This window comes from Tessaracoccus flavus, assembly GCF_001997295.1.
Taxonomy (GTDB): Bacteria; Actinomycetota; Actinomycetes; order Propionibacteriales; family Propionibacteriaceae; genus Arachnia; species Arachnia flava.
In genome coordinates this window covers 168,253-225,923 of sequence record NZ_CP019605.1, presented here as the reverse complement: position 1 = coordinate 225,923, position 57,671 = coordinate 168,253, and the positions used below count along the sequence as shown (strand labels likewise).

Below are 57,671 nucleotides of genomic sequence, written 5' to 3'. Positions count from 1 at the left end.
CGGCGATCGTGACGTCGGGGATCCCGAAGACACCCGTGACGTCGCCGCTGAACGAGCCCGCGACGCCCTGCGCGGTGATGAGCAGCGAGCCGCCCCAGTGTTTGTCGGCGGTGACGTTGACCACGGTGCCGAGCTGCAGGGTGAGATCCTCGATCGTCATGGCGACATCGCCGTTAGCGAGCTTGCTCACCGCGACTCGTGCGGCACCCAGACTCTGACCCGCGACGACGAGGGTGGCGGCGGTGACCTCGACGGCGAGCGTGCCCGCCCCGGAGTTCACTGTCACGGAGATGTTGTCGGTCAGTTCGACGCCGGGCACCAGGACCTTGAGGGTGGCCTGCAGCGAGCCGGTGAGGTTGCCGGCGGCCAGGGCGAGCGTGCCGGAGACGTTGAGGGCCTGCACAAGCGGTGCGCCAGCGGGGCCGAGATCGAGCTGGCCGTTGCCGATCACGACGCTGAGGTCGCTGCCACTCTTCGTGACGGAGATGTCGGCGCGAAGACTCTGGCCGGCCACCTCGACGCGCACACCGGTTCCGACGAAACGGAAGTAGCTACCCGTGCTCGCGTCCAACTCGAGCGTCACGGTGGAGGCGCCCACCCGCATCGTCTCGTCGACGAGCGCGCCCGTGGTGTTGACCTCGGCGGTCAGCGCTCCGGTGAGGACCACGCCGGGGACGCCGGTCAGGGCGACGGTTCCGGAGATGCGTCCGGCGAGGCCCGTGCCGAGGACGAAGAGCGCGGAACCGTTCGTCACGGATAGGCGCGCGGGGCCTGCGTTGATGATGACGCTCGCGTTGGCGACGGCGATGCGCGAGATCTGAACGTCGTCGGTGGTGCCGGCGATCTTGTCCGGCCCGAAGGTGGTGGCCTGCTCGAACGCGACGTCGCCGCGGATCTCCTGGCCGAGGACGCGCAGCAGCAGGTTGGTGCCGGAGAACCGGAGGTACGGGCCGGCGGGCAGCGCCAGGCTGACGGTGCCGGGGCCGACGCGCAGGGTCTCGGCAACCTCGGCGCTGGTGGTGTTGAGCTGCACCTCGAGGTCTCCCTCGAAGGTGAACGGGGCACCTGTGTCGAGGTCGACGCTGACGGTGAGCGAGCCCGCGATGCCGTCGGGCGTGATGACGAACAAGCCGGTGCCTGCGGTGGCCGTCAGCGGGCCGAGCGTCAGCGAGGCGCGGCCCAGACCGAGCCGGACGATGCTCGTGCCGGCGACGCTAGTGGTGCGTTCGACGGTGACGTCGGCGATGAGCTGCTGCCCCAGCACGGTGATCGTGAGCTGCTCGCCGCCCAGCACGACGCTGCCGGGCTGCAGCGCATCGGTCCATCCAGGCACGGTGGCGGGCGCGGCGGTCGTGTTGAAGGAGATGGCGATGGCACCGGACATCGTGAGTCCTGGCAGCGCGACCTCCGCGTTGACCGCGATGGCTCCGACGAGGCCGGCCGCGCTGAGCGTCAGGGTGGCGACGTCGCCGGTCTGGCCCTCCGCGGGCTGGGTGAGGGTGAGGAGCGGGGTGGCTCCGCCGAGCGCCAGGCGACCGTTGCGCAGCGTCACGGTGGTGGCACCGGACCCGTGGACCACCACGACGTCGGCGGTCAGGCTCTGACCCGCGATGCTGACGACGACGTCGGTACCGGCGACGCGCACGTAGGTGCCAGCATCCAGCTCCAGCCGGGTGGTGGCTCCGCGAAGCACGAAGGTCTCGTCGACCAGCAGACCGGTCGTGTTGATCTCCAGGGCGAGGTTGCCGGAAAGGATCACCTGAGGAACGTCGAGGGTCACGGTGCCGGTGACTCGACCGGCGACGCCGAGGTCGCTCAGCAGCAGGTAGGCCGACGCGTCGTCGATGGCGAGCACTCCCCCGCCGAGGCTCAGCGCGGCGTTATCCACGGCGATCCGCAGCACGGTGCGGGTGGAGTTGGCGACCGTGACCTGCTCGATGGCCACATCGCCGGTCAGTTCCTGCGCGAGCACGGTCACCGTGAGATCGGCGCCCTCGAACCGCACGTACGGGCCGGCGGGCAGGTCGACGGTCAGGGTCTCGCCGTTGACCAGAATGGAGCCGGTGACGCGGGCGGCGGAGGTGTTGATGGCGATCCGGAGGTCGCCGTCGACGGCGACGTCGCCGAGCTGCACGGAGAGCACGCCGCCCAGGTGCCCGGCCATGCCGGTGGCGGTGAGCACGAACACGCCCGAGCCCTGGGTGATGCCAATGCCGAGGCCCGCGCCCTGGTCGCCGACGAACAACTCGGCGCCGCTCAGCGCCACGATGGTGGTGGTGACGCCGGCGCTCGTGCGGCGCTCGACGGCGACGTCGGCCTGGACGCTCTGCCCGGCGATGCTGAGGCTGAGGTTGGATAGCGCGATGCGGAGGAACGGGCCCTCGGGCAGCGTGCCGCTGGTCAGGGTGACGGGCGCGGTGCCGGTGTTGACGTCGATGCTGGCCGTGACACCGTCGATGCCAAGCGCCGCGATGGTGACGGTGGTGCTGAGGCTTCCCGCGACGCCGACGGAGCGCACGACAAGGTTGCCGGTGATCTCGCCGAGCTGCACGCCGCCGCCGAAGTCGACCGATCCGTCCTCGAGGGAGAGGCTGAGGTCGCCGTCGAGACGTGAGAAGCCGAATGTGCCGCGCACCGTCTGGCCGGCGAAGCTGAGGATCGCGTCGGCGACGGTGAAGTCGGTCACGGACGCGCCATCGTCGAACTTCACGAGCACGCCGGGTTCGGTGCTGCCAGGGATCTCGATGGTCTCGTTGATGGCGGCGCCGGTGGTGTTGATCCGCACCGTCGTGGTGCCGGTGATGGTCGCGCCCGGGACTCCGAGGAGGGTGACGGTGCCGGAGGCTACGAAGGCCTGGCCGGTGCCGGTCTGGATGAGCCCGATGGTGGCGTCGGTCAGCAGCACGCCGACTGCCAGCGGGTTGAGCGCTCCGGACTCGAGGTACGCGGGCCCGCGGCCGAGGAAGATCGTCAGGCCGTTGGCAGCGACGACGCGAGCGGGGGCCCCACCGACGACGGCGTCGGTGTAGGTCAGGTTGCCTTCGATCGTGACGAAGTTGCCGATCGTCACCGACGCGTCGGACAGCGACACGGAGAAGAGGAGCCCGCTCGCCGGGGGGACCGGCAGCTTCAGGGTCAGGTCCGTTCCGGCCAGGTTGACCACAACGTCGACGGCGCCGGGCATCGTGCTGACTTGCAGGAGCACCGAGCCCTCGAGGGCGACGGTGTCGCCGCCCACCGACGTTGCGCCGGACAGGTAGCCCGCCACGCCGGCGGCATCGAGGAGCAGGAGGCCTTCACCGTCGTAGAGGAGCGCCGCGCCGTCGAGGGAGGCCTCGACGCCGGTCATGGCGATGACCGTCTGGGGGCCGTCGACAGTGGTGGCCCGCAGGAACGTGAACGAGCCGGTGAGACGCCCGGCCCCGAGGGTGGCGTCGACGCCTGCGACGACGAGCCTGAAGTAAGGACCGGCGGGCAGGGTGAGCGACGAACCTCCATCGTCGACGGTCACGGCCTGGGCGGTGGTGTTGGCCTCGATCCGGAAGGACATGCCCGCCCCGAAGGTCAGATCCGGCACGTTCAGGACAACCGTGGCGTCCAGCACGCCGGCGACGCCGTCGGCGCTGACGCGCAGGCTGCCGTTGACGGCACTCAGCGTCGCGAACGTGCCGAAGGAAGCCGAGCCACCCGTGATCGTGACGGTGGTGGTGGCGCCCTGTCGCTCGACCCAGACGCCGCCGGTGATCTCGACGTCGGCCACGGTCACAGCGAGGGTGGCGGCGCCGATGCGGACGGTGTCGGCATCAATCCCACCGTGAGCCTGGGTGGGGTCGGTGTTGATCTGGAGGGTGAGCTGCGTCGCGTCGACGGTGACGCCCGGCACGTTGAGGGCCAGTGAGCCGGTCGCGGTGCCCCAGACGGCCGTCTCGTTGATGGTCAGCGTGACATCGACGTCGTCGAGGACAAGCGCGCCGAGGTCGATGCGGGCGTCGGAGACGGTGAGGGTGGTGGTCGCGCCGGCCTGCTCGAACTCGGCGCCGCCGGTCAGCGTCAGATCGCCCAGCGTGACGGAAATGCCGGTGCCGACGACCTTCACGCGGTCCGCGGCGCTGTCGACCTCGACCGAGAGCTGCCCGGAGATGGCCGCGCCCGGGAGCGAGACGACGAGGGTGCCCGACAGGCTGGCCGTGTAACCGAGGTCGCTGAGCACGAGGCTGCCGGTGCCGTTGGTCAGTGACACGAGCGTGGAGGCGCCGGAGCTGATCGTGAGCGACGCGTTGGCGACAGTGGCGCGCACGATGGTGTCGCCGCTCCCGCTGACGCTGCGCTCGAACGTGACGTCGGCCGAGATGCTCTGGCCGCCGATGGTCAACGCGGTGCCGGTCGCCGAGACGAACAGGTACGGCCCTGCGGGGACGTCGCCGACGGCTTCGGCGCCGGTGTTGAGCACGAGCTGAACGGTGCTGGCGAAGGTGAGCGCACCGAGGTCGCTGGTGAGGGTCGCCGAGATGCGGCCCGCCACACCGGAGGCGCCGAGCGTCAGGTCGCTGGCGACGCCGGTGACGCCGGCGAGGGTGAGCAGGTCGGTGGCGCCGTCGCTGATCGCGAGCTCCCAGTCGGTCAGGCTGAGCCTGGTGGTGGTGACCCCGTTGGTGGTGACGCGGGCGAGGTCGAACTCGGCCACGCTCAACGTCTGCCCCAGCAGGGCGAGCTCGACGTTGGTGCCGTGGATACGGACGTTGCTGGCGTTCGGATCCGTGCTGATCTGCAGGTCGAAGGTTCCCTCGAAGGTGAAGCCCGGCACGGTGATGACGAGGCTGCCTTCGGCGTCGGCGGTGAGCACGCCGTCGTCGACCGCCAGGTTGGCGGTTGCCGCAGTGAAGGTGGCCAGTGGCGTTGCGCCGTCGGCGAAGCTCAGGAGCACGTTGGTGGCGGTGATCGAGTACCCGGTGAGCGTCTCGGCGAAGGACAGGTCGGCGGTGAACGACTGCCCCAGGACGGCGACGGTGAGGCCGACGCCGGCGAAGGACACGAACGGGTCGGTTCCGGTGGCTACCTCCGCGGCGGTGAAGACGATCGCGACGTTGCCGGAGCCGTCGGGGAAGACCACGGTCTCGTCGACGGCGGCGGCGAAGCCGTTGATGCGCGCCCGGAGCTCGCCGGTGACGGTGACCCCTGGCACGCCGGTGAGGGCGACCGTGCCGCGGGCGTCGACGGCCACCTGGGTGGCGGTGTCGGTGACCGCGACGACCAGACCGACGACTGCGCCGGTGAGGCTGAGGCCGTCGCCGAGGTCGAGGCTGAGGTCACGGGCGGCGAGCGCCGCGGTGATCTCGGCTCCGTCGAAGGCCAGAGTGCCGGTGAGGGTGGCGTCGACGTAGCCGGAGGCGACGACGGTGGCGGCGAGTGAGCCGGAGAGGCCGGCGCCTGAGACGGCGAGAGAGCCGGTGCCGCCGGTGATGGCGAGGCTCTGACCGGTGGCGGAGATGGTCGCGGCGAGGTCGGCGACGCTCAGGACCAGCGCGCCGCCTGCGTAGGCGACGCTCGCCGTGCCGGTGAGGATGGTGGTTCCGACGGTGAGCGAGAGGTCGGCGGCCAGCGCGAGGCCGGCGATCCCGTCGTAGCTGAGCGCGGCGTTGGTGAGGAGGAAGTCCTCGACGCCGGTGTCGATGGTGGCGCCGTCGAGGGTGAGGGCCAGGTCGCCGGTGTCCTTGAACGAACGGATCGACAGGGATCCGGCGGAGAACAGGAACTCGTCGGCGGGGCCGATCCCGGCGGTGACGTCGGTGGCGGAGATCGTGAGGTCCGCGCCGGTCTGGCTGATCGTGGCGCTGGCCGCTTCCAGGTGGGCGACGACCACGCGGGCGTCGACCGGGCCGGTGCTGATCTGGACCGCGAGGTCCGTGGCCGCGAGCGACAGGGTGCCGCCGTCGAGGGTGGCGTCGTCCAGTTCGTACGACGCGGCCAGGGTGCCAGTGGCGGTCAGCTGCCAGGGGCCGACGGTGAGATCGATGGCCAGGCTGCCGGAAATCGTCACGCTGCCGGAGTAAAGACCCTCTTCGATGCCCGCGGTGGGCGGCACGAACGTGAGCCGCACTCCGGTCAGCGTGACGCCCCCTCCAAGATCGAGGTCGCCCAGCAGTTGGTCGATGGCCCCGGTGGTGACGTACTGCTCGACGATGTCGGCGATGTGGTCGACGACGGTGGCCAGCGGCGAGCCGGCGAGGTAGTCGGAGAAGTGTGGCAGCGCTGCTGCGAGGGTGCCGGTGGTCGCGTCGCGGGTGGTGGTGATTGCCTGGAGAGAGCCGTCGGGGGCGAGGTACCAGATGCGGGCGTCGGTGGCCGCGGGATCGACGGCGATGGTGAGCACCGGGTCGATGAGGAAGGTGGAGATCTCGTCGCCGGTCAGGGCGTCGACCGCGCGGAGGTCGAAGATCGGGGAGGTGGACCGAAGCCCGGCGACGTGCGCGTCGCGAGCGGTGATGGTGATCCAGGCATCTGCCCTCAGGGCCCCGGGGGCGAAGGTGAGGGTGGCCGAGCCGATGGTGACCGTTCCGCCGAAGGCGGAGGTGACCAGCGTGGCGCCGGGGGGTGGTGTCAGCGGAGCGGGCTGCTCGCCGGTGGCGAGGCGCTCGACGGTGGCGGTGTAGGTGAGCAGGTTGACTGCGGTGGAGCCGGTATCGGCTGGGGCGGTGGTGTCGGTGGTGGGCTGCGTGGCTGGTGGCCCGCGTCCCGCGTAGACCGTCAGTGTGCCGGCTGTGAAGACCGGGGCGTAGAGGGTGACGTCGGCTGCGTTGGGAGCGACGGCGAGGGCGAAGCCCGGGCCGCTGGTGGCGGTGGTGCCGCCGAGGACCTGGGCGCCGGCGCTGCCGACAGTGACGGCGGTGATGGAGACCTGACCGTCGGCGTCAAAGCGGGCGCCGTCGGGGACGACGACCGAGACGCGCGTGGGCAGGGCGACGACGGCGGTGCCAGCGAGCGGGCGGGCGCCCGGCGCTGCGGCCAGCGCGATGGTGGCCTGCGGGTCGGCCAGGAACGCCAGTCCGGCGGGCAGCGTCGGGGCGGTGCCGGCGACCGTGGTGGCGGTGGCCTGGGTGGTGGATGCGTCGGCTGCGTGCACGGTGATGCCGCCGAGGACGTCGACGAATCGGTCGGCTGTGGAGCCCACGCGGTGGTCGCCGAGGATGACGGCGAGGCCGGAGGCTGAGGCGCCGGAGGTGATCCGCTGGTCGGCCAAGACCGTGAGACTGCCGGCCAGTTGGACGGGCAGGCCCTCGCCGAGGACGGCGTCGGTGGCGGCCCGGGAGACCAACAACGCGGCGCCGCTCCCCTGGGCGCGGCTGCTGCGGAGGTCGGTGGTCGCGGCGGAGACGGTGAGGTCGCTGGCGCCGGTGACGGCGGCGTGGTCGAACTGGGCGCGGGTGGTGGTGTCGGCGATCAGGGCGGCGATGCTGCCGGTCCCGGCGGCGCGCACGACGGAATGGTCGGCGGACGACGCAGTGACCGAGAGGCTGCCGCCGTCGAGCGTGATGTCGACGCCGGAGACCCGCGCCTCGGTGAGGGACTCGAGGTACCCGGCCCCCACCCCCGCGGAGTTCGCCGCGATGGCCTGGAGCGCAGCGACCTGCTGGGCGGTGAAGCCGGCGGCGAGGAGGGCTGCTCCGTCGAGCGTGCCGGTGGTGCCGAGGCCCGACACGTCGAGCGTGCCGGCCGCCGTGGCGTCGACGTCGAGGCCTTGGGCGGCGATGGTGGAGCCGGTCAGGGCGGCGCGGGTGAGGCGGTCGACGCGGCCGGCGGCCACTGCTGCGGAGCCCTGGCTGAGCAGGCTGGACTGGGTGTGGGTGGTGGCCCGGAGGGTGACGGCGCCAGCTGACATGAGCTGCGAGTTGTCAACATCGACACTGGCGGTGGCCGACACGTGGCTGGCGGCGGTGCCGGTGGCCGAAGCGTCGGCGGTCATCGTGATGTCGCCGCCGGCCATGGACGTGCCGCGCACCTTGACCGACGCCGACGCGTTGCCGGTGCGCTCGTCGACGGCGACCAGGGTGATCGCGCCGGAGCCGTTGGCGCCGCGGGTATCGATGGTGGCGTCGCTGACGTCGATGTGTCGGGCGCGGATCGTGAGCTGGGCTCCGGTGTCGGTCAGGATGATCTGGCCCGTGATGGCCATCGAGCCGTCGCCGGCGTCGAACGCGGCAGCGAGCTGCGGCGCGATGAACGACAACGTGGCGCGGAGGCCCTTGAGCAGCAGACCCGCGACGCGAGAGCTGTCGGAGCTCAGCTTGAGCGAGTTGCCGGAGCTGATGACGTTGAGGGAGGCGGCCGAGCCCTTGACCACCAGGTCGAGGGGTGTCTGGACGTCGCCCGGGAAGCCGGTCAGGTCGACCGTGATGGCCGACATGGTGTCCGCGGCGATGACGACGGTCGAGATGCCGACGGCCGAGAGGGCCGCGTCGCCGGAGCCACTCGAGAACACGAGCTGCCTGGCGGCCGCGTCGTAGCTCAACGTTCCGCCGGCGAAGTCTGCGGACGGTGCGAGCGTGGCAGTGCCGCCCTCGACCTGCCACGCGGTGGCGGTCTCGGGGGCGGCGGTGGTCTGTACGGTTTCCTCGGCCGGTTCGGCGCTCTCGAGGTCCTCGGTGGTGACGTCCTCGGAGGCGGTGGCCTCGACGAGGGTGTCGGCGTCGGCGTCGGTCGCGGCGACCTGGTCGTCGTCCGCCTTGGGCTCGGCGGGGGTCTGCGGGTCGGCGTCCTCGATCGGCTGCGCGTCGGGGGTCGCGGCGTCGACGGTCAGGGCGGTGTCCCCCTCGGTCGGTGCGGGGTCCTCGGTGGCCTCGGGATCAGCGGCCGGCTCGGCAACAGGAGCGCCGTCCTCCGTCGCAGGCTGGGTCGCCGCGGCGTCGACGGCCGAGGTGGCCGCTGCGTCGTCGGTCGCGGGCTGCTCCGGCTCAGGGGCCACTGCAGGTGCGGGTTCGGGTTCGGGCGCGGCTTCCGGTGCCGGCTCGGGCTCGGGTGCCGGCTCGGGCTCGGGTGCCGGCTCGGGCTCGGGTGCCGGCTCGGGCTCGGGCGCTGGCTCGGGCTCGGGTGCTGGCTCGGGCTCCGGGGCTGGCTCGGGGTGTGGGAGGAACGATGCGCTGACGCCATGCGCCTCGCCGGGCGAGAGCGACTCGTCCATCAGGCCGGAGCCGTGTCCGATGCCCAGGGCGTGGCCCACCTCGTGGCGCACCACCGTGATGAGGCTCATCCGCGACCAGCCCCAGCCGGCCGCGTCGGCGTCGATGACGATCGACTTTCCCGAGGCCGAGCCGAGCCCTAGACCCGAGAGGTCCCCGACCGAGGCGGAGATGCCGGAGGTGTCGGCGCCCACGGCCGCCCATTCGGACTTGGCACGCGACAACGCCGCCGCGAGATCGCCCGAGCTCAGGGTCTCGGTGACGGGATCGTCGGGCAGCGAAGTGGCGGTCATGAGCTCCGGCTCCTCGGTCGCCGTCGGCGACGGCGAGGGCTCCGGAGACGGAGTGGGCGAGGGCGTCGGTGTGGGAGCAGGGGCCGGCGAGGGCGTCGGTGTGGGAGCAGGGGCCGGCGTCGGCGTCGGGGTGGGGGTGGTCACCTGGACGTTGTCGTCCCCGCTCACCGTGGCCGACGAGCCGTCGGCCATGGGGCAGGAGATCGAGGCCTTCTCGCCGTTGGTTCCGCCAACGGTCGTGCATTGGCTCGTTGACAAGGCCTTGGACAGAGCTTCGAGCGCCTCTTGGAGGCGCTTGTTGTACTCGGCCTCAGCGGCCGCAGCCTCCATCTGCTTCTTCTGCTGCTCGGTGAGCTGCGGGGTCACCTGGACCTGTTGCCCTGTTCCCTGCGTCACCTGCTGCTGCCGGATCGCCTGCGCCTTCTGCTGTGCCTTCTGCTGCTGCACCACCTGGCGTTCGTACGCCACGCGCTGCTCGCGCTCGACGCGCTGGCGCTCCACCCGCTGGGCCTCCTCGTGGAGGCGCCTGGCTTCGGCTTCCTGCGCGCTGAAGAACTCGTCGAGGATCTTGCGCGCTTCGCCCGCGGGCAGCACGTAGACGGTAGACGAATCAGCCTCCCGCAGCACGCGGATGACGCGTGGGGGGAGGCTGTCGGTGTCTTCGGAGGCTGCGCGCTCTGGTAACCGCTCGGGCTGCGCGGCGCGCGGCGCCGAGGCTTCGGGCGCGGCCTCCGCGGTGGGAGATCCGAGCACCGAGACGCTGGCCACGAGGGCCAAGGAGAGCGACGCCACCAGAGATGACCGCCCCACGGCAGCCGAGGTACGAGCGCGCTCGTCAGCCGCAAGGGCGGCTGGAGCAGCGGGCTGCGTGACCATCGGGTCTCCCGAGACTGGGGCGCCAGCGTTGGCGCAAACTGATGAGAACCTGACGGTAAGCCCGCACCCGGCAAAAGTAAATAGGTCCGGTCAAAAAAATCTCCGAAAGTTAGTGTGACCCACTTTTGCTTTCGTCCGAATTCTGCTATCGCGTTATGTAACAGCGTTCGCGCCTGACCAAAGCCCCCTGCCAGAGCGGAATCCATCACTCCCGCCCGCCAGCTCAGACGGAAGCCGGGCCGGACGCTTCGCGGGAAATGTCTGGTCCTAAAAGGCTAAGCCCGCGCCTTTCTTGTCACCTTTGTACCGTCAATTTGATTCCCCCGCGACCTTGGCGCTCGCCGGCCATCCGGCCATCCAGGTTCGAGGGAGCACCCTTGCCCGGGTTCTGTCGCACGGCCCTCTCGCGGGTTCTGCACAAACGTGCAGGTGGCGGCGTGATCAGCGGAGAGGCCACTGCGATTGAGTACCCAGGTACTGGGCACAGCAGCGGATCTGGACCGTCGTCCGATGCCGGGGTCCGCGCCGTCGCCCTAGCGTGAGAGGCGATCGAAAGGTGACCGCATGATCCGGGTACAGAACCTGACAAAACGCTATGGGAAGAGGCTGGCCGTCGACGGCGTCAGCTTCACCGTGGAGCCCGGCCGGGTGACCGGGTTCCTCGGGCCCAACGGGGCCGGAAAGTCCACGACGATGCGCATGATCGTCGGCCTGGCCCGCCCGACGACGGGCTCGGCCACTCTGAACGGGCGCGAATATCGACACCTCCCTGGGCCTTTGCGCGACGTTGGCGCCCTCCTCGACGCACGCTCCGCGCATCGCGGCCGCACAGCCTATAAGCATCTGCTCTCACTCGCCGCGACGCACGGGATCGGGAAGGCACGCGTGCACGAGGTCATCGGTCTCGCCGGGCTCGAGTCCGTGGCACACAGACGAGTCGGCGGGTTCTCGTTGGGGATGGGACAGCGCCTCGGCATCGCCGCGGCGCTGCTCGGGGATCCTCGGATCGTCATTCTCGATGAGCCCGTCAACGGGCTTGACCCGGAGGGGATCATCTGGATTCGGTCCCTCCTCCGCGGGCTCGCAGAAGATGGCCGGACCGTGCTCCTGTCGTCGCATCTCATGAGCGAGATGACGCAGACGGCAGACCACTTGATCGTCATCGGCCGCGGCCGAATCCTGGCCGACGGCCCCCTTCACGATGTGGTCAGTCAAGCCACCGGCGACGCCGTGCGGGTCCGCACCCCCGACGTCCAGGCCCTGATCCAGGCAGTCGATCGTCGCGCCACGACCATCACGCTCACGCCGGACGGAGCCTTGGAGATCTCCGGGCTGAGTCCCGCGCAGGTGGCCGAAGCCGCCGGATCAGCCGGGGTCGTGCTGCACGAACTGACCCCGCTGCGCGGTTCCCTGGAAGCCGCATACCTTTCTCTGACCGCAGAGGCAGTCGAGTACCGTGCGAACACCGCCGAAGCGAATGGAACGAACGCATGACCACCCACGCCGCACCCCAGCGGGTCGATGCCGCACCCCGGCCACCTGCCTTCGGCAACGTGCTGCGCTCCGAGTGGATCAAGCTTGCGAGCGTGCCATCGACCATGCTGGCCTTCGCCGGCATCCTGGTCATCGGGCTTGGCGGAAGTCTCTTCCTGGCTTTGACCCTGGAGTCCTCCGGCGTTCCCTCCGTGCCGTCGGTGGAGCGCACGATGGGTGACGTGACAATGCCGATGGTGATTCTCGGCCAGATCATCGCGGGGATTTCCGGTGTCACGGCCTCGGGCTCCGAGTATTCGTCCGGCTCGATTCACACGACGCTCATGGCCGTGCCCGCCCGTCTGAGGGTTCTCTGGGCGAAGGCGATCGTTCAATTCGCAGCGGTGACGAGTGTCGCGCTGATCACCGTGGTCGGCGCCTGGCTCTGCACCTACCCCGCCTACGCCGAGTACGGACTCGAGGCTCCGGCGACGGCACCCGGTGTGCTCGTGGCGCTGCTCGGTTCCGCGGTCTACCTCGGGATGTGCGCAGTATTCGGCGTGGGCGTTGGGATGCTGGTCAGATCGACCAGCGTCGGGGTGATCGTGGTCTTCGCGGCCACCCTGCTCGGCCCGATCCTCGCTTCGGCGCTGCCGTTCAACCTCTTCTCCCGGGTGGCTCGCGTTCTTCTTCTGGGCAATGCCGGCGATGCCATGGCCCGCGTCGGCACGCCCGACGGGCCATTCCTCGACGTGTGGGGAGGGCATGTCAGCACGGGGGCGGGCTGGTTGCTCGCGTCGGGATGGGTGATCCTCGCACTGGCGCTGGGCGCCTATGCCCTGAGGAGCCGCGACGCATGAATCCCGGGCCACGCCCAGCCGCGGCGAGTGACAGGATCCACACCCACCCTCAGCGGATCACCGCAGCCCTGCTGGTCGGGTACCTCCTCCTCGCCGGCGGCTTCGCGTACCTCTCTCTGGAGTCCAGCCTCCGGACCCCGCCGGCGGGAATCCTGGTCCTCGGGACTGCCGCAATCGCCACCATTGTGATCCGGCACCGGCTCCCCACGCTCGCCTTCGCGGCCGCGTTGGCGCTCCTGCCGCTCACGTTCGCGCTGGGCACTGGGGCCGAGGCCGTCCTGATCGTCCCAGCCCTGTTCCGTGCCGGAGCTGAGCTGATCCCCCGCCGAGCCTGGGGCGCCTTCAGCGTCTCCGCCGCAGTGGGCATCGTGGCCGCAGTGGTGCTGGCGTTCCGGCTCCGGCTCGGGCCTCCCATCCTCGGTTTGGCCCCTCGCGCCGCCTACGACGAATGGCCCACCGACTGGATCAGCGCCGCGACCGTCTACCTCGTCGTCGCGCTGATCACGACTCTGATCGGCATCAACGTCGGCCACCGCCGACGACACATCTCGTCGCTGGTCGAGCGGGCGGAGCAGATGGAGCGGGAACGCGACCAGCAGGCAAGCATTGCGCGCGCCCTTGAGAGGGAACGGATCGCGCGCGAGATGCACGACGTGATAGCCCACAGCCTGGCCGTCATGATCGCGCTGGCCGACGGCGCAGATGCCGCCACATCGTCATCGAGGCCTGACGAGGCGCACCGGGCCATCAAACGGGTGGCCGAGACCGGCCGGCGCACACTCGGCGAAGTACGACTACTGCTCGGGGCAGTGCGCCGCAACCAGGACCCCGGCCAGCCCTCGGTGCCCACGACCCTCGGGATCGATGACCTTCCCGCCCTCGCCGACGGCTTCCGGACCGCTGGCCTACCGGTCCGCCTCGAGGTCAGCGGACACCTCACTGCGCACTCGTCGTTGGCCGGCCTGACGACCTATCGCATCGTGCAGGAGTCGCTCACCAACGTGCTGCGCCATGCTCGTGACGTTCGCGATGTCCACGTACAGGTCCAGCTCCGGGAGCGCGAGGCGGTCATCGTCGTGGAGGATACGTCCGCTCCCGTCAGCGATGAGATCGTTGACGGTCGCGGTCTCGTCGGCATTCGGGAGAGGGCCGCGTTCTACGATGGCGACGTGACGGCGGGGCCGCGTGCCGCAGGGGGCTGGCGCGTCGAGGTGCGGCTGCCGATGGAGGAACCATGACTCACCAACGCCAAGGGGGCACCGCCATCCGCGTCCTGTTGGCCGACGATCAGGAGCTCATCCGCTACGGGTTGCGGCTGGTGCTCGAGGCCGAGCCGGACATCGTCGTGGTCGGTGAGGCGGGGGACGGGGATGAGGCCCTGCGTGCAGCCAACCGCCTCTCCCCCGACGTCGTGCTGATGGATGTGCGGATGCCGGGCATGGGTGGGATCGAAGCGACTGCGCTCATCACAGCCACGCACCCGGCCACCCGGGTTCTCGTGCTGACCACCTACGACCGCGACGACTTCGCGTTCGGCGCGCTGGAGGCCGGGGCGGCTGGATTCCTGCTGAAGAACACGCCGCCCGCCGAGCTGGTGGCCGCTGTGCGTACCGTCGTGGCCGGCGACGCCGTGGTCTCGCCGCGGGTGACCGCCCGGCTGATCGAGGTGGCCGTGCCCCACCTCAGCGACGGCGACCGCCGGGTCGGCGAGCAGGAGCTCTCGGTGTTGAGCGATCGGGAGCGTGAAGTCTTCGTGCTGGTGGGACGGGGGCTGACGAACTCGGAGATCGCCCGGGCGCTCTACCTCAGCGAGTCCACCGTCAAGGCTCATTTCGGCAGGATCCTCGCGAAGCTCGGGGTGCCCAACCGCGTCCAGGCGGTCATCCGGGCCTATGAACTGGGGGTCGTGGGCCCGGGCGCGTGAGCTGGGCCCACGTCTGTGGAAAAGGTCAGGCCCGGGGCTGTTGCCCCGGGCCTGACCCTGATTGATCACAGCGCCCTCAAGGGCGCCTCAGCTCACTCGACCGGTCGGGCGCGCGCCGGCGCCGGGTCCGTGTGTGCGGCGTCGCCGACAGCCGCGCGTTCGGTGCCGTCGAGCACCGGGTCGCTCGACGTGGAGGCGGTGGCCACCGCTGCGGCGGGCACGTGGTCCTCGTCGGCCGGCGCGCCACCGGCAAGGGACGGATCGCGCTTGTCGAGGAACCACTTGAGCACGAACAGTGCGGCCACCATCGCGTAGGCGATGAGGAAGCTGGTCGGGGTTTCACCGCCCAGCACCGGGGCCCCAGCGTGGATGATCCCGAAGAACGCCAGCACCCCACCGACGCCGGCGCTGATGGCGGCGGCCACGGTGCGGTTGCGGATCGCGAAGATCGCGATGCAGCCCCAGATCAGCGAGGTCAGCGGAGCACCGTTGCCGAGGGCGTACAGGCCGTTGTAGTTCGTGCCCGTCGCCTCGAGGGCGTCGAAGCCAACCTCACCGGCGTTGGTGCCCAGCGCACGCATGACGTTGCCCGCCAGGGTGAGGCCCCAGTTCGCGATCCACGGGAACATCGCGATGAAGAGTTGAGCAAATGAGATGGGTCAACGTCGCGACACGCCGCGGTAACAGCGTTACCTTTGCGCGACCCATCTCACTTGCTCAAGTTCCTGCCTGCTGACTGCAGCCCTGCTCACTCCCGCCGCCCTGGGACCGATCAGTCACTCTGAGAGGCGAGAAACCAGTTCGGCCCTGATCTGGAGGTGCCGGATGAGGAAGTTCTGCTCATCCAAACGCTTGCGGCGCATCCATCCGGTGACCTCGCTGTTGCATTTGCTCGCGTTGCAGCTGCGGCACGCGGGGACGACGTTCTCGAGCGTGTAGCGGCCGCCGCGGGATACGGGCAGCACGCAATCTTTTTGAACCGGTACGCCTGCGGCACCGCAGTAGGCGCACCCGCCCCACAGGCCCTGAAGGTCAGCCCACTGCTCACCGCTGAGATCCTGGATCCTGCCGCGGATGCGTCGCTGACGGCGCTTCGCGGCCCGCTGCTTCATCGTCCGTGCTGCCACCATGCCTGCAGGCTACTCCCGCGGAGCCGCCGAATGCCTAGCCAGACGCGCTGAGTTCGCGATCCTCGAAGAGGACCGCAAGGGCGATCTGCTTGCTCGTACGCACATGGCTCGTGGCCACCTCGCGGGCCCGCTCGACGTCGCCGGACGCGATGGCCTCGAGGATGTCGCGGTGCTCCCGGCAGACGAGCGTCACGTCGTCGTTCTGTCGCAGGATCCAGTTCAGCCGGTTCTTCAGCGGACGCAGGACCTGGGCGAGGGTGTCGTTGTGCGACGCGTCGACGAGGATCTCGTGGAAGCGGGCGTTGGCGTCATTGACGCCTTCGGCGTTCCCGACGCGCGCCGCCTCTTCGGCCGCCTCCACGCTGGCCCTCATCGTCGCAACTTCGTCCCGTGTGGCGCGCTGGGCTGCCAGCACGCACTCCTGCACTTCGAGCGCCTCGCGCACCTCGAAGATCTCGTCCAGCAGGTCGGGCCGCAGCTCGGTGACGATGGCTCCGCGCCGTGGGACCAGCGTGACAAAGCCCTCGGATGCCAAGGCGCGAATCGCCTCGCGGATGGGGATGCGCGAGATCCCGGTCTCGTCGGAAAGTTCGCGCTCCTTGAGGCGATGCCCGGGCGCGTACTCCCCCGTCGCGATGCGGGTGCGGATGTAGTCGAGCGCCACGTCGACCAACGACGGCACGCTGTCCACCAGCTGCCGCGGCCCGCTCGCGCTCATCCCCGCTCCTCGTCGACGTCTGAGGGAAGACTAGCCCTAACGCAGGCCATGCCCCCAGCTTTCTCGTTGCCAGGTCCGGTGCTGATGGCCCTACCACTGCTCGAGTGGAGGATTTGGTGGCGACTACGCCACCAAATCCTCCACTCGACCGTCGCGACGGTGAAACCATGGCCCGACGGTCGAGGGATACCGACACGCAACAGGGTAGAGGTCCGCACGACGCCACCTCTGAGCGTGACTCCAAGCTGAGAGACTGCATCGAGCGGACTTCTACACGGCTCGACCTCCGCAGTCGTGATGGGCTCTGCCTCACGGCATCGGACCGTCCAGAGGTGAGCGCGATTATCGTCTTCGATTGGCCTTCAATCGGTCGTGCCCACGATTCCTACTCCGCGAGCCACCGTCCTGAATCCTCCGTTGCCCATCGACGAGTCTGGCGTGTTCTGCGACCGCGCTGAGTTCCGGTAGCGGTTGCGTAGCTGTCGTGGCAGAGGTAGCTGCCACCGCGCATGACGCGCTGGTCGCCGTGCGACGGCCCCCCAGGGTCGTGACGTCGGTCGTGCGCGTAGGTCCGGGGATGGAACCAGTCGCTGCACCACTCCCAGACGTTGCCGATCATCTGATAGAGCCCGTAGCCGTTCGGCTCGAAGTGCCGCGCCGGCGCGGTGGTGTTCCTGCTCGCGGGCATGGCTCCCCGCAAGGCAGAGATGCGCGAGGCCGCGATCGCCATGGGCAAGACGCTCGCCAAGGAGGGAGTCGAGGTGCGGATGCCCGCCAGCTCACCCCCGAGGGGCTGGCCGGAGCTGACGCGCTCATCATCGCGACGGGCGCGCGTTCTGCGTGCGCGAGCGGGGGCACCGCCTACTCACGCGCCAACGCAGTAGATTGACAGCCTTACTAGTCTGACATACGATCTAGATATGGATACTGACATCGCCTGGCCCAGCGAGTGGCTGCGCGGCGTGCTGGGGGTTTGCGTTCTTCGCATCCTGTCGGACGGACCCACGTACGGCTACGAGATCGCCACGCGCCTCGCCGCCGCCGGGCTCGGGACCGTCAAGGGCGGCACGCTCTACCCCCTCCTCGGGCGCTTCGAGGAAACCGGGTGGGTCGAGGTCGAGTGGCGCCCCGGCGACGGTGGCCCCGGACGCAAGTACTACGCCCTCACCGACGCCGGCCGGAGCGAAGCCGCCGCCGTTGCCGCCCGCTGGGCCCAGTTCACCGACACCACCCGGCTACTCACCGATCCCCTTATCAGCTCCAGGAAGGCCTGACATGACCGACATCTCAACCCCCCACATCAGCAAGAACTGGCGCGACGACTTCATCGTCGCCATGCGGACCCAGGACGCCTCGGGCGAGCAGATCGGCGACGCCCTCGCCACGATCGACGCCCACTGCGCCGAATCCGGCGAGTCCGCCGAGGAGGCCTTCGGTGACCCGACGGCCTACGCCACGACCCTCGTGCCCGAGCCCGCTTCCGGTTCGGGGCTCGGGGCGTCGTTCCTCGTCGGCGTGCTCATGGGTCTGCTTGGGCTCCTCATCGTGCCCCGCGCCGTCGACGACTGGGTGATTGGGACGCCGTTCGCTGTCACGATCGGCGACGCCGTGGCCCTCGCCGTCGTCCTCGGCCTGACCAGCGTCGTCATGGCACTCCCCCGTCGGGTGCTGCCCTGGCTCGCGAAGGTGAAGTACTCCGTGGCGGGCCTGTTGGGCGTGGCGCTGATGGCGGTGCTCGTACTCGCGATGCTGTTTCTCACCGACGTCGTGGCCGAGTTCAGCTGGCTGGTCGCGTTGGTGATCGGCGTCGGCCTGCTCGTGGCCAGCGTCACCTCCACCTGGCGCGACCTCTCAACCCCCGACCCCGTGGCCGACCCCCGCTCCGCCGACGCACCGCCCCGTCGCACCCAGTGGCTCACGGCGCTGACGTTCCCCATCCTGACGATGCTGATCCTGGGGATCGACGCCCTCTTCCGGCTCGCCAGCTGACGTTGGTCATGGGAAACGACGTGCCGGACGCGAGCAGGGCTCACCCCACGTGGATGGCACAGGGCACCACTACGATCGCACCATGACAGACGACGATCTGCGTTCCTTTCTCTCCGCCTTCGCCAAGCTCAGCGATCTCGCCAACCGGATCGACGCCGGCAGCGGCAACCAACAGCGCTTCACTGACGCCGTCTCCGACCGACTCGGCACCGATGCCACCAGGCTCTCCGTGCTGTCCGAGGACATCCCACCTCACCGTTACGTTGATTGGGACGTCGCTCTCGGTCAACTCATGGCGCAGGATCCCGAGGCTGTGCTGCTCGGGTTGGGCGGAGGGCAGGAGCGCTACCACCGGGTGCTGGGCGACATCCTGGCGGACCGGTGGGCCAATTTCCCCGTCGGTCAGGTCGATTACGTCAACCTTCCTTCCGGGCCCGAGACCACCCACCAGGCCATCGGCCTTGGCGCTCGCAGCTTCACGCACCGCGGCACCCCAGTACTGGTCTTCCAACGCCGGGGCGGCTCCGACGGCGACGGTGCGCCCGCCGTCGATGTGATGTCGACGGACTCGAGCGTCGCCGTGGCGTTGCTCGACGAGCTGCGCCGCCTGTCTGATGAGCACAGCGTTCTGAGGGGCCAAGTGGTCACCCTTGGCCTCAGCGACGACCACCGCCCCGTCTACCAGTTCCTGCCGCGTACACGAGTGCCCGCTTCCGACGTCATTCTGCCGCCGGGCACACTGGCGCGAATCGGCGGGCATGTGCAGGGCATCGCGCGTCATGCCGACAGGCTGCGCGCCCACGGGCAGCATCTCAAGCGAGGACTCCTCCTCTACGGTCCGCCCGGCACCGGGAAGACGCATACTGTGCGACACCTGTTGGGCGAGCTCGAAGGCCATACCGTCGTCCTACTCCGGGGCCAGGCGCTCATGATGATCTCCCAAGCGGCAGCCCTGGCACGCGCCATGCAACCGTCGGTAGTCGTGCTCGAGGACTGTGACCTCGTAGCCGAGGACCGATCGTTCGACGGTTCTACAGCAGTGTTGTTCGAGGTGCTCGACGCCGTGGACGGCATCGACGGGGATGTGGACGTCACGTTCGTGCTCACCACCAACCGGATCGATGTGTTGGAGGAGGCGCTGGTGCAGCGGCCAGGGCGCGTGGACCTCGCCGTCGAGATACCTCTCCCCGATGAGGAGGGCCGACGCGGGCTGCTCAAGCTTTACAGCAGCGGGATCGGATTCTCCGAAGACGCCTTGTCGGAGGCCGCCGCCCTGTCGGAAGGAATGACCGGTTCGTTCGCGAAGGAGCTCACCCGTCGGGCGGTCCTGCGTGCGATCATCGACGACCGTGAGCCGTCGGACGAGGACCTGCTGGTTTCACTTGAGGAGCAGCTGCGCGATACAGAGTCCCTGCGTCTCCACCTCGCCCACGACAGCGTCGAGATAGAAGAGGACCTGGACTTCTTCGACGAGGGCTAGTGGCGGTGGACGTCCGGATCGCCAGGCTGGATCGGCCTCAGCGCAGGAACTCCGCCGGCACGTCGAAGTACCGGGCGTCGCGGGCGAAGGCACGGAAAAAGCAGAAGATGTAGCCCATCCGCTCGTCGTAGCACTCCCAGGTGGTGGCGCGGCTTTCGATGACCTCCCCGTCAGGCGCGTGGTCGAAGCGCTCGGCCAGCTCGCAGAGGTCATCCCTGGTCAGGTGCGCCAGGACGCTCGGATACTTGAGCCCGCCGAGATAGCTCGGCAGCGGGACGTCGCGGCACACGTCTAGCGGCCCGTCGGGCGTGATGACCTCGACGAAGCGGGTGGTGATGCGGCCGAACAGTCCGCCCAGCGGCATCGCGTCGTCGATGAGGTCGTCGGCGATGTGCTGCTCGTGCGCCGCGACCTTCACATTACCCAGCAGCATGAGCTCCGCGAGGGCCTGATCGGCCTCCTCGTCGGCGGGTGCATCCCCCGTGAGCTCCCTCAGCTCGACGGCGGTCTGGTAGGCCACGAGGGCGTCGGCCAACTCGGGGGTCGTCTCGAAAATCGCGTCCCCCAGCGCGACCTCGAGCGCAGTCCTGCTCGGCCCGCCAGCGCGCGCCACCTCGTCGAGCCAGCGGACGAACCGGGGCGCGACGTCGGCGATGATCGTGCGGTTCCCCTCGGCCACGGCTCTTGATGTGCCCCAGTCGATCGGGAGGCCTTCGCCCCGGATCGCTCGGCCTGCGGTACCGCTCGCCCACGCGCCGAACGCGAGCCAGTTGACGTCCCGCCGCCCGACGACGTCGGCCACGGCAAGCGCGAGGTCGCGGTAGCAGGTGGTGATGGCCACGTTCCGAACCACGGGGTCGGTCATCGCGACGATGTCGCCGACCATCTGCTGCGTGGGGTGGGGCATAGGTCATCGTAACCAGCATCGTCGCGGCCACGGGCAACTGGCCTTCGACGATCAAGACGACGTGCCCCTCTAGGCTGGGTTGCATGGATCGAACCCCCCGGCTCTCCCCCGACGACGACCTGGGCCAGCACGTCCTGCAGCTCATCCGCACGCGAAGGGAGCTCTATCGCCGGCGCGACGCCAACAGCCATGGCCGGCAGATGCACGACGCGGTTTCCCTTCTCGAGGCCCATCAGCCCGACACCGACCCAGCCGAGTTCTTCTCCATCGTCCAGAAGGCGCTGATGAGCTCACTCCGGGTTCTCCTGCGCGCCGACGATTCCAGCGGCATCATCGGCGACGCCGCCCGCCGGCTCCTCAAGCTCCACCCGCGCGCCGCAGCTGCCGCCAACGTGAAACCAGCCAAGCTCGTGGATTGGATGATGAAGTTCCAGTTCGAGGAAGAGGTGAGTTTCTTCGAGCTGGACGTCGTCGAGTATGCGTCGGCCCTCGGCGAGAGCGGCATCGCGCTCTACCGGCGACGGCTGCAGGAGGTCGCAGAACCCCTCGGCCCCGAGCCTGCTCCTCGCGAGGTCTGGAGCAGCCCTCATTCCCGCGCGTGGTGGACCCTCCACCACAATGCCCGACGGCTAGCGGTGCTCGACCGCGACGTCGACGAGATCATCCGCACCCACGCCCGGGACCACTCAGTTGCGAAGTGGCTGGAGGACACATCGCAGGCACTCGAAGAGATCGGGGAGATAGACCTGGCCATCGAGTGGGCCAGACGCGCAACCGACCACGACCTCGGCTTCCAATCGAGCGGAGCTGCCCGCCGCTGGATCAGTCTCGTCGCCGCCCACCGCCCTGAAGAGCTGGTGGACGCCGCCCACCATGTGTTCTCCCGATGGCCAACAAGCGGTAGCGCCCTCAGCCTCCGCGACGCGGCCGGGGACCGTTGGCCGGAGTTCCGCGCGGCTGTGCAGTCCCGCTTGCGAGAGCGGCCGGACGAGGCGGTCTTGTTCGCGATCGCAGACGAGAGCCCGGAGCGCGCCTTGAAGCTTGCGTTTGAGTTGGGGATCACCAGCGAAATGACGTGGGATGAGTTGGCGCGTGCCCTCGGCAGCGTCAACCCGGGCGAGGCCATCCTCATCCACTTCATGCTGGCAGAGGGGGAGCTCCGCGAGGCGTCGGCCGGGAATTACCGCGAGGTCGCCCGCAGACTGAGATTCGTACGTGCACTCGCAGCAGGCGCCGGCAAGGAGCGCGAGGTGGACGAATTCATCGCGTCCCTGCGGGAGGCACACCGTCGACGGCCGCGGCTACAACAGGAGTTCACGCGCGCCGGACTGCCCTGATCCCCCGACCGTCGGCACGGAAGCATCAACCGCCGGGCGAGTCCCGAGCAGGCCGCTACCGGTAAAGCGTCGTGTCCGTGTTGAAGCGCTCCTCGATCGTGTGCAGCAGCATCTCGTCGACCTCGAGCCCACCGATACGCGGGCCGTCGCTCTTCTCGAACCAGCCCCGCGCCGCGTCGATGATCCGCTGAACGGCTTCGTCCTCCGACACCTCTGAGGTGTCGACGACGAGGTCGTAGCTGTCTTCGGCGGCCCAGTCCTCCCCGTAGTAACGGCGGACGAAGCGCTTCTTCGTGTCGACGTCGCGCTCGACCATTTCCCGGGCGACGCCCGTGGAGACCTTGTTGTCCTCCATCACGCGCTGCACGCGCAACTCCTCTGGGGCGGTCACCAGCACGTTGAAGACGTCCGAATAGCCCTTGAGGGCGGCGAACCCACCGCGTCCGAGGATGACGACGTCGTACTTAGCCGCCAGCGTCTTGACCGTCTTGTTCATCCACTGGATGGTCATGGCGGTGTTCTCGTTGAACAGGTCGAGGAGCGTCGGCGGCTTGTCGTAGAGCTCATCCATTTCGATCAGCCCGTACTCGCTGATCACGGCGTCGATGAAGAACCGGTCAGCGAACTTCCAGCCCAATTCCCGGGCCACGCGCTCCGCGATTCGGCCACCGTACGATCCAAGCTTGCGGGAGACAGTGATTGCACTCATGACGATCCTTCCTCGACATCGGCGTGTACTTCACGTCAGGATCACCACCACTCTACCCTCGCGGAAAGTTTCGGGAGCTGGGCCAAGGACGGAAACGCCAACCGACGACGTCGGACGCCAATCTGAATCCCGTGACGCCCGCGAGCCTCAGCGACGCCCGCGAGATCTCGCGGGCGTCGCTGGGTCTGGTCGGCGTTTCCGCCTCCCCGTTGGCGTTTCCGTCAAACCGTTGGCGGATGCAGCAAACCGTTGGCGTCCGCGCCTCTCAGCGATCCTGGCCAAAGTCGAAGGTCAGGGTGACGTCGGGGTCGACGCTCTCGATGATGCTCGTGTAGAACACCTCCGCCTGATCCCTCAGGATGTCCTCGTTGGAGTCGATGTACTCCTGCTGCGCCTCGGAGTCGAGGATGTTGTTGATCATGTCGACGGTGTCGGCCTCCGGCGTGATCCAGCTCAGCACCCCGTTGTCCTCAGCCGCCAGCCGGAAGTTGGGGTTGTCGTGCCCGATGAAGACGAATTCGGGGATCGTGATCCGGAAGGAGTCCTCGCCCGTCGGCTCAATCGTCACGTCCTTACCCTCAAGGCCGAGCTTCGCGTTGAACTCGTACTGCAGGAACGTCGCACGGCCACTGCCGGGGACGTCGAAGCCGAACACCGACGACTTCTCGTTCCGCTCGGCGATCCCCTGGATGCCGAGGCTGAGCAGCACGACCTGCTCCTCGCGGGAGAGCGACGCGACCGTCCGGCTGTCACGGTCGACGACGTCCTTGAGGAACGGCAGCGTGGGGGCGGCCTGGTAGGCGAAGAACGCGGCGGCGGCCAGTGCCAAGACCAGCAGCACCACCAGCCCCTTGTTGGTGCCCGACGATGACGACGTTGTGGTTGTCTCTGCCATGAATCCCCCGATTCGCTGCCGCTGCGACGGTGCAAACGGCCATTTTGTAGGCGACACCTTACCGACAACGAGACATCGACATCGTCTCGAAGGTTCAGACTGGTTGCATGGACGCACTCGACATTCTCCGCGACACAGCCTCCCGTCCCCTCGAATCCCTACGGGCGATCGCTGACCGCATCACGCCGGCGAACCTCAACCTCCATCCGGCGGGGCACGACAACTCCATCGCCTGGCTGCTCTGGCACACCGGGCGCGAGATCGACGTCCAGCTGGCACACCTGACCGGCGGCGACGAGCTGTGGCACGCGCAGGGGTTCCGGGATCGCAGCGGCCTCGGCAGAGCGGGCGACGCGATCGGCTACGGCCACTCCCCCGACGAGGCCCGCGCGATCGCCGTCGACGACGCCTCCGTGCTGGTGGACTACGTCGCGGGCTGCGTCGACGCCCTGCTCGCCTACCTCGACACGCTCAGTGAGGCCGACCTCGACGACGTCGTGGACGACAACTGGGACCCGCCCGTCACGCGTGGCGTGCGCCTGGTCAGCATCATTGACGACGCCGCGCAGCACATCGCCCAGGCCGCGTACGTCACCGGAATGCCAACCGACACCTCACCACCGTCCCCCTGAGCAGCGCCGATGAGTGGGGGTTCTCCTTACCACTTTGAAAGGGTCAGTTTGGTGACACGCGCGACCACAGTGGTCGTGCAAGTCGCTGAATGGCACCTTTGGGGACGTGGCACCTTCCCTCCCCCACGGTGCCGAACGGCGGCGAGCTGTAGCGCCGATGAGGGACGAATCGGTGCCGCACCCGTCCCCCTGAGTAGCGCCGATGAGGGACGAATCGGCGAGTATCGAAGGGCTCGCAACGACCTCCGCAGACTGGCCTCTAGCTCAGCCGGAGAGCTGAAACTTACTGCATAAATGTTGCAGTAGATCATGACCTCAGCCGCCCTTGACGCCGCTTTGGCGCCCATCCACCCCGATCGAACGCGCGCTCGCTCAGGCATCGGAGGGCCAGTGGTTCGAACGCAAGTCCGAGGCCACCTCCCGCATCCCCCGTGATGTCTGGCTGGAGGGGCTAGTCAACCCCTTGAGGTGTGCCGCTCTACGCACGCAATCCTCGGATCGCGAGGGTGTGCGCCGATCTAGGGATCACCCGCGAGCTCGGCGAGGGGATCCGGCGACTCTTCAGCGAGATGCGGGAGCGCGGTCTGGCCGACCCCATCTACGAGCAGACGTCCTCGTCCGTGAAGCTCACCCTGATCGCCGTCGATGCGCTCCCTGCGGAGGTCACCGCCCGCCTCACGTCCAGCGCCAGAGCGATCTTGACCGTGCTCCGGCTCCACCAACGTCCCAAGGGCACCGGTGAACTGGCCGACTTGTCTGGCGTCACCCGCATGACGGCCACGCGGGCGCTGGCCGCGTTGGAGGAGGAGGGCATCGTCACCTGGCGCGGCAACTCCAAGCGCGACCCACGAGCCACCTGGGTACTGGGGCAGCTGTAACACCTACTGCAACATCGATGTTGCAGGAGGTGTTACAGCTGGTCGCCTCCGGCGGTTGATCGCGAAGCCGAGAGTGGTCGGGTCGACTCAGGTCACGCGTTTGCGTCCGAGTCGTTCCCCGAATCATCGACGGGTTCGGCGTCGGAGCCCTTCCGCTTGAACAATCCGCTCAGCGCTCCGCCGGCGGAACCGGCGGCCCCCTTGACCGCGGATCCGGCCCGCTGGATCCCCGCGGCAGCGAGCGGCTGGTCGGGAACGCCGTCGCCGTCGATGTCCAACGGACGAAACACCCCGGTGGCACGGTCGATGCCCTCGACGCCCACCCGCTTCACCGTAGCGGCTCCCTCGGCACCCGACGTCCGGACCCTCTCCAGGACCTCGCCAGCCGCACTTCGCCACGGCTTCGCGTCGACGTCGTCGTGCGCGGACTCGATGCCGAGCGCGTCCCGGAACGTGACGACGCCGCTGGCCACCTCCCGGCTCGCTCTGACCGCCGCCGGCGAGTCGAAGGGGTTGAACAGCACCTTCGAGTTGGCCTTGCCGATGGTCGTACTCATCTGGGCAAGGATCCGGGCGGTGCTGCGGGCGATGAGGTCGCGTCGGTTCTGCCTCGCGATGGCCAGACCCAGCCGATGACTGTCGAGATCCTCCGGCGATGAGTCCAGCACCCGGTCCAGCTCCAGCACCGACACTCCATCCAGGAGTTGGAACGTCCGCGCCAGCACCGTCAGCCACTCGCGAACCCGCGGCTCGGCCTCCCTGGTGCGTTTGGCGAGATCGCCGAGGTCGTCGGCCTTCTCGAGCTTCTCGGCGATGGCGTCGAGCTGGCGCAAGGCGTAGCCCTGGGTCCGGGCGATCGTCATGGATGTGGCCTGCACCTTGGACCATGTCACCTCCGACACCCGACCCACCTGCTCGCGGACTGTCAACGCCTCCTCGACGATGAGATCCACCCCGATCATCTCCGACAGCACCGCGTCCTTCTGGGCGCGGAGAATGTCGTCGACCTTCTCGTTGATCTCCTCGAGGTACTCGACGATGCGGTCCATCTGCTGCTGCATGGCCTGCTGCTGCATCATCGTCGAGAGGGCGGCTAGGGCCAGCGGGCCGGTGAGGAACGTGCCCGGCCCCTTGACGATCTGGAGCCATTGCTGGATGTCACCGCGCTTGCCGATCATGGCATGGCTGACGCCGGGGGTGCAGGTGTCCATGAGTCCGTATTGCTTGACCGCCTCGGCCGATTCGGCCGTGAGCTTCACCCAGCGGCCGGAGTTGGCCGCGAAGTCCGAGCCAATCCGGGCCGCCGCATCTCCTGCCCCGATGATCGGACCCAGACGGCGGACGTCGAGCGCAGTCGACTGCGCCGGGTTGAGACCCTGGTCGAGGAGGAAGCGCTCGACGTCGTCGGCGCTCCCAATCACCGCCAGACCCTCACCGTCGCTGATCAGCTCGATCCCGTCCCCCACGGTCACTCCTTTGGCCCCTGTGGCCCAGTAACGGGCGCCTGCCCTGACGCTACCGTTTGCCGCCGACAACGCGGCTCACTCCTGCCAGACGCGTCCGACTGCCCGGGCGGCGCACAGGCTCGATGAGCAAATCGGAATGAAACTGTGGTCCCGAGACCGAGCCTCGAAACGACGCGTTATCGGCTTGGGCATCCTGGGATCGCTCCGCCCCCGACCAGCAAGAGAGACATCGACCCGGGCTAGGGTGAGGTCAAGTCGACGAGCACGGGGGACGCTGTGAGGGTTAGCACCATTCTGGATCACATCGACGACGGCGCGATCGCGCTGCCGGAGTTCCAGCGCGGGTACGTCTGGAACCGCGATCAGGTCCGCGGGCTCTTCACCTCGCTGTACCGCGGGTACCCGGTGGGTAGCTTCATGACGTGGTCGACCGCGGCCGAGACTGCAGCAGCGCGGGGCGAACCGACCGAGCGCGACGGCACCATCAAACTTCTACTCGACGGACAGCAGCGCGCGACAACGCTGTACGGCGTCATCCGCGGACGTGCGCCGAGATTTTTCGAAGGCAACGATTCGACATTCCTTGGTCTGTACTTCAACGTCGTGGAGGAGACGTTCGAGTTCTACGCGCGGCAGAAGATGCAGAACTCCGCGGAGTGGGTTTCGGTGCCCGACCTCTTTGCCAATCCCGGGAAGTACTACCAGCAGGTGTTGACCCTCGATACTCCCGAGGCCCGCAACGGACAGTACGTGACCCGCCTCGCGCAGGTCACGGGCATCGGTGACCGCGACATGCACGTCGAGGAGGTGACTGGGGCGGACAAGACCATCGACGTCGTCGTCGACATCTTCAACCGGGTGAACTCGGGCGGGACCAAGCTCTCCAAGGGCGACCTCGCGCTGGCGAAGATCTGCGCCATTTGGCCTGAGGCCAGACACCAGATGAATGAACATCTGAGGTATTGGAGGGAGCGGGGCTACGACTTCAGCCTGGATTGGCTCCTCCGTGTCGTCAATGGAATCGTGACGGGAAAGGCACGGTTCACCGCGCTTGCCGACCGACCCATACGCCAAGTCCAGACGGGGCTTGGCCTGGCGTTCACCTACGTCAACCAGTGGCTGAACGTCATTGCCGGACACTTGGGGCTTGACCACGCACGCGTGCTCTTCCCCTTCCCTCTCGTCGTGCTCGCGCGGCACATGCACAACACCGGCGGGCGCCTCCCGGATGCCTTCGAACAAGCGCGCCTCCTCTACTGGTACATACACACCGGGATGTGGGGCCGTTACGCGGCATCGACGGAGACTTATCTCGCGCAGGATCTAGAGGCCGTTGATGAGGCAGGCGTCGACGGCTTGATCCGCCTCCTGGAGTTGTCGCGCGGCGACCTGGCGGTACGCCCTGAGGACTTCACAGGCACCAGCATGGGTGCTCGTTTCTACCCGACGCTCTACATGCTGACGCGTGTCATGAAGGCCCGCGACTTGGGCACCGGCGTCCCGATTTCGAACGCGCTGCTTGGGCGGCTCAACGGCCTCCAGGTCCATCACATTTTCCCGAAAGCCAAGCTCTACGCAGCTGGCTACCAGCGCGGCCAGGTGAACGCCATCGCGAACTTCTGCCTGATCACCCAAGACACCAACCTGCAGGTGAGCGATGCCGATCCTGCGGTCTACATGCCTGAAATCGAGTCACGGGTTCCCGGCGCCCTGGCCAGCCAGTGGGTGCCGATGGATGATCGCCTGTGGCAGATTGACAACTATCCCGCCTTCCTTGCGGCCCGCCGCGAGCTCCTGTCGACAGCGGCGAACACGCTTCTCAAGAGATTGCGCTCAGGGCAGCTCGACCCCGCCATGACCGGCCCCGTACCGGTGGACGCCCCTTACCCGGTGTTCGTCAGCGACGACGACGCCGCAGATGCCCGCAGCGAGGAGGTCGACGCCCTGGTCGAATGGCTGACCGCGCAGGGCTACGCGGAGCCGGAACGCGACATCGAGATCGTGCACCCCGACACTGGGAGGGTGCTGTCCGTCGCAGAGGCTGCATGGCCACACGGCCTGCAAGAAGGGTTGGGCGAGAAGGTGGTGCTGGAGTTGGACGAAGACGACTTCGACGAGGACACCCTCGCCGCGCTGGGCTACCGCGTGTTCACCTCAATCGGGGCCCTACGCGAGTTCGTTGAGCGCTCCAGCAGCGGGGGCCTATCAACCATGCCGTGAGGCCGTGCCTCCGCCGCTTGGCTCTCGACGCCGCCGGTCGACTCAGCTGCAGCCCTGCATCCCGGCCGGCTCGCCCCTGGCACAACGCTCCGGTCCCAAGGATCGCTAAGCTGTCCCGAGGCATCGAGGCAAGGAGGGCTGCGTGGTCGACGACCGGTGGATCGAAGTCACCCCCTCCCAGTTCGCGCACGAAGCCGACGGCCTCCGCATCGTCCGCGACCTTCTCCCCAAACGCGCCCCGTTCCGTGCCTGGACCAACTTTGAGTTCCGCGACGACCGCGGCAACTGGTCCGAGGTCGACCTCCTCATCCTCGCCCCCGACGGCCTCCACCTGGTCGAGCTGAAGTACTACTCCGGACGCCTCCGCGGCAACGACCAGACCTGGCTCCGCGACGGCCGCGCTGCGGAGGACTCCCCCTCCGCCTCGCCAACCGCAAGGCCAAGCGCCTGCGCTCCAAGCTGATGAGCGCCTACGACGACTGGCGCCGCGGCCGACGCTTCGACTCCCCGCCGCCCCCCGCCCGCGACGTCATCCCCTACATCCAGGAGTCCGTCTTCCTCCACCACCCGGACCTGGTCGTCGAACTCCCCGAACCCGACCGCCGCGACCTCTACGGCCTCCCCGGCAACGAGGCCACCTCCGGCCTCACCCCCATCACCGAGCTGTTCAACGGCACCCCCCACCCGGGCAGCGAGGTCCGCGAGAACGCCGTCGTCGGAATGATGAAGCTCATCGGGCTGCGCTCCCACCAGCGCGAGGCAGGCAGCTTCGTCCTCGACCCCCAGCCCGTCGACGACGGCCCGGGCTGGCAGGACTGGCTCGGCACCCACAAGCTCCTCAAGACCCGCCGCCGCATCCGCTTCCGCACCGTCCCGGAGGGCTCCCCCGACGAGGCCCGCCGACGCGTCCGCCGCATCGCCGAGCACGAGATGCGCGTCATGCAGCACCTCAGCCACGACGCCGTCCTCCGCCCCGAGGATCTGGTCGACTCCGACCTCGGCCCCGGCCTCGTCTACCCCTACGACCCCGCCTGGCAGCGCCTCGACCTCTGGCTCGCCGGCCGACCCACCCTCGGTTTCGACGACCAGCTCGCGCTCGTCCGTCAGGTCGCCGAGGCCCTCGCCTACGCCCACGGCAAGAATGTCGTCCACCGCGGCCTCAACCCGCGCGCCGTCCTGGTCAACACCGACCGCGACGGCCGTCTCCAGGTGAAGGTAGGCGACTGGCAGGGCGTCGGCCGCACCGACGAGGCCACCCACACCGAGGCCACCCGCGGAGTCACCCAGCTGGCCGACGTCCTCGCCGGCGAGATCCCGCTGGCCGACCGCTGGGCGCGGACATTCTGTTATCAAACCGTGATCTCTCCGGCCCTGGGGAGTGATGGGGCTTCTGCTTGGGTGGCCGCAGACCGTGTCGTCCGCAGTCTCTGACCTGGCGTCACCGGCGTTGGCCCGAGTCGCTCAGGGCCCCATCATGGATGGACAAGCCGGGGCCGGCGAGGCTTCCATCCCCGCGGCGGACCCATACGCTCTGAGTTGGGCGGGAATTCAGACCTGCTGCGGCGTGCGGTGTGGTTCGCCGTCGAGGCCGGCTGCCCGGGGCGCCGGTGATGCGGTGCGACGGGGCCAGGTCCAGGCGGCGCGCAGGATGAACGCAAGGAGGAGCACCTCGAGCCCGATGGAGAGGCCGTAGAAGAAGGCCCACTCCCAGGACTCCCCTACCGCGTTGACAACCGAGTAGGGGATGTAGAGCGACGCAGCCACGAGGTTCGTGGCGCGGTTCACCCGGGCCGGCAACGTCATGGAGAGCATCACCATCAGGGCCGGCATCGCCACGGACGCGAGCATCGCGGTCAACAACGTCGGGCTGATGTCGAACTCGAAGACGACGCCGGCGCGGAGGTTGTCGACGACGCCCGGCTTGTAGAGGTGGAAGTAGTCGACGTAGATGTAGAGGAACATGAAGCTGGTCCATGCGGCGGCGAGCTTGGCCTGCACCGGGACGGGTGTCGCGTCGAGCAGGATTGGGGTGTCCGTTCGGACGGTCATCGGTTTTTCCTTCTGTCGAGTAGGGGCATTTGGTCGGCCGGAGTGGCCTCGGGTCCGGGCGTGCATGCGCACGGGGTTGAGTGGTTCTCGTCGGTGCGGTCGTCAGAGGGTGACGACGACCTTTCCCCGGGTGTGGCCGGCCCCCACGTAGCGGAGGGCGTCGACTGCCTTGTCGAGGGGAAGGTGCGGTCGATGAGCGGCGTGACCAGCCCCGTCGCGAGGAGATCGGCCAGGGCGAGCAGGTCCCGGTGCTTCTCGACCGAGATGAGCGGCTTCAACCGCTGACGGGTGAACCCGGACAGCACCCGCGTCGTGACGATCCGGCCGAGCGGGCCGAGCCAGCGGCCGCCGCGTCCGCTGTTGGGGATGAGGGTGCCGGTGGGCGTGAGCGCCCGGCGGACTTCCGCGAGGGGGTGGGCCTCCACATTGTCGAGGATGACGTCGTAGCGCCTCCCGGTGGTGGTGAAGTCGGTCGCCGAGTAGTCGACGACGTGATCGGCACCGAGCGACTGGACCAGGTCGACGTTGCGGGTGCTGCACACACCGGTCACCTCGGCGCCGAACGCCTTGGCGATCTGGACGGCGAAGGAGCCCACACCGCCCGACGCGCCCGTGATCAGCACCGTCTGGCCCGGCCGGACGTTCGCGAGGTCGCGCAGTGCCTGCAACGCCGTCAGGGCCGACGTGGGCACCGCTGCCGCCTCCACGAGCGACAGGCCGGCGGGTACGGGAACGAGGTGGTCCGCCGGCACGCAGGCGTACTCCGCGAGCGTTCCGGCCGTGCTCCACCCGAACACCTCGTCGCCGGGGCGGACGGCGGTCACATCCTTGCCGACCGCTGCCACCACGCCGGCAAGGTCCCGGCCAGGGATGCCCTGCCGCGGCCGGCGGAGCCCGAACGCCAGGCGAAGCACGTACGGCTCACCTGTCATGACGAAGTAGTCGCCGAGATGCACGGCGGCCGCGCCCACCCGGACGAGCACATCGCCTGAACCGGGCTGCGGCTGCGCGACCTCGGACACCTTGAGCACCGACGGCGGCCCGTAGCGGCGCTGGACGGCGGCACGCATCGTCGTCGCCCCGGCCTCGCTCGTTTCCGGCGCCGGTTGGGTCCCCGCTTCCGATCGCTGTGTTGTGTCCATTGGAGCCTCCTCAGGGTCGAGCCACGGCTGTCACAGACTCGTACAGCGTACGACGTACGCCGTACGGTGAACTATCCTCGTACGATGTACGACTGTCAAGCCTTGGGGAGAGCGAGGGATCCATGCCTGCGAGGAGAGAAGGCCAGATCGGGTCGGACAAGGGGCTGAGCAAGCAGCGGGTGGTAGAAGCGGCGGTCCGGCTCGCCGACCGTGAGGGGGTCCACGGGCTGAGCATGCGCCGGCTGGCCGACGCCCTCGGCGCGGGCGCCATGTCGCTCTACCACTACGTGGCGAACAAGGAGGAACTGCTGGACGCCATGATCGACGTGGTGTTCGAGGAGATCGAGCTCCCGCCCGAGGACACCGACTGGCAATCGGCGATGCGCCAGCGGGCAACGTCCGCCCGACGGGTCCTCGCACGCCACCGGTGGGCGATCGGCCTGATGGAGTCGCGGACCTCGCCGGGGCCCGCGAACCTCCGCCACCGCGAAGCGGTCACCGCCTGCCTGCGGAGGGCCGGCTTCACCGTCTCGATGGCGACGCACGCCAACTGGTTGCTCGACAGTTATGTCTACGGCCACGCCCTGCAAGAAGCCAGCCTGCCGTTCGACACCCCAGATGAGTTCGCCGACATGGCCGAGGACGTCTTCCTCCCGCAGCTTCCTGTGGACGAGTTCCCCTACCTCAACGAGTCGGCCGCGGCGCTCATCGCCGCCGGCTACGACCCGGCAGACGAGTTCTCCTTCGGCCTCGACCTCGTCCTGGCGGCACTCGAACCTCTGAGAGTCTCCGCATAGCGGCGCTGACGAGGCCTCGCGCAGCCCACCCTTGCCGGTTACTCGCAGGCGAGGCCGTCGTTGTCACCGTCGCCGTGGTGACCGGTGCCGAATTGGAACCAGTTGTAGATCTCCACTTCAGCCGGGTCGTCCACGCTGAAGGGTCCCGTCGGATGTCCGACGGTGTTCTTCTTCAGCTTGGTGCACGACGAGTACTGGACCCACCACGGTTCGCCGGTCGGCACGGGCGCCGCGAGCGGCGCGATACTCTCCTGCGCCGCCCCTCCGCAGGAGGTGGTGATGATCGAGCCGTCGGCCCCGGCGGTGGCGATCTGCGCGGCGTGGTAATCGTCCTGGCGGGGGTGCGCCGGGTAGCCGTCTGTCGAGTCGTAGCGAGCGATCGCGTTACCGGCCTCCATCTGCATCTGTCCCAAGTCCACGCCGCTCTCGGTGATGACGTAGCGAAGGAGGCGCCCGTACGAGTCGCGGTCGTTCTGCCCATCCGGCAACTCGAGCGTCACCACCTCCCCCACGGACACGACGAGCCCGATCGCCATCGACGCCTCGTCGTGGCCGCATTCACCTCGCTCAGGGGTGTCAATGCCAATCAGACGGACGGTGCCCTGGCTTGTCTCGACGGTGTCGCCGTCGATGACCGCAGAGAACGTCACCGGAATCTCAGCGGGCTCGCTCGACCTGACGGGCTCCGCGGCCGCAGGAGATGCCGACGGCGACACGACGCCGCGCTCCGAGGCGCCCGCGTCTGACGGGGACGACGAGGCGCTCGGGCCCTCCGCGCCGGTCTGATCCGCAGGGGATGGGTCGAGGGTGCAGCCGCCCGCACCCAACACCAACGCCATCACCAGGCACGCGATGCGCGCGCTTCTCATCTTCTCCACCCCCGTTGAGAGATCGCGCCCACGGTCATCCGCTGGGCCGACCCTCCCTCTGTGGACTCGACAGTAGTTCACCGTGCAGGTCTGCACCTGCGGATGCGATGAAGCGGCCCGCGGCGCTCACGGGCACGCGAACCGGGGCGCTCCCCTGATCTACCGCACCGGCATCCCACGGAGGTAGGCCGCGACATCGGCGTGGCCGAAGTGCTCGGCCCACACCGCGGGCGCCATCCCGAACTGCGCGTCGGTCATCTCCCGGTCCGCGCCGTGATCCAGCAGAAGCCTGACGGTGCCCAACTCCCCGGCCGCCGCGGCGTAGTGCAGCGCGCTCGGGTTGCCGCCGTCAACGGCACCGTGCTCGACCAGCGCCCGCACCACGTCCCAATGGCGTCGGCCCGACTCCTCCGACAGCAGCAACGGCGGCACCTCGACGCCCTCGTCCATCAGCCTCGCCACCTCGGCCGCGTCATCACGCCGCGCGGCCCCAACCACCGGATCCTCCTGGTCGCGCTGGGCGCGATAAAGGTCGCGGAGCAGCGACACCTCCGCGCCGTGGGCCATCACCTCGCGGTTGATGTGCAGCACCAACGCGCCCCAGGACTGGTCAGCATGGTGATCGCCCCTCGGCCCGAGCGGGCGGAGCAGCGCGTCGTCGTCGAGTGACCGGATGCCGTCGCACCACATCGTGTAGGTCTTGTCGAGGAACGCCAGCGCTTCATCGGCCGTCGCGGGCAGGGGTTCGGGCCACCAGCGTGCGTCGTACATGGCGAGGTCCTCGGTGGGCAGCGCGCCCTCGGGCAGCGACCGGTCGCCGAAGAACGCCCTCGCCCGGGTGCCGAGGACGTCGCGCCCAATGTGCACGATGCGCCAGGCGATCGTCGTGACCGGGGGTACGGGAGGGTCGACGGTAAAGAACTCGTGCTTGAGTTCACCCTCGGCGTCGCGGCGAAGCGACCAGCAGCCCGGGACCGGCTCCCACCAGTATTCGTCGTCGGTCAGTCCCTCGAGCCGCGGCCACAGGTGCACGTTCCAGTAGAACTCCAACTGGTCCAGCATCATCTCGCGCCACGTCATGCACCGACGCTAGACCTCGCGGCGTGCCCCCGCGGCCGATCCGCAGGACCGGAGGGCCAAGGGGGGTAACCCGGGAACCCTCTGGAATTGCGCTCGATGGGACCTCTGGGCGGCGGGTCACGCTGAAAGCATGCGCCGAGCGCAAGATCAGAGGGTTCAGGCCGCCGTAAGGGTCAGTCGGCAGGCACGGGTTGGCCTCTTGATCGCTGTCCGGAGTCAGCGCGGTCAGTGAGGGATGCCCTTCGATACGGTGGCTCGTTCCTCGCCACCTACTCAGGGAGACGTGATGGGCCCCCCTCGTTCCTCGCCACCCACTCAGGGAGACGTGATGGGCCCCCCTCGTTCCTCGCCACCCACTCAGGGAGACGTGATGGGCCCCCCTCGTTCCTCGCCACCCACTCAGGGAGACGTGGTGGGCCCCCCTCGTTCCTCGCGACCTACTCAGGGAGACGTGATGGGCCCCGCCCGTTCCTCGCGACCTACTCAGGGCAACGTGGAACGGGTACGTGCGACCAGGGAACGCAGGATTGCCACCGGTGGGTGCTGGCGGTCATCCGGGACCTAGAGGGGTCGGTCGGCTAGGCGCGGGCAAAGGCACCGGTGCATCGCGACGAGACGTCCGCGCCGCGACCGCCGCACCCAGTAGCGTGAGCACATGAGTCCGGCGCGGGGCAGCACCCTTCAGGCCCTCGAGGCCATCCGGCGGGCACCCACCCTCCTCGCCGGGCTGGATCTGTTCGACGCGCTCCAGGAAGCGGCCCGCACCGACGGACCGGCGGCCGCCGACCCTCTCGCCCACGCCATGGCATCCGACGACGCGCTCACGGCAATCGCCGCCGTGCACGCCGCCGCCCAGGTGGGGGCCGCCACCGCCGAGACGCTGGTCCTCCCGCTCCTCGACTCCCCACAGCCCCACCTGCGCGAGCACGCCGCCTGGGCGCTGGGCAGCGCGCCGCACCTGCCCGACGCCGTGCCTGCCCTGACCGCCATGGCGGCCGCCGACAATTTCACCGGCACGCTCGCCGAAGCCACCCTCGAGGCGTGGGGTCTGCTGCCCGGCGCGGACCAGGATCCGCACCGCGCCGGCCCCGCCGTCGAGGATCACCGACACCAACGCGGAGGCCTCACCGTCGCCCAGCTCTACCTCCACGCCGACATCGACGGCACTCTCAGCCACGCGGGCCAGGGCGACACCGGCGGCATCGCCACCCTCCTGGTCCACCTCGGCGACGCCCTGCTGGCCGAGGGCACCGTCGGACGCGTCCTCACCCTCTCGCGCGGGCGCCCCGGCCGGACGCACCTCCCCGACGATCTCGCCGACCCCGGGCACCACTACGCCTCCGTGCCGCTGCCCGGACCCGTCCGGCACGCCTCCGACGCCTGGCCGCTGCGCCTGGCCGCCCGCGACGGCCTGCGGGAGATCCTGCGCGCCGCCGGCCGCGTCGACGTCCTGCACCTCCGGATGGCCGACGTCGGGTCCTGGGCGGCGGCCGAGGTGGCGCGCGAGCTCGGCATCCCGACCGTGCTCACGCTGGCACCCGACCCCCACGCCCTCATCGCCGCCCGCGACGCGGCCGGCACGCTCACCCGCCAGAACTTCGGCACCGCCGACCACGCCGAGCACCTCGTCTTCCGCTTCCGGCTCCTGCGCAGCCTCGCCGCGCAGGCCGCCCATCTCGTCGTCTTCCCCCGCCCCGACCTGGCCCGCGACCTCCGCGAGCTGCTCCACGTCGACCCCGACGACGCGCACCGGGTGAGCGTAGTGCCCGAGGGCATCGATCTGGCCCCGCTCGAGCGCGCCGCCCGCGAGGTGCCCGGCGCCATGCGCGGCGAGGCTGTCCCGAACGACACGGCCTCGGCCCTGGCGGACCTCGACGCCCTGCTCGCGCAGCTCCCGCCCGAGCGGCGCGACCTCCCGCTGGCCATCACCGTCGGCCGCCTCCACCGCGTCAAGGGCATGGCCACGCTGGTGGAGGCCTGGTCCTCGGACCCCGAGCTCGCCGACCGCTGCAACCTCCTCGTGGTGGGCGGCGACCTGCACCGCCCCTCCGACGACGAGGCCGATCAGCTGGCTCAGATCGACGCCGCCGTCCCCCGCCCCGACGGACCGGCGCGCGGGCTGCTGCTGGCCGGGCACCGACCCAATGGCGTCGTCGCGGTGTGGCTGGCGGCGGTCCGCCTCGGTCGCCCCGGACTGGCCGCCCCGGCGGGGATCTACGTGTCGGCGAGCCTCAAGGAGGAGTTCGGCATCGCGATCCTGGAGGCGATGGCCTCCGGCCTCGTCGTCGTCGCCCCGCGGGAGGGCGGCCCGGCAACCTACGTGGAGCACGGCGTGACGGGGGTGCTCACCGAGACCGGCTCCAGGGAGGCCCTGGGCGCCGCGCTGTCCTCCGCCCTCACCATGGCGTCCGCGCCCGACGCCGCCGACCGCGCCGATCAGGCCCGTGCCCTGGTCACCGAACGGTTCAGCATCCAGACGATGGCGTCGGCGCTCGCGGCCATCTACCAGGAGGTCTCCCATGACTCTGCTCGTCATCAGCCCTGACTACGCGTCTCACCTGTTCCCGCTCGCCACCTTGGCGACGGCGTGGCAGGACGCCGGCGAGCGCGTGGTGGTGGCCACCGGACCCGCCACCGACGCCATCGTGCGCCGGTTCGGGTTCGAGCGCGAACACCTGCAGCTCGGCCGAGGCTCCAACCCGGGCGTGATCCGCGCCGAGGACCAGCCCCCGGGGCGAGGACGACGCCCTGCGCGGCTTCTTCGACGCCACCCGACGCGGCGCCGTCGAGACCCTCGCGTTCCAGGCCGCTGCCCGCGGCGACGACCTGCTGTGGGATCCGCTCAACGTGGCCCGCGAGGTACAGCGCGTGGTGGACCGGGTGCGCCCGGACCAGGTGATCGTCGACCACCTGGCGTTCAGCGCGCGGCTGGCGCTCAGCAGCGCCGGGGTCCGGCACGGCGACGTCGTGCTCGGCCACCCGACGGCGCTCACCGTCGGCGACGAGGTGTACGGCTACCCGCCCGCCTGGCCGTCGGCCATCCACCCCGACCCGACCGCCCTGGCGGAGCTCCGACGGCTGTGCGAGCGTGTGCGCGACCAGTTCACCGCCCAGTGGAACGGGGCCCTCGCCACCCTCAACCCCGGCGCGCCCGCCAGCGACGACGCGTTCGCCGAGACCGGCGACGTGCTGCTGCTCAACTACCCCGGTGAGCTGCACCCCCCGGCCCGCACCGCCCTGCTGGGGCCGCACGCGTTCCTCGGCTCGGCCGTCCGCACGGAGGAGCCCGACGCCGAGGTGGACGCGTGGCTGGCCGCCGGCGACGAACCGATCGTCTACGTCAGCCTCGGCAGCTTCCTCTCGGTGCGCTCCGACGTGCTGGCCCGCATCGCGGAGGCGCTGCGCGGACTCGACGTCCGGGTCGCGCTGGCCAGCGGGTCGACGCCCCGAGAGGCGCTGGGCCCGATCCCCGCGTCGTGGCTGGTCCGCGAGGTGCTGCCGCAGGTCACCCTGCTTGCTCGCTCCGCGCTCGCCGTCTCGCACGGCGGCAACAACAGCGTCACCGAGGCCCTCACCGCGGGGGTGCCGCTGCTGCTGTTGCCGCTGTCGACGGACCAGTTCGCCGGCGCCGCTGCCCTCGAGGACGCGGGGTTCGGCGAGGTGCTCGATCCCAACGCTGCCGCCCCGGACGAGCTGCGCGGAGCCGCGGCGCGGCTGCTGTCCCTCCACCCGGACCCGGCCGCGCGGCTCGCGGCGCTGTCCCACGACCTCACCTCCTCCCCCGGCGCCCACCGGGCCCACGCCGTGCTCGCCGCGGACGCGCCGGCACCCGACCAAGGAGGCACACCATGACCGCCACCACCGCCGTCCACCCCGTCGACGAGGTGCCGGCCGCCCCGAAGCTCCTCGCCCTGGGGCTGCAGCACGTCCTGGTGATGTACGCCGGCGCGATCGCCGTGCCGCTCATCGTCGGCCGCGCCCTGCAGCTGTCCCCCAACGACGTCGCGTTCCTCATCTCGGCCGACCTGTTCGCGTGCGGCATCGTCACCATCCTGCAGGCGTTCGGTGCCACCCAGTGGTTCGGCATCCGGCTGCCGGTGATGATGGGCGTGACGTTCGCCGCCGTGGGGCCCATGGTGGCCATCGCGATGGCGAACCCGGGCTCGGAGGGGGCGCGGCAACTGTTCGGGTCGGTGATGGCCGCCGGCGTCGTCGCGATGCTCATCGCGCCGCTGGTCAGCCGGCTGCTGCGGTTCTTCCCGCCCGTGGTGACCGGGACGATCATCCTCGTCATCGGCGTTTCGCTCATGCGGATCGGGATCAACTGGATCTTCGGCAACCCCGTCGGGCCCACCGCGCCCACCGTCGTCGACCCCTCCCACTCGGAGTGGCTGACCACCGTCGACGACCTCGCCTCGGCGCCCGGCGGCACCGTGCCGCCCATTCCGCCTGGGCTCAGCCCCGCGCCCAGCCTCCCCAACCCCCTCTACGCCACGCTGGGAGACCTGGCCATCTCCGCGGCTGTGCTCGTGGCCATCGTGCTGGTCGCCCGCTTCGGCAAGGGCTTCGTGGCCAACATCTCCGTCCTCCTCGGGATCGTCGTCGGCAGCATCATCGCGGCCTTCGCGGGCAAGGTGACGTTCGACAGCGTCGTCGAGGCGGACTGGTTCGCGTTCGTGACGCCCTTCCACTTCGGGCTGCCTCTGTTCGACCCCGTCATGGTGGTCACGATGTCGCTGGTCATGGTGGTGGTGCTCATCGAGTCCACCGGCATGTTCCTCGCGCTGGGCGACCTCACCGGGCGGAAGGTGACCCGGCCGATGCTCTCAGCAGGACTGCGCACCGACGGTCTCGGCACGCTCATCGGCGGCATCTTCAACACGTTCCCCTACACGTCGTTCAGCCAGAACGTCGGGCTCGTCGGCGTCACCGGCGTCCGCAGCAGGTTCGTGTGCGTGGCGGGGGGCGGCATCCTCATCGTGCTGGGGCTCGTGCCGAAGATGGGCGCCCTCGTCGAGGCGCTGCCGACGTCGGTGCTCGGTGGCGCGGGCATCGCCATGTTCGGCATGGTGGCCGCCACCGGCATCCGCATCCTGTCGAACGTGGACTTCGCGGGCAACCGCAACAGCCTGCTCGTCGTCGCGATCTCCCTGGGGATCGGCATGATCCCGCTGGTGGCGCCGGACTTCAGCCAGTGGATGCCCGCCGAGATCCACCCGCTCATCGAGTCGGGCATCCTGCTGGCCACCTTCTCAGCCGTCGTGCTGAACGCCTTCCTCAACGGGACCACGCCCGACGCCGACGCCGCGCGCAAGGCTGCGGCGATGGCCGACCACTGACCTGGCCCCGCCGGGTTGGCTGAGCCAGGTCTTCGCGTCACTTCCCCGCGAAGGCGGCCCAGGCGTCGGTGAGCACGGTGGCGGCCACCTCGAGGCCCTCGATCCGGCCGAGCTCGGTGTCCTCGTGCTCGATGTTGAGGCACATGTCCGGGTCCACCTCGTGCAGCGCGCGGATGAACTCGGTCCAGTAGGCGGTGTCGTGGCCCTTGCCGAGCGCGACGAAGTCCCAAGAGGAGTCCTTCGGCCACTCGTTGGCCCACTCGTCACCGCCGAGATTGACGCGGTCCTCGTCGGGGGCCAGCCGGCGGAAGCCGTTGTCGAGGACACCGTTGAGCCTCGCGTGCTCCGGGTTGATCCGGACGTCCTTGGCCGCGGCGTGCAGGATGAGCGGGCCGAGCTCCCGCACCACAGCGATCGGGTCGGCCTGCTGCCAGAACAGGTGGGAGGCGTCCATCTCGACGCCGAGGTGGGTGGCGCCGGTCAGCTCGATGAGCTTGCGGACGTCACGCGCGTTGAAGACAAGGTTCTGGGGATGGAGCTCGAGGGCCACCTTCACCCCGTGGTCCTTGGCGAACTGGTCCATCTCGCTCCAGAAGGCGGCCGCGACCTCCCACTGGTAGTCAAGGACGTCAAGCGCGGCGGAGTTCCAGGCGTTGACGATCCAGTTGGGGTGCCTCACCCCTGGCTCGCCGCCGGGAAGCCCCGACATGGTCACCACACGGTCCTGCCCCAGGGCGGCGGCCGCGCGGATGGACCGGCGGATGTCGTCGGCGTGCTTGTCGCCGATGCTGCGGTTGGGGTGGAGCGGATTGCCGTTGCAGTTGAGGCCGGCGATCTCGACGCCGGTGCCGTCGAACCTGGCCAGGTACTTCTTCGCGGCCGCCGGGCTGGCGACGATCTCGTCGATCTCCGGGATGTGGGTGGGCGGCAGGAAGCCGCCGGAGTTGATTTCGATCCCAGTCAGACCGAGATCCGCGATCACCGCCAGGGCATCCTCGAGGGGGCGATCGTGCAGAACTGCGTTGTAGACACCGAGTTTCATAGGTGCACCGTCTTTCCGTTGTTCGCGGCCGACTCAGCGACGGCGGCGAGGATTTCCATGTTGTGGACGCCGTCGTCGAACGAGGCGTTGCGAGGCAGCGACTCCGCCTCAGGGATTCCTGCGACCTCTTCGAGAAAGGCGCGGGCCTGATAGGCGAACCCCTCGTTCTGCCCGAAGCCCACCCCCGAGACGTCCATGGCCATGCCACCGGCGACGTACGGGTGGTCCGAGCCGAGGTTGACGGTTCGGTAACCGTTCGTGCCGGGGTCGTCGCCGTGGAGGTAGAGGCGCACCTGCGAGGGCGTGTCCTGGTGGAAGCTCGCGGCACCGTTCTCGCAGAACACCTCGATGTTCAGGCCGTTGGGGTAGCCGGCGGCCACGCGGGACACCTCGAAGCTGCCGCGGACGTCGCCGAACAGCGCGGTGTAGGTGGCGTAATCGTCGTTCTCGACGGGCTCCCTCTCGTCGGAGATCTCCGTCATCCCATGCCCGACGACGGCGCCGAGCGGCACGGGACGCTCCGTGATGGCGGTCATGAAGGCACCTCCCGAGACGGTCTGGATGTTCTGGCCCACCACGAACTCGGAGAGATAGGTGAGGTGGCTGCCCACGTCGGCCAGTGCGCCGGAGCCCATCGGGCCCTTGTACCGCCAACTGATGGGGCCGTTGGGGTTGCAGCCGTAGTCGCACCAGTAACGCCCGGAGTAGTGCAGCACCCGGCCGAGCGTGCCGTCGTCGATCCAGTTCTTGATCGCGGCAATGCCCGGCTGGCGGCGGTAGGTGAGCCCGACCCGGGTGATCGACGACGCCTCGCGGGCCAGGCGGGCCATCTCGCGGGCCGACTCGAGGGTGTCCGCCAGCGGCTTCTCGCACAGCACGTGCTTGCCGGCGTCGAGCAGACCCTTCACCACTTCCAGATGGAGGCTGTTGGCGATCACGACGCTGACCACGTGGATGTCGGGATCCTCGGCGATCGCGCGCCAATCGGTGTCGTGACGATCGAACCCGTACCTGTTCGCCGTCGCCTCGGCGAGCGGCGCATTGACGTCGCCGACGGACACGAAGCGCAGCTCGGGCAACGTCGGCTGGTAGAGGGTCGGGGCCACCCGATAGGCGGCTGCGTGGGCCTTCCCCGCCATTCCGGCCCCGATGACGGCGATGCCGATGCTCATCCATCCTCCTCGATGTAAGCTACTTGGAGCGGTCCAAGTGATACGAACTCTAGGCCGGTCAGAATGTTCTGTCAAACGGGAGTAGCGTGACACCTGCAGCGAATTCAGCACGGCCGACGATCTACGACGTGGCGAGGGAGGCGGGGGTCTCCAAGTCGCTGGTCTCGCTGGTCCTCAACGACTCCCCCCTCGTGGCACCCGCCAAACATGCCGCAGTCATGGCGGCGATCGACAAGCTCGGGTACAGAAAGAGCCGGGCCGCCGCGAACCTCGCCAGTCGGCGGACCAAGACCGTCGGACTGATCATCGACGACTTCCAGAACCCCTCGTTCGTCGATGTCCTGCGCGGTCTGCGCAGCGCCCTCGGCCCCCACGGTTTCCATGTCGCCATCCGCGAGCAGCAGGCCGACGATTCCAGCGCCGTCGAGGGATTCCTCGACAGTCAGGTCGACGCGCTGGTCATCGCAGCGGAACCGGGCCGGGACCTCCCCGACCTTGGCGTGCCGACGGTCCTGGAAGGGACGCGTCTGCACGACGTCGACGGGGCGGACCACGTGTCGAGCGACCAGGCTCTGGGCGTGCGGTTGCTGATGCAGCACCTCCGCTCGCTGGGGCACATCCGCATCGGACACGTCACAGGCCTGGGCGGTGCGGCGGCCGAGCGGCGCGAGGCCTACGCGAAGTTCATGGCGTCGATCGGAGAGGCGCCGCGCATCGCGGGAGAGGGGAACCCGACCAACGAGGACGGCGGCTACGACGGCGCCGTCGAGCTGCTGCGCAGCCACCCGGACGTGAGCGCGGTCTTCGCGGCCAACGACGCCATGGCGCTGGGCGTGCGGGCGGCGCTGCGGGAGGTGGGTCGCGAGGTCCCCGCCGATGCCGCGTTGATCGGCTACGACAACTCGCAATTCGCCCGCAGCCGCTTCCTCGACCTCACGACGGTCGACAACCGCGGCGTCGACGTCGGCCTGGCCTGCGGCGAGGCGATCCTCCGCCGCCTGTCGGACCCCGCCGCCCCGCCGACGTCGGTGACCATCCCCAGCCGCCTCGTCGTCCGCTCCTCCTCCGCCTCTGCGCCGCCCTGACGGGGGCGAACATCGAGCCGTCTTTCCTTCGCCCTGAGAAAACGTGCCGACGTGTCTCTATGGGGCCTGGCACCTCATTTCTTCAGGGCGAACGTGGGGAACGAGCTTCGATACACGGCCGCTCGTCCCTCACGCCGCGACTCAGGGAGGCATCTGGCGGCCAGGATCGAGGTCTATCGTGGAAGCGGAGGCCATCATGACCAGCAACGACGCCTACTCCTCCCGCGACACCGAACTGTTGCCCGGCTCCATCGAGCAGTACATCGACGACGACGTACCCACCTGTCGGCCGGACGCGACCATCGAGCAGATCCGCGCCACGCTCACCGGGCGAACGTTCGCCTCAGTTGATGAGGTGGCGGTCCTCACCGACAACGGAATTCCGCGCCTGGTGGGCCTCATCCCCATCGGCACAGCCCTAGCCGCGACACCCAGCCTCACCGCCGCCGACGTGATGGACAGCGACCCACCTGTGATCCATCGGGGCTTCAACGAAGAACAGGCGGCGTGGAAGGCCGTTCGGCACGGCGAGTCGAGCCTCGCCGTCGTCGACGACTGCCGTGGGCCATGGCTAAAGCCGGGCGGGACCCCGCGTTCGGCAGCGGACCGCTGGCCACGGTCATCCAGGACCTGCTGTCGCTACTGGCGTTCTTCCTGATCGCCGTCCCTATCGTCGAATAGACCTCAGGGCAGCACGTCGCGCAGGCGGGCGAAGGCGAGCCCGCCGTCGAGGAGCCTGGGCAGAGCCGACGCCATCCCGCCGGCCGTGCCCGAACCGGGACGGTTGAAGTGGCCGATGCAGATCGAGCCAGGGCCGGCCTCACCCATCGCCCGCCTGACCTGGCTGGCCGAGAAGGTGGCGCCGGCGTCGGCGTTGACGTCGAAGTTGACCACGCGCTGGCCGAGTTGCTGCACGATCTCGACGGCCACGTCGTCCACGTGCGCGGTGCCGGAGCGGAACCATAGAGGGGGTGATCCGGTGAGTTCCGCCAGGCGCTCCCAGCCTCCCATCACCTCGTCGACGACCTCGCCTACGGACGCTGTGCCGGAGATCCCGTAAGCCTCCGCGCCGCTCACCGACAGCGGCCGGTGCGCCGTGCCATGGTTGGCGAGCTCGAAGAGCGGGTCCGCTGCCAGTTCAGCCGCGACGCTTGGATTCGCATCGATCCATCGCAGGTTGAGGAACAGCGTCGCAGGGACGCTCAAGCTGCGAAGCACCTCGATCAACGCCTCGTCGTAGCCTGAACCGTTCGGCCCACCGCACGCGTCGAGTGTGACGACGGCGGCGTCTGCCTCGCTGCGCAGCACCACGCCGTCGACCTCGATGCCCCACTGTCGCGCCGTGCGCTCTCCATAGCGGGCGACGAGGTCCTCGCGGCTGGGCACGGCAGCGGTGGGATCGGGCGAAGCGCTCGGAGTGTTCTGGTTGGACGTCACTGCGCTGGGCGCCACAGTGCTGGGGGCGGGCGTGCTCGGAGCGGCCTGGCTGGGTGGGGTCGTCGCTGGGCTCGCAGTGGACTGGCTCGGCGTCGTCGGCGGGACTGAGACCGGGGCGCACCCCGCCATGCCGAGCACGCCCAGCCCCAGGACACCACGTCGACCCACTCGCATGCGGCATTCTCGCACGGCGCCCCGAACTTCCGGGGCAGCGATGTCAGGCAGCGGGTGGCACCGACCCTGGATCCACGCTGTCCCCCGACCCGGCCGCGCCTCGTTCGGCGCGGCGGCGAAGGAACGCGCGGATGGGGAAGAACAGCACCAGCGCGGTCAGCCACACCGGCGCGGTGGCGATGAGGACGGTGATCGTGCCGGTGAGCAGGCCGGCGGCGCCGCGGATGCCGTTGGTGATCGCGTCAACGAAACCCCACGACTCTCCCCCGGGGCGCACGACGGCGCGGGGTTCGGTGAGCTCGATCGTCACCGTCGCCATCGCGGCCTGCCGCTCGAGGTAGGTCACCTGGGCGTCCATCGACTCGATCTCCCCGCGGACGCGGGAGAGCTCGGTCTCGATGGCGAGCATGTCCTTGACAGTCCTGGCCTCGTCGAAGAACTCGCGAAGCCGCGCCTCCTGGGCGCGGAGGTTCTCCAGCCGGGCGGAAAGGTCGACGTGCTCCTGCGTGACGTCGCTCGTGGCCTCGGACTGGAACTTCACCACTCCAACCCCGGCCACGTCGTCGACGAACTCCTCGTAGGTCTCGCTCGGCACGCGGACCGTCACCCAACCCCGGAGGGCCGCGCCGTCGCCGACGATGGTTCCGTCCTTCTCGTACCGGTAGAGCCACTCTTCGGAGTCGGTGGCCACCTGCATGTCGGTGACGGACCCGTCATACTCGCGGGCGATTTCGCGGACTTGGGTGACGGCGTCGGGGGTGCTCTCGACCTCCAGCCGCAGTACCTTCGCCCGGATGATCATCCGGTCGCCGTCGCCCGCCTCATCGCCACCCTGCTCGGGCATTCCCCGGCGTCGCGACCGACCGCCGGTTCGGGCGCGCCGGCTGGCATGTCTGAGGCCTCGTTGCTGGCGCTGCAGCCCGCGAGCACCACCCCGATGATCACGGCGACGACGGCCGCCAGCGCCCTCCACCACCAAGCGTTCCGCTTCATCGTGCCTCCTCGCAGGATGTGGGGCCGCGTGCGACGGTCCGCACCCACCAGGCTACTCCTGGCGTGGTACTCAATCGGCGGAGACCCTTGCCACTTCTGTCCCATAGACGGGACAAAAGTGGCATCAGTCTGCCCAATCGCACTGGATTACAGCGCAGATAGGGGAATAATCGCCCCAAGGGGGTGCCCCATGAGGCTTCCACGACCCGCAGAACCCGACGTCCTCGCGCGCTCCCGCGAGCGTCTCACCGACGACCTGGCCCGCGCCTGGCAGCAGAAGCGCAGCCGCGGCCCGGAGCTCGACGCCGTGCTCCACGCGCCCGAGGTTGTCCGGGCCCTGCTCGAGATGACCGACGGCACGTGCGCCTACTGCGAGCGCGCGCTCGAGTTCCAGGGACCCGACGGCGCCGTCGTCGCCCACCACCGGCCGACGTGGGGTGCGGTCGGGTCCGAGGGCGACGTCGACCTCCAGTCCTACTGGTGGCTCACCTACGAATGGACCAACCTCTACCCGGCCTGCGCCGACTGCGTCCGGGCTCGCGGCACCCGGTTCCCCGTCCGCGGGCAGCGCGCCGCGCAGGGCGACGACCTCGCGGCGGAGGAGCCGCTGCTGCTCGACCCCGCCGTCGACGACCCGGACGAGCACCTCCGCTACCTTCCCGACGGCACCGTCACGGCCCTGACCGAGCGCGGGCGGGCGACGCTCGACGTGCTGGCGCTCAACCGCGACTTCCTCGTCAAGTCCCGGCTCGCCGCGCTCGACGGCGTGGCCGCGCCCGAGGAGTTCCCGGCCCTCCGGCGACAACTCGGCCACACCGCCACCCCGCAGGCGGGTGGCAGAGTCCCCGAGGCCGCAGCCCGGCCGTCGGGCCCCGAACTTCCGATGACCGCGGGGATCGAGCTCGGCCAGGCCAACTACTACCACGCCACGCAGTGGATCGAGCGCGTCGTCATCCGCAACTTCCGGCCCATCCGGGAGCTGGAAATCGATCTGGCCCGCTCCACCAGCGAGCGCGGCCCCTGGACGGTCCTGCTCGGCGAGAACGGCTGCGGCAAGAGCTCGGTGCTGCACGCGATCGCGCTCACGCTCATGGGCGGCGAGCAGCGCCGCCAGCTCGGCATCGACGCGCGCCGGTTCCTCCGCGACGGCGCGCGCAAGGGGCTGGTCGAGGTCTACCTCTCCGGGAGGCAGGAGCCGCTCCGGCTGGAGTGGGCCCACGGGGAGAAGGACTTCACCGGCCCGGAGCCCGTCGCCGCGCTGCTGCTCGGCTACGGCGCCACGCGGCTGCTGCCGCGCACGCCGTCGCCCGCGAGCGACGATCGCGTGGTGCGGGTCGACAACCTCTTCGACCCCGTCGCCCCACTCACCGACCCGACCGACTGGCTGCTCTCCCTCGACGACGACACGTTCGACGACGTCGCCACCGGCATCCACGAGATGCTCGCCCTCGACGCCGATTCCGAGCTCAGCCGCAGCCGCACGAGGGTGACGCTGCGCCAGGGTCGGTCGCGCTCCGACATCGTGACGCTGAGCGACGGCTACCAGTCGATGATCGTCATGGCCTCCGACGTCCTCCGCACCACGATGCGGCTCTGGGGCCGACCCGCGCTCGCGGAGGGCATCGTCCTTATCGACGAGATCGGCGCCCACCTGCATCCGCGCTGGCGGCTGCGCATCGTCACGGCGCTGCGCAACCTCATGCCACGCATCCAGTTCGTCGTTACCACCCACGACCCGCTGTGCCTGCGCGGCATCGTCGACGGCGAGGTGGTCGTCGTCAGGCGCAACAGCGAGGGCGACATCGTCGCGCTGACCGACCTGCCGCCGGTGACCGGGATGCGGATCGATCAGCTGCTGACGTCGGAGCACTTCGGGCTGGGCTCCACCGACGACCCGGAGGTCGCGGAGCTGTGGGAGAGCTACTACCGGCTGATGGCGCTCACCCGCCCTACCGCGGAGCAGAAGAAGCGGCTGGACCACGTGCGCGCCAGGCTCGACGAGCTGGAGCAGTTCGGCACCACCGAGCGGGAGCGGCTGCTGCTGACGTCGGCGGCCGACTACATCGCGCAGCGTCGGGAGACGGGCGACGCCGTGGCACCGAGCGGCGCGGAGATCACCGCGAAGCTGGCCGACCTGTGGGGCAAGTACCTACCGGAGGCACGATGATGCGACGGGTCCGCAAGCCCAAGGAGCCGGCGAGCCTGTCGGACGTGAAGACGCTCGACGAGCGGCAGGCCGCGCTGGACTTTTACGCGGCCTGGGACGGGTCGGCCAAGTACGACGGCTTCAAGGCCTATAAGAACCCGGACGTCCGCGCGGCGCTCGAGGAGGCGTTCGGCGGGAAGTGCGCGTACTGCGAGACGAGCTACGCCGCCACCCAACCCGTGGCGATCGAGCACTACCGACCCAAGGGCGAGGTGAAGATCGGACGCAAGCGCGTGCCGCCCGGCTACTACTGGCTCGCGAGCGAGTGGACCAACCTGCTGCCGTCCTGCACCGACTGCAACAGCCCGCGCGGCCAGGACCTCCCCAACCAGCCCAAGACGGTGACGGCGGGGAAGGCCAACGCGTTCCCGCTGGCGTCGGAGTCGACGCGGGCCACGACGCCGGGGTCGGAACGCACCGAGAAAAGGCTGCTCCTCCACCCCTACCTCGACTACCCGGAGAAGCACCTCGAATTCGTCTGGGGCACCGGCACCGTCGACGACGGGTGGGTCCGGCCCCTGCGCGGCAGCCGGAAGGGGGCGGCGACCATCGAGGTCTGCGCACTCCAGCGCCGTGGGCTGCGCGCCGCCCGGCGCGACCGGCTGCTCGACCTCATCGCGCACTTGGAGTCGGTGGCCGAGGCGCAGTCCAACGTCGTGCGACGGCCCGACGATCCGGAACTCCTGACCCAACTGGAACGGCGCCTCGCCGAGGTGAGTCGCTTCGTCGCCGACCACGCCCCATACTCCGCGATGTGCCGCCAGGTGGTGGCCGCCTACCGCCAGAAACTGTTCGGAGGACCATCATGACCATCGACCCAGACCCGTACGCCAACCCCACCCTGCGCTGCGACATCGTCATGAAGGGCGGAATCACCAGCGGCGTGATCTACCCGCGTGCGGTCGCCGAGCTAGCGAAGACCTACCGGCTCAGCCAGGTGGGCGGGGCGTCCGCGGGGGCCATCGCCGCCGCCGCGGCCGCCGCCGCGGAGCTGGGCCGCGACGCCGGCGCCTTCGCCGAGCTCGACGCGATGCCCGACGCGCTCGCCGCCGTCGGCCCCGACGGCCACTCGACGCTGTCCTCCTTCTTCCAGCCCACCCGCACCGCCGCGCCGCTGTTTCGCCTCATGTTCTCCATGGCGGCGGCGGACAACAAGATCGCGGCGCTGATCGGCGGGCTGCTGCGGAGCTTCTGGAAGGGGGCGCTGCTCGGCGCCGTCCCGGGCCTGATCATCATCGTTCTCAGCGCGCTCGGCGAGGGGGTCGCCGCCGGAGCGGGCGTCGTCGGAGGGCTCATCGCGCTGCTGCTCGGTGTCGCGGTGGCGGTCGCTGCCGGGGCGCTGCGCACCTTCGCGAAGGTGGCCGACGACAACTTCGGCATGTGCACCGGCATGGAGGGCGTCGGAGCCCACGGGGCCACCCCGCTCACGCCGTGGCTGCACGCGAAGATTCAGTCGCTCGCCGGGCGTCGCGACGGGCCGCCGCTCACATTCGGCGACCTCCGCCGCGGCGGCGTGACCCTGCGCGTGATGACCACCAACCTCTCCCGCCACCAGCCGATGGCGATGCCGTGGAGCACCGGCGAGTACTACTTCGATCCCGACGACATGCGCCGGCTGTTCCCCGACGACGTCGTGCAGTGGATGGTCGACCACCCGCCGCAGCCCGACGCCGAACCCCACGGCCACCTGCATCCCTGGCCCGCCGCCGACGACCTGCCGGTGATCGTCGCCACCCGGATGTCGCTCAGCTTCCCCGGCTTGATCTCCGCCGTCCGGCTGTGGGCCGTCGACTACACCGACCCCAACAACTGGGAGACGCCGAGCTTCTCGAGCGTCTGGTTCACCGACGGTGGGCTCTGCGCCAACCTGCCCGTGCACTTCTTCGACTCGCCGCTTCCGCGGCACCCGACGTTCGCGTTCAACCTCGCGCACTTCCCGAAGGGCCGGGCCAAGTCCGCCGACGAGTCGGCGAACAGCTACCTGCCCACCGGCAACGCGGCAGGCATCCAGCGGCCGTGGTTCCATCTGCCCACCGAGGGTCTGGGTGCGTGGGGCGCGTTCGCGATGACGATGGTGGATACCGCCCGCACCTGGGTGGACGCGGCGCAGATGGTGATGCCCGGGTACCGAGACCGCATCGTCACCGTCTACCAGGACTCAACCGAGGGGGGCATGAACCTGTCGATGCCCGCCCAGGTGGTCAAGGATCTGGCGGAGCGCGGGAAGCTCGGCGCGGTCAAGCTGGTGGATACGTTCGCGGGCGACCAGCCCAGCGCCGTGCCCGCCCAGGGATGGGACAACCACCGCTGGATCCGGTTCCGCACCTCGACGTCCGGGCTCGCGCAGTGGCTGCGTCGGTGGTCCGTCAGCTACCACGACGACACCTCCGGCGGGACCCCCTATCCCGACCTCGCCGGCCCCGGCGCCGACGCTCCCCTGCCGTCCTACCGGCTGACCGTAGAGCAGCGCGACGATCTCAACGAGCGCACCGGCGAGCTGACCGACCTAGCCGCGGCGTGGGCGGACGCGTCGGTGCTGACGACATCGGTCCCCCGACCGACCCCCCAGCTCCGCCTCGTCCCCGACGACCAACTCGATCCCTGAGCTTGTCGACGGGCAACGGCCCGACGCTCGTCTCGGCTAGTGGTTCTGAACCCTCTCGTTATGCGCTCGACGCAGGCTCTGAGCGCAGCGCCACGCTCAGAGGTATCGTCGAGCGCAAAACCAGAGGGTCAAGCTCTTGAAGACTCTGGCAAGTGCGCTTGGCTACTGGTCACCAGGCGGTGGCGATACTCACAGCCAGCACGGCGGTGGCGGCCATGGCGCAGAGGAGCTCGACGATGATCCCCAGGCCGAGCGCCTTGATGGTCGCCCAACTGGTGGCGACGGCGTCGCGAAGATTGCGGACGCGGTAGAGCTCGGCCAACAGCAGCCCGACCACGAAACCGATGGGAAGGCCCAGCCCGGGCAGCACGATCATGCCCACGATCCCGAGCACCAGCCCGACGGCGATCGGCCACTTAGGCACCTGCCGCTGCTGCAGTGACCGTCCGGTCAGCAGCCAGCTGCTCAGAGCGCCGATAAGAAGAAGCACCGCCGCGACCCCGAAGGCGACCCAGCCCCAGGTCGAGCTTCCCCAGATGGCCCAGACCAGCGCGCCGACCGCGACCGTGATGCTGCCCGGAAGCACGGGGAAGACGATCCCCACCAGACCGAGGAGGGCCAGGGCAGCGGCGGCGACGGCCGCGATGATGTCAGTGCTCACGACGGCAAGCGTACGGCTCTTCCTGCGTCAGCTCCCGTAGTCCACAACGCCAACGAAGAGGTAGGGAGGCCTGCAGTTATCAACGATGCCTGACATACATCCGGGGCGTCCCTGGTTTTCGCTGGCGAAAGCGAATAACGGTTGGCGTACGGCTGGAACGGTTGGCGTTGGGCTCCGAACCGTTGGCGTTGGGGTCCGACCTTTGGCGTTCCGGTAGGGCCGTTGGCGTCTCGACGGAACCGTTGGCGTGTGGGGCCCGACGGCGGGGCGGCGAGGTCAGTCGCGCGACTGCGGGAGACGCGTCCGACCGCCCCGTTTGGGGTTCGACGGCGGGGGCACGACAGGCCCGATGTCGCCGTCGGGCGCCTCGTCGAGGTCGACGATGACCGGCGCGTGATCGCTGGGCAGCTTCCCCTTGCGGGCGGCGCGGTCGACCCAGGCCGCCGCAACGCGGTCGGCTACCGGGCGCGACGCGAGGACCAGATCGATGCGCATCCCGAGATCCTGGTGGAACATCCCGGCACGGTAGTCCCAGTACGAGAACAGCCGGTCATGCTCCGGCCAGCGCGCGCGGACGACGTCGACCAGCCCGAAGGCGGAGAGCCGCTCCCGCTCCGGCGCGGTGACGTGGGTGTGTCCGATGTAGGCGCCCGGGTCGAAGACGTCGGCGTCGGCGGGGGCGACGTTCATGTCCCCGCAGAGAGCGACGTCGGACGGGCCCTGCGCGACGGCGTCGGCGAGCGCGTCCAGCCAGTGGAGCTTGTAGTCGTAATGGTCGGAGGACACCTCGCGGCCGTTGGGCACATAGAGGCTGCGGATCCGTACGCCTGCGCAGGTCGCGCTGATCGCCCGCGCCTCGGTGGCTCCGCGGTAGTCGGGCTGCCCGGCGAAGTTGCGCTCCACGTCGGCCAGGCCGACGCGCGACAGCAGCGCGACGCCGTTGAACCCGCCCTGCCCATGATGAGCTGCCTCGTACCCGAGTTCGGCCAGCGGTCCGTCGAAGAGATCGGCGAACCCGGCGTCGGTGAGCTTGGTCTCCTGGAGGCAGACGACGTCGGGCTGACGTTCCGCAAGCCACGGCAACAGCCGGGGCATCCGCTGCTTGGCGGAGTTCACGTTCCAGGTGGCAATCCTCACAACTGCGAGGCTACCCCCCGGGGGGGCGTCAGCGCTCGGCGAGCGCCCGGCGCGGGACCGATGAGAAGACGAGCGTCTCCTCGACGTCCGGCGCCTCGGCGGGAAGGTCAGCCGGTACGTCGACTGCCACCCCGGAACCAGCGAGGAGGTCGGCCAGCGCGGCGGCGGTCGGGCGATCCTCAGGCGCCTTCTCGAGGCAGCTGTTGATGAGCCGCTCGAGTTCGGCGGGGGTGCCGTCGGCGAGCGGCGGAGGCGCATCCTGGACGTGGGCCAGTGCGGTGGCGATCGGCGAACCGCGGTCGAACGGCTTGGTGCCGCTCAGCATTTCGTGCGCCAGCACGCCGAGGCCGTAAATGTCCGACGGCGGACCGACCTGCTCGCCGAGCGCCTGCTCGGGGCTGAGGTAGTGAGCGGTGCCGAGGACCTGCCCGTCCATGGTGTGCGACGTGCGGTCGACCGATCGGGCGATGCCGAAGTCCGTGAGCTTGGCTCCAGTCTCCGCGACGAGGACATTGGCGGGCTTGATGTCGCGGTGGATGATGCCGGCGTCGTGGGCGACGGCGAGTCCGGCGGCCAGTTCCGCCAGCACCGTTCGCGTTTCTTCCGGCTCGAGCGGGCCGCGGGTCAGGATCCCAGCCAGCGTCGGGCCGTCGACGAACTCCATGACGAGGCAGATGAGTCCCTCGTGCTCGACGTAGTCGTGCACCGTGACGATGTTCGGGTGGGCGAGTTGGGCGGCGAAGCGGGCCTCGTCCTTGAAGCGCCTCGCCATCGCGATCTCGTCCTGGGTGTGGGGATGCATGACCTTGACGGCGACGCGACGCTCGAGCACGTCGTCGAATGCCTCCCAAACCTGGCCCATGCCGCCTGATGCCACATGTCCAATGAGACGGTATCGATCCGAGAGCACCAGCCCTGGTCGTAGTCGTTGCACCGCGCCTCCGAAATTCCCGCCCGCGGTTGGACGCGATCGGCCCTTATCATAACCCAGTTGCGGTGGGATCCCGCATTCGCCAACCGGTCCCCCGGCTTGTCACCCGGCGTTCCGTGATGCGACCCGCCGTCTACCTGACTCCTGGACACCGCTACCCAGGACCGACGCCAACGGGCCAGACCGAAGGGCCTACGCCCCCTCCGACCGACCTGAGTCAACGACGAATCAGGGGCAGGAGCCCTCGAAGCTGCCCTCGACCTCGTCCCAGCTCTCGCTGAGGTAGTCGATGAACGTCGCCTCTCCGCTGACATCCTTTCCGTCCACCTGGATGAAGCCCTCGCCGCTCGCGTCCTGGTCGGCTTCCCAGCTGAGCGCTGGATCCTCAAAGTTCTCGATGTCGTTGAGGCTCACGAATTGACCCATCGCGTCGACGGAGATGTAGAACTGCAGGCCGTCGCCGATCGCGGAGAGGACGAACTCGGCGCCCTCCTGCCCGATCTCCTCCGGGCCGAACGCGCAGAGCACGCCGTCGAAGTCCCACGTCTGGTCGCCGATGGTGACGCTTGCCGAGCCACCCGTTTGCTGCGCCTCCATGGAAGCGGCGATCTCTTCCATCTCCTCTTCCATCTCGATAGCCCCGTCGTCGGAACCGGTGGCGGGCGCCTCGTCGGTCGGCTCGGGCACCGGCTCCGGGGTGGTGGTCGACGCGGCCTCGGTGGCGGGCGTCGGGGGCACCTCGGCCTCACCTCCGCACGCGGACAGCGCGAGCGCGGCGGCCGCGAGGAACGGAAGGATGGAACGACTCGAAAGCTGCATGGCCGGACCTCACTGTCGCAGAAAGCCCCAATCTACCGTCCGCGCCCCCTCACTGGAAGAGCATCAGGGCAACGCGATACCCCTTGGGGTATAGTGGAAACATGACCCAACAGCAGACGCTCGGACACATCGACGTCCCAGCCAGCGGCCCCGCCTTCTGGCGTGCGGCCTGGTCCAGGCGACACACCGTCACCTTCGCCGTCGCGGCGGTGGCCATGTTCCTGATGTTGACGTCCGCACGACCCGCGACCTCCTTCCTCGACGGCGCACTGCTGGGCCTTGCCGCCGCCGTCGGAGCGCTCACCCTGGCAACCTACGTGCCGCCAGCCGGGGTGCGGCTGCGTGAACACCTGGTGGGCGGATCGTGCGGTGCGGTGCCGGCCATCGTGACGCTCGGCGCACCGGTGCTGCTGTCCCAGTCGGCCAACGCCATCCCTCCGCTGCTGTTGTTGCTCACGTGCTATGCGTTCGCCGCCGCCAAGCGGATCACTGACCACGCCTCCTGCTGATTCGCCCAACCCCTTCCCGAGCGGCACCGGACACGGCAAGATCGAAGCAAGGAGGTTGACATGAACTACGCACTACGAATCGACCTGGAGCGCCCTTTCGACGAGGTGGTCGGGCTGACCAAGGAGTCGCTGGCCGAGAGCGGCTTCGGGATCCTGACCGAGATCAACCTCAAGCAGACGCTGAAGAACAAGCTCGACGTCGACATCGACGACCAGGTCATCCTCGGCGCCTGCAACCCGGGGTTCGCCCACAAGGGCCTGCAGACCGAACCTTCGCTCGGGCTGCTGCTGCCCTGCAACGTGGTGGTCCGGCACAGCGCCGGTGTCACGGTGGTCGAGGCGATCGATCCGGAGACGATGGTCACGCTGACCGGCAACTCGCAGATGGAGCCGCTCGCCGACGAGGTCCGCGCGGCCCTCAAGGCAGCCTTGGACCGCGTAGCCGCGTCGTAGTCACGAGGGATCGGACGTCGTGGAACCGCGGCTCAACTTCGTCACGCTCGCCGTCACGGACATCGCGGCAGCGCGACGGTTCTACATCGAAGGATTGGGGTGGCCGGCCGAGTTCGAGGCGGAGAGCATCGTCATGATCCGCCTCTCGGCCACGCTCGTGCTGTCGCTGTGGGCCGAGGATGAGTTCGAAGCCGAGGTCGGGCCGATCAGTCGCGGCGACGGGTTGGTCCCGATCACGCTCGCGCACAACGTCCCAGCCCCGGCCGACGTCGACCGCGTGCTCGCCGACGCCGACGCCGCGGGCGCGTCCGACATCGTCCCGGGCCAGTCTCGTGCCTGGGGTGGATACAGCGGCTACTTCGCCGACCCCGACGGCATCCGCTGGGAGGTGGCCCACAACCCGAGCACGCTGGGCGTTGACCTGATGCGGGCATCGGGCCTGCTCCCCCGCGACACCCAGGCGGGCGGGTCACGTGGCTGAACCGCCCTCAAAGCGCAGCCGGCGCTGGGTCTACGCGGCGGCCGCCGCGGCGGCGGCTGTCATAGCGATCGTCTTCACCGTCGTGGGCGACGGCGTGGCAGCGACGGAGTCGGCCGGTTGGCTGGGTGTGGTCGTCGATTGGGGTCACCAGCTGGTGTGGGCGCTTCTCGCTGCGGCGTTCACCGTCGCCGCGGTGCGCGACGGCTGGACGAAGCCGTCCCAGATCCTCGCCGTTGGCGCGTTGGCCCTCTACGCCGCCTTCCTCGCCGCGGTGTTCCTCGGCTGACCAGCCCCAGCCGTCGCCCTCATCTGAAGTGGGGCTTCTCTTTACCCATTGTGAAAGGGTCAGTTTGGCGACACGCGCGACCATAGTGGTCGTACATGTCGCTGAATGGCTCCTCTCGGACGTGCCGCCTCCCCTCACCCACGGTGCCGGAACGGCGGGCTAGCTGAGTAGCGAGCGACGAATGAGCAGCCGGCCCACCACGTCTCCCTGAGTAGCGGCCGCGAGGAACGAGCACCCGCGTATCGAGGGGCTCGCAACCTGACCGCTCTCCCAAGCCAGTCGCAGCCTCGCGGGACACCCCTCGATACGCTCGCTCGTTCCTCGCTCACTACTCGGGGAGACGGTGAAACGCTCGCTCGTTCCTCGCTCACTACTCGGGGAGACGGTGAAACGCTCGCTCGTTCCTCGCTCGCTACTCGGGGAGACGGGGATACGCTCGCCCGCTACCCGGGGAGACGGTGCAGGTCGGACGGAGAGACAGCGATCGTCACGTTTCGCAGCGCGTAGCCCGAGATGATCTCGTCCCAACCCAGGTCGGGTTCACCGACCAGTGCGACGTCGTGCGCGAAGAGACGCGTCAAGAGGATGTCCGTCTCCTGGATCGCCAGGGCATTGCCCGGGCACTTGTGGGGGCCGTCGCCGAAGCTCATCACCTCCGCACCTATCCCGCGGGGGAGCTCCCGGCCCGGGCAGAGGTCCAGCGGGGCGTCCCCCACGGTCGTCGGGTCGGCGTTGGCCTGGCGGATATGCAGGTCGAGCAACTGCCCGGCCCGGACGGTGTGCGTGGCCCCCGCGTCGTCGAACGTGAACTCACGCTCGGCACGCCGGTACAGGTGCCCGACGATCGGCTCAAGCCTCAGGATCTCGTGCAGGATCGCGTACCGCTCCGGCTCGTCGGCCTGCACATAGCGGGCACGCAGCGCATCGTCGCGCAGGAGGTGCAGCGCCGCCATTGAGATGAACTCGCGAGTGGTGGCCATCCCTGCCGCGCCGTACGTGACGCACTCGATGAGGATCGCGGGGATGCCGTAGCCCTCCTTGAGCAGGTGGCTGATGACGTCCTCCTGCGGCTCGCGCCGCCGCTCGCGGATCGCGGGCCGCACGTCCCAAACGTAGAACCACGCCATCGGCGCGGCACCGCGGAGCTGCCTCAGCGCGGCCCTCACGCGACCCTCGCCGTCGCCCCGCGCCGGATCGTACGGCGGCTGGTCGAACAACTTCTCCAGGCGTCGCGCCATCCGGTCGGTCCGCGAGTTGGTGAGTCCGATCACTTTCGCCGCAACCTCTGTGGAGTACCGCAGCGACACGTCGTCCAGTCGCGCCCGCCCGTCGGCAACCATCTCGGCGACCAGCGCGTCGGCGCGCCGCTCCATGAGCTCGCGGTAGCGCGCCGCAACAGTCTTGGGCGCGAAGTACCGTGCGATCTTGCTCCGCTGCTGACGGT

49 protein-coding genes and 1 pseudogene (2 of these 50 only partly in view) are annotated in these 57,671 nt (G+C 69.3%); 27 read left to right on the top strand and 23 right to left on the bottom strand.

Annotated elements, in window-relative coordinates; translation table 11 throughout:
- Positions 1-10,342, bottom strand: the beginning of a protein-coding gene (locus tag RPIT_RS01030; RefSeq protein WP_077339714.1) for a hypothetical protein. It extends 26,741 nt beyond the left edge of the window; 10,342 of the gene's 37,083 nt are visible here — the first part of the coding sequence; the start codon lies at positions 10,340-10,342; the stop codon falls past the left edge of the window.
- Positions 10,343-10,906: 564 nt separating this feature from the next.
- Between RPIT_RS01030 and RPIT_RS01025 the strand changes: the two genes are divergently transcribed.
- From RPIT_RS01025 to RPIT_RS01010, 4 genes are read left to right on the top strand one after another with little or no spacing between them, the layout of a single operon-like run.
- A complete protein-coding gene (locus tag RPIT_RS01025; protein ID WP_077339712.1) occupies positions 10,907-11,836 on the top strand; it encodes an ABC transporter ATP-binding protein in 930 nt (309 codons plus the stop codon).
- Complete coding sequence (locus RPIT_RS01020) at positions 11,833-12,675, top strand: ABC transporter permease (protein ID WP_077339710.1); 843 nt, start codon at positions 11,833-11,835, stop codon at positions 12,673-12,675. The genes RPIT_RS01025 and RPIT_RS01020 overlap by 4 nt, the downstream gene beginning before the upstream one ends.
- Positions 12,672-13,913, top strand: a complete 1,242-nt coding sequence (locus RPIT_RS01015) for a sensor histidine kinase (protein ID WP_077339708.1) — start codon at positions 12,672-12,674, stop codon at positions 13,911-13,913. The genes RPIT_RS01020 and RPIT_RS01015 overlap by 4 nt, the downstream gene beginning before the upstream one ends.
- Positions 13,910-14,599: a response regulator transcription factor gene (locus RPIT_RS01010; protein WP_077339706.1), complete on the top strand. Its 690-nt coding sequence runs from the start codon at positions 13,910-13,912 to the stop codon at positions 14,597-14,599. The genes RPIT_RS01015 and RPIT_RS01010 overlap by 4 nt, the downstream gene beginning before the upstream one ends.
- Before the next feature lie 92 nt (positions 14,600-14,691).
- On the opposite strand, the gene RPIT_RS01005 is transcribed toward RPIT_RS01010, so the two are convergent.
- The 4 genes and pseudogenes from RPIT_RS01005 to RPIT_RS00990 form a co-directional block, all read right to left on the bottom strand.
- Positions 14,692-15,228, bottom strand: coding sequence for a hypothetical protein (locus RPIT_RS01005; RefSeq protein WP_077339704.1), 537 nt, complete (start codon positions 15,226-15,228; stop codon positions 14,692-14,694).
- 147 nt (positions 15,229-15,375) lie between these two features.
- Positions 15,376-15,729, bottom strand: a complete 354-nt coding sequence (locus RPIT_RS01000; RefSeq protein WP_077339702.1) for an HNH endonuclease — start codon at positions 15,727-15,729, stop codon at positions 15,376-15,378.
- 34 nt (positions 15,730-15,763) lie between these two features.
- Positions 15,764-16,447 carry a GntR family transcriptional regulator gene (locus RPIT_RS00995; protein ID WP_077339700.1) on the bottom strand — a complete coding sequence of 228 codons (684 nt, stop codon included), beginning with the start codon at positions 16,445-16,447 and terminating at the stop codon, positions 15,764-15,766.
- A gap of 362 nt (positions 16,448-16,809) precedes the next feature.
- A pseudogene (locus RPIT_RS00990) lies at positions 16,810-17,117 on the bottom strand (formylglycine-generating enzyme family protein); the annotation flags it as partial.
- Positions 17,118-17,367: 250 nt separating this feature from the next.
- Between RPIT_RS00990 and RPIT_RS00985 the strand changes: the two are divergent.
- The 3 genes from RPIT_RS00985 to RPIT_RS00975 all read left to right on the top strand — a co-directional run bounded on the left by RPIT_RS00985 (position 17,368) and on the right by RPIT_RS00975 (position 19,916).
- Positions 17,368-17,721: a PadR family transcriptional regulator gene (locus RPIT_RS00985; protein ID WP_077339698.1), complete on the top strand. Its 354-nt coding sequence runs from the start codon at positions 17,368-17,370 to the stop codon at positions 17,719-17,721.
- Position 17,722: 1 nt separating this feature from the next.
- Positions 17,723-18,436, top strand: a complete 714-nt coding sequence (locus RPIT_RS00980; protein ID WP_077339685.1) for a hypothetical protein — start codon at positions 17,723-17,725, stop codon at positions 18,434-18,436.
- An 82-nt stretch (positions 18,437-18,518) separates the two neighbouring features.
- Complete coding sequence (locus tag RPIT_RS00975; RefSeq protein ID WP_077339683.1) at positions 18,519-19,916, top strand: AAA family ATPase; 1,398 nt, start codon at positions 18,519-18,521, stop codon at positions 19,914-19,916.
- 37 nt (positions 19,917-19,953) lie between these two features.
- Here the strand turns inward: RPIT_RS00975 and RPIT_RS00970 are convergent, their stop codons facing one another.
- Positions 19,954-20,823, bottom strand: coding sequence for a hypothetical protein (locus tag RPIT_RS00970; RefSeq protein ID WP_077339681.1), 870 nt, complete (start codon positions 20,821-20,823; stop codon positions 19,954-19,956).
- An 83-nt stretch (positions 20,824-20,906) separates the two neighbouring features.
- On the opposite strand from RPIT_RS00970, the gene RPIT_RS00965 reads away from it, so the two are divergent.
- The gene (locus tag RPIT_RS00965) at positions 20,907-22,160 is read left to right on the top strand and encodes a DUF6880 family protein (protein WP_176789321.1); all 1,254 of its coding nucleotides are present in this window, start codon (positions 20,907-20,909) and stop codon (positions 22,158-22,160) included.
- 55 nt (positions 22,161-22,215) lie between these two features.
- Here RPIT_RS00965 and RPIT_RS00960 read toward each other — a convergent pair whose 3' ends face one another.
- Together RPIT_RS00960 and RPIT_RS00955 are read right to left on the bottom strand one after the other, a co-directional pair.
- Complete coding sequence (locus RPIT_RS00960) at positions 22,216-22,869, bottom strand: cytidylate kinase-like family protein (RefSeq protein WP_077339679.1); 654 nt, start codon at positions 22,867-22,869, stop codon at positions 22,216-22,218.
- A 265-nt stretch (positions 22,870-23,134) separates the two neighbouring features.
- Positions 23,135-23,764 (bottom strand): hypothetical protein, encoded by a 630-nt coding sequence (locus RPIT_RS00955; protein ID WP_143028237.1) that lies wholly within the window; start codon positions 23,762-23,764, stop codon positions 23,135-23,137.
- Positions 23,765-23,871: 107 nt separating this feature from the next.
- On the opposite strand from RPIT_RS00955, the gene RPIT_RS00950 reads away from it, so the two are divergent.
- Positions 23,872-24,396: a mycothiol transferase gene (locus RPIT_RS00950; protein ID WP_077339677.1), complete on the top strand. Its 525-nt coding sequence runs from the start codon at positions 23,872-23,874 to the stop codon at positions 24,394-24,396.
- 470 nt (positions 24,397-24,866) lie between these two features.
- Positions 24,867-25,274 carry an ATP-binding protein gene (locus tag RPIT_RS00945; RefSeq protein ID WP_077339675.1) on the top strand — a complete coding sequence of 136 codons (408 nt, stop codon included), beginning with the start codon at positions 24,867-24,869 and terminating at the stop codon, positions 25,272-25,274.
- A 92-nt stretch (positions 25,275-25,366) separates the two neighbouring features.
- Here RPIT_RS00945 and RPIT_RS00940 read toward each other — a convergent pair whose 3' ends face one another.
- Positions 25,367-26,740 carry a hypothetical protein gene (locus RPIT_RS00940; RefSeq protein WP_077339673.1) on the bottom strand — a complete coding sequence of 458 codons (1,374 nt, stop codon included), beginning with the start codon at positions 26,738-26,740 and terminating at the stop codon, positions 25,367-25,369.
- Between the two features lie 276 nt (positions 26,741-27,016).
- Here RPIT_RS00940 and RPIT_RS00935 point away from each other — a divergent pair, with 276 nt between their 5' ends.
- From RPIT_RS00935 to RPIT_RS00925, 3 genes are all read left to right on the top strand, one after another.
- The gene (locus RPIT_RS00935) at positions 27,017-28,960 is read left to right on the top strand and encodes a GmrSD restriction endonuclease domain-containing protein (RefSeq protein WP_077339671.1); all 1,944 of its coding nucleotides are present in this window, start codon (positions 27,017-27,019) and stop codon (positions 28,958-28,960) included.
- 142 nt (positions 28,961-29,102) lie between these two features.
- Complete coding sequence (locus RPIT_RS00930; RefSeq protein ID WP_077339669.1) at positions 29,103-29,423, top strand: NERD domain-containing protein; 321 nt, start codon at positions 29,103-29,105, stop codon at positions 29,421-29,423.
- A complete protein-coding gene (locus RPIT_RS00925) occupies positions 29,423-30,391 on the top strand; it encodes a protein kinase (protein ID WP_077339667.1) in 969 nt (322 codons plus the stop codon). The genes RPIT_RS00930 and RPIT_RS00925 overlap by 1 nt, the downstream gene beginning before the upstream one ends.
- Positions 30,392-30,508: 117 nt before the next feature.
- Here the strand turns inward: RPIT_RS00925 and RPIT_RS00920 are convergent, their stop codons facing one another.
- The gene (locus RPIT_RS00920) at positions 30,509-31,009 is read right to left on the bottom strand and encodes a DUF6326 family protein (protein ID WP_077339665.1); all 501 of its coding nucleotides are present in this window, start codon (positions 31,007-31,009) and stop codon (positions 30,509-30,511) included.
- On the bottom strand, positions 31,006-32,151 hold the full coding sequence (locus RPIT_RS00915) for an NAD(P)-dependent alcohol dehydrogenase (protein WP_226996299.1): 1,146 nt from the start codon (positions 32,149-32,151) through the stop codon (positions 31,006-31,008). The genes RPIT_RS00920 and RPIT_RS00915 overlap by 4 nt, the downstream gene beginning before the upstream one ends.
- A 122-nt stretch (positions 32,152-32,273) precedes the next feature.
- Between RPIT_RS00915 and RPIT_RS00910 the strand changes: the two genes are divergently transcribed.
- Entirely contained in the window at positions 32,274-32,948 is a 675-nt protein-coding gene (locus RPIT_RS00910) for a TetR/AcrR family transcriptional regulator (protein ID WP_077339663.1), read from the top strand.
- A gap of 38 nt (positions 32,949-32,986) precedes the next feature.
- Here RPIT_RS00910 and RPIT_RS00905 read toward each other — a convergent pair whose 3' ends face one another.
- Positions 32,987-33,598 (bottom strand): thermonuclease family protein, encoded by a 612-nt coding sequence (locus RPIT_RS00905; RefSeq protein WP_077339661.1) that lies wholly within the window; start codon positions 33,596-33,598, stop codon positions 32,987-32,989.
- Between RPIT_RS00905 and RPIT_RS15490 the strand changes: the two genes are divergently transcribed.
- Positions 33,528-33,734: a hypothetical protein gene (locus RPIT_RS15490; RefSeq protein WP_226996425.1), complete on the top strand. Its 207-nt coding sequence runs from the start codon at positions 33,528-33,530 to the stop codon at positions 33,732-33,734. The genes RPIT_RS00905 and RPIT_RS15490 overlap by 71 nt on opposite strands.
- A 242-nt stretch (positions 33,735-33,976) precedes the next feature.
- Here RPIT_RS15490 and RPIT_RS15180 read toward each other — a convergent pair whose 3' ends face one another.
- A complete protein-coding gene (locus RPIT_RS15180) occupies positions 33,977-34,897 on the bottom strand; it encodes a DinB family protein (protein WP_077339659.1) in 921 nt (306 codons plus the stop codon).
- Between the two features lie 655 nt (positions 34,898-35,552).
- On the opposite strand from RPIT_RS15180, the gene RPIT_RS00895 reads away from it, so the two are divergent.
- From RPIT_RS00895 to RPIT_RS00885, 3 genes are all read left to right on the top strand, one after another.
- Entirely contained in the window at positions 35,553-37,442 is a 1,890-nt protein-coding gene (locus RPIT_RS00895) for a glycosyltransferase (RefSeq protein ID WP_077339657.1), read from the top strand.
- 302 nt (positions 37,443-37,744) lie between these two features.
- A complete protein-coding gene (locus tag RPIT_RS00890; RefSeq protein ID WP_218121593.1) occupies positions 37,745-38,749 on the top strand; it encodes a glycosyltransferase in 1,005 nt (334 codons plus the stop codon).
- Entirely contained in the window at positions 38,746-40,236 is a 1,491-nt protein-coding gene (locus RPIT_RS00885; RefSeq protein WP_077339655.1) for a nucleobase:cation symporter-2 family protein, read from the top strand. Before RPIT_RS00890 ends, RPIT_RS00885 begins: the two co-directional genes overlap by 4 nt.
- A 37-nt stretch (positions 40,237-40,273) precedes the next feature.
- On the opposite strand, the gene RPIT_RS00880 is transcribed toward RPIT_RS00885, so the two are convergent.
- Together RPIT_RS00880 and RPIT_RS00875 are read right to left on the bottom strand one after the other, a co-directional pair.
- Positions 40,274-41,278: a sugar phosphate isomerase/epimerase family protein gene (locus tag RPIT_RS00880; RefSeq protein WP_077339653.1), complete on the bottom strand. Its 1,005-nt coding sequence runs from the start codon at positions 41,276-41,278 to the stop codon at positions 40,274-40,276.
- Positions 41,275-42,450, bottom strand: a complete 1,176-nt coding sequence (locus tag RPIT_RS00875) for a Gfo/Idh/MocA family protein (protein WP_077339651.1) — start codon at positions 42,448-42,450, stop codon at positions 41,275-41,277. Before RPIT_RS00875 ends, RPIT_RS00880 begins: the two co-directional genes overlap by 4 nt.
- A gap of 86 nt (positions 42,451-42,536) precedes the next feature.
- Between RPIT_RS00875 and RPIT_RS00870 the strand changes: the two genes are divergently transcribed.
- Positions 42,537-43,535, top strand: a complete 999-nt coding sequence (locus RPIT_RS00870; RefSeq protein WP_077339649.1) for a LacI family DNA-binding transcriptional regulator — start codon at positions 42,537-42,539, stop codon at positions 43,533-43,535.
- A 196-nt stretch (positions 43,536-43,731) separates the two neighbouring features.
- Positions 43,732-44,193, top strand: a complete 462-nt coding sequence (locus tag RPIT_RS00865) for a CBS domain-containing protein (RefSeq protein WP_143028235.1) — start codon at positions 43,732-43,734, stop codon at positions 44,191-44,193.
- Positions 44,194-44,219: 26 nt separating this feature from the next.
- Here the strand turns inward: RPIT_RS00865 and RPIT_RS00860 are convergent, their stop codons facing one another.
- From RPIT_RS00860 to RPIT_RS14800, 3 genes are read right to left on the bottom strand one after another with little or no spacing between them, the layout of a single operon-like run.
- Positions 44,220-45,146, bottom strand: a complete 927-nt coding sequence (locus RPIT_RS00860) for a polysaccharide deacetylase family protein (protein WP_077339645.1) — start codon at positions 45,144-45,146, stop codon at positions 44,220-44,222.
- A gap of 43 nt (positions 45,147-45,189) precedes the next feature.
- Complete coding sequence (locus tag RPIT_RS00855) at positions 45,190-45,990, bottom strand: DUF4349 domain-containing protein (RefSeq protein ID WP_077339643.1); 801 nt, start codon at positions 45,988-45,990, stop codon at positions 45,190-45,192.
- Positions 45,945-46,139 carry a hypothetical protein gene (locus RPIT_RS14800; RefSeq protein WP_157633316.1) on the bottom strand — a complete coding sequence of 65 codons (195 nt, stop codon included), beginning with the start codon at positions 46,137-46,139 and terminating at the stop codon, positions 45,945-45,947. The genes RPIT_RS00855 and RPIT_RS14800 overlap by 46 nt, the downstream gene beginning before the upstream one ends.
- Positions 46,140-46,329: 190 nt before the next feature.
- On the opposite strand from RPIT_RS14800, the gene RPIT_RS00850 reads away from it, so the two are divergent.
- From RPIT_RS00850 to RPIT_RS00840, 3 genes are read left to right on the top strand one after another with little or no spacing between them, the layout of a single operon-like run.
- Positions 46,330-48,306: an AAA family ATPase gene (locus RPIT_RS00850; protein ID WP_143028234.1), complete on the top strand. Its 1,977-nt coding sequence runs from the start codon at positions 46,330-46,332 to the stop codon at positions 48,304-48,306.
- 44 nt (positions 48,307-48,350) lie between these two features.
- Entirely contained in the window at positions 48,351-49,154 is an 804-nt protein-coding gene (locus RPIT_RS00845) for an HNH endonuclease family protein (protein WP_143028233.1), read from the top strand.
- Positions 49,151-50,950, top strand: a complete 1,800-nt coding sequence (locus RPIT_RS00840; RefSeq protein WP_077339637.1) for a patatin-like phospholipase domain-containing protein — start codon at positions 49,151-49,153, stop codon at positions 50,948-50,950. Before RPIT_RS00845 ends, RPIT_RS00840 begins: the two co-directional genes overlap by 4 nt.
- A 169-nt stretch (positions 50,951-51,119) precedes the next feature.
- Here the strand turns inward: RPIT_RS00840 and RPIT_RS00835 are convergent, their stop codons facing one another.
- The 4 genes from RPIT_RS00835 to RPIT_RS00820 all read right to left on the bottom strand — a co-directional run bounded on the left by RPIT_RS00835 (position 51,120) and on the right by RPIT_RS00820 (position 54,498).
- Positions 51,120-51,611 (bottom strand): DUF456 domain-containing protein, encoded by a 492-nt coding sequence (locus RPIT_RS00835; RefSeq protein WP_077339635.1) that lies wholly within the window; start codon positions 51,609-51,611, stop codon positions 51,120-51,122.
- A gap of 276 nt (positions 51,612-51,887) precedes the next feature.
- Positions 51,888-52,748, bottom strand: coding sequence for an exodeoxyribonuclease III (locus RPIT_RS00830; RefSeq protein ID WP_077339633.1), 861 nt, complete (start codon positions 52,746-52,748; stop codon positions 51,888-51,890).
- A gap of 28 nt (positions 52,749-52,776) precedes the next feature.
- Complete coding sequence (locus RPIT_RS00825; protein WP_226996298.1) at positions 52,777-53,625, bottom strand: serine/threonine-protein kinase; 849 nt, start codon at positions 53,623-53,625, stop codon at positions 52,777-52,779.
- Between the two features lie 282 nt (positions 53,626-53,907).
- Positions 53,908-54,498, bottom strand: a complete 591-nt coding sequence (locus RPIT_RS00820; RefSeq protein WP_077339629.1) for a hypothetical protein — start codon at positions 54,496-54,498, stop codon at positions 53,908-53,910.
- A 101-nt stretch (positions 54,499-54,599) separates the two neighbouring features.
- On the opposite strand from RPIT_RS00820, the gene RPIT_RS00815 reads away from it, so the two are divergent.
- The 4 genes from RPIT_RS00815 to RPIT_RS00800 are packed head-to-tail and all read left to right on the top strand — an operon-like array spanning position 54,600 to position 56,227.
- Positions 54,600-55,007 carry a hypothetical protein gene (locus RPIT_RS00815; RefSeq protein ID WP_077339627.1) on the top strand — a complete coding sequence of 136 codons (408 nt, stop codon included), beginning with the start codon at positions 54,600-54,602 and terminating at the stop codon, positions 55,005-55,007.
- Positions 55,008-55,067: 60 nt separating this feature from the next.
- Positions 55,068-55,460, top strand: a complete 393-nt coding sequence (locus RPIT_RS00810; protein ID WP_077339625.1) for a DUF302 domain-containing protein — start codon at positions 55,068-55,070, stop codon at positions 55,458-55,460.
- A 19-nt stretch (positions 55,461-55,479) separates the two neighbouring features.
- On the top strand, positions 55,480-55,941 hold the full coding sequence (locus RPIT_RS00805) for a VOC family protein (protein ID WP_077339623.1): 462 nt from the start codon (positions 55,480-55,482) through the stop codon (positions 55,939-55,941).
- On the top strand, positions 55,934-56,227 hold the full coding sequence (locus RPIT_RS00800; protein WP_077339621.1) for a hypothetical protein: 294 nt from the start codon (positions 55,934-55,936) through the stop codon (positions 56,225-56,227). Before RPIT_RS00805 ends, RPIT_RS00800 begins: the two co-directional genes overlap by 8 nt.
- A gap of 443 nt (positions 56,228-56,670) precedes the next feature.
- Here RPIT_RS00800 and RPIT_RS00795 read toward each other — a convergent pair whose 3' ends face one another.
- Positions 56,671-57,671, bottom strand: partial view of a cytochrome P450 gene (locus RPIT_RS00795; RefSeq protein ID WP_077339619.1) — the 3' portion only. The gene runs 220 nt beyond the window's last position; only the last 1,001 of its 1,221 coding nucleotides appear in the window; the start codon falls outside the window, past its right edge; its stop codon occupies positions 56,671-56,673.

Coding starts and splice junctions, on each gene's coding strand:
- RPIT_RS01025 (WP_077339712.1), top strand. CDS start 10,907: ATGATCCGGGTACAGAACCTGACAAAACGCTATGGGAAGAGGCTGGCC.
- RPIT_RS01020 (WP_077339710.1), top strand. CDS start 11,833: ATGACCACCCACGCCGCACCCCAGCGGGTCGATGCCGCACCCCGGCCA.
- RPIT_RS01015 (WP_077339708.1), top strand. CDS start 12,672: ATGAATCCCGGGCCACGCCCAGCCGCGGCGAGTGACAGGATCCACACC.
- RPIT_RS01010 (WP_077339706.1), top strand. CDS start 13,910: ATGACTCACCAACGCCAAGGGGGCACCGCCATCCGCGTCCTGTTGGCC.
- RPIT_RS01005 (WP_077339704.1), bottom strand. CDS start 15,228: ATGTTCCCGTGGATCGCGAACTGGGGCCTCACCCTGGCGGGCAACGTC.
- RPIT_RS01000 (WP_077339702.1), bottom strand. CDS start 15,729: ATGGTGGCAGCACGGACGATGAAGCAGCGGGCCGCGAAGCGCCGTCAG.
- RPIT_RS00995 (WP_077339700.1), bottom strand. CDS start 16,447: ATGAGCGCGAGCGGGCCGCGGCAGCTGGTGGACAGCGTGCCGTCGTTG.
- RPIT_RS00985 (WP_077339698.1), top strand. CDS start 17,368: ATGGATACTGACATCGCCTGGCCCAGCGAGTGGCTGCGCGGCGTGCTG.
- RPIT_RS00980 (WP_077339685.1), top strand. CDS start 17,723: ATGACCGACATCTCAACCCCCCACATCAGCAAGAACTGGCGCGACGAC.
- RPIT_RS00975 (WP_077339683.1), top strand. CDS start 18,519: ATGACAGACGACGATCTGCGTTCCTTTCTCTCCGCCTTCGCCAAGCTC.
- RPIT_RS00970 (WP_077339681.1), bottom strand. CDS start 20,823: ATGCCCCACCCCACGCAGCAGATGGTCGGCGACATCGTCGCGATGACC.
- RPIT_RS00965 (WP_176789321.1), top strand. CDS start 20,907: ATGGATCGAACCCCCCGGCTCTCCCCCGACGACGACCTGGGCCAGCAC.
- RPIT_RS00960 (WP_077339679.1), bottom strand. CDS start 22,869: ATGAGTGCAATCACTGTCTCCCGCAAGCTTGGATCGTACGGTGGCCGA.
- RPIT_RS00955 (WP_143028237.1), bottom strand. CDS start 23,764: ATGGCAGAGACAACCACAACGTCGTCATCGTCGGGCACCAACAAGGGG.
- RPIT_RS00950 (WP_077339677.1), top strand. CDS start 23,872: ATGGACGCACTCGACATTCTCCGCGACACAGCCTCCCGTCCCCTCGAA.
- RPIT_RS00925 (WP_077339667.1), top strand. CDS start 29,423: ATGAGCGCCTACGACGACTGGCGCCGCGGCCGACGCTTCGACTCCCCG.
- RPIT_RS00920 (WP_077339665.1), bottom strand. CDS start 31,009: ATGACCGTCCGAACGGACACCCCAATCCTGCTCGACGCGACACCCGTC.
- RPIT_RS00915 (WP_226996299.1), bottom strand. CDS start 32,151: ATGGACACAACACAGCGATCGGAAGCGGGGACCCAACCGGCGCCGGAA.
- RPIT_RS00910 (WP_077339663.1), top strand. CDS start 32,274: ATGCCTGCGAGGAGAGAAGGCCAGATCGGGTCGGACAAGGGGCTGAGC.
- RPIT_RS15490 (WP_226996425.1), top strand. CDS start 33,528: ATGCCAATCAGACGGACGGTGCCCTGGCTTGTCTCGACGGTGTCGCCG.
- RPIT_RS15180 (WP_077339659.1), bottom strand. CDS start 34,897: ATGACGTGGCGCGAGATGATGCTGGACCAGTTGGAGTTCTACTGGAAC.
- RPIT_RS00895 (WP_077339657.1), top strand. CDS start 35,553: ATGAGTCCGGCGCGGGGCAGCACCCTTCAGGCCCTCGAGGCCATCCGG.
- RPIT_RS00885 (WP_077339655.1), top strand. CDS start 38,746: ATGACCGCCACCACCGCCGTCCACCCCGTCGACGAGGTGCCGGCCGCC.
- RPIT_RS00880 (WP_077339653.1), bottom strand. CDS start 41,278: ATGAAACTCGGTGTCTACAACGCAGTTCTGCACGATCGCCCCCTCGAG.
- RPIT_RS00875 (WP_077339651.1), bottom strand. CDS start 42,450: ATGAGCATCGGCATCGCCGTCATCGGGGCCGGAATGGCGGGGAAGGCC.
- RPIT_RS00865 (WP_143028235.1), top strand. CDS start 43,732: ATGACCAGCAACGACGCCTACTCCTCCCGCGACACCGAACTGTTGCCC.
- RPIT_RS00860 (WP_077339645.1), bottom strand. CDS start 45,146: ATGCGAGTGGGTCGACGTGGTGTCCTGGGGCTGGGCGTGCTCGGCATG.
- RPIT_RS00855 (WP_077339643.1), bottom strand. CDS start 45,990: ATGCCCGAGCAGGGTGGCGATGAGGCGGGCGACGGCGACCGGATGATC.
- RPIT_RS14800 (WP_157633316.1), bottom strand. CDS start 46,139: ATGAAGCGGAACGCTTGGTGGTGGAGGGCGCTGGCGGCCGTCGTCGCC.
- RPIT_RS00850 (WP_143028234.1), top strand. CDS start 46,330: ATGAGGCTTCCACGACCCGCAGAACCCGACGTCCTCGCGCGCTCCCGC.
- RPIT_RS00840 (WP_077339637.1), top strand. CDS start 49,151: ATGACCATCGACCCAGACCCGTACGCCAACCCCACCCTGCGCTGCGAC.
- RPIT_RS00820 (WP_077339629.1), bottom strand. CDS start 54,498: ATGCAGCTTTCGAGTCGTTCCATCCTTCCGTTCCTCGCGGCCGCCGCG.
- RPIT_RS00815 (WP_077339627.1), top strand. CDS start 54,600: ATGACCCAACAGCAGACGCTCGGACACATCGACGTCCCAGCCAGCGGC.
- RPIT_RS00810 (WP_077339625.1), top strand. CDS start 55,068: ATGAACTACGCACTACGAATCGACCTGGAGCGCCCTTTCGACGAGGTG.